At 57.5% G+C, this 57260-nt stretch carries 53 protein-coding genes and 7 tRNA genes (1 of these 60 cut by a window edge); 19 read left to right on the top strand and 41 right to left on the bottom strand.

Features of this window, described 5'->3' with window-relative positions:
* Positions 1-432 carry the start of a leucine--tRNA ligase gene (leuS, locus tag ENTCL_RS15730; RefSeq protein WP_013367131.1) on the bottom strand. It extends 2151 nt beyond the left edge of the window, so the window shows 432 of its 2583 coding nt (coding positions 1-432); it begins with the start codon at positions 430-432; the stop codon falls past the left edge of the window.
* 214 nt (positions 433-646) lie between these two features.
* Between leuS and ENTCL_RS15725 the strand changes: the two genes are divergently transcribed.
* A complete protein-coding gene (locus ENTCL_RS15725; RefSeq protein ID WP_013367130.1) occupies positions 647-1129 on the top strand; it encodes a zinc ribbon-containing protein in 483 nt (160 codons plus the stop codon).
* 80 nt (positions 1130-1209) lie between these two features.
* On the opposite strand, the gene rihA is transcribed toward ENTCL_RS15725, so the two are convergent.
* From rihA to miaB, 10 genes are all read right to left on the bottom strand, one after another.
* Complete coding sequence (gene rihA / locus ENTCL_RS15720) at positions 1210-2145, bottom strand: pyrimidine-specific ribonucleoside hydrolase RihA (RefSeq protein ID WP_013367129.1); 936 nt, start codon at positions 2143-2145, stop codon at positions 1210-1212.
* A gap of 115 nt (positions 2146-2260) precedes the next feature.
* The gene (locus tag ENTCL_RS15715; protein WP_013367128.1) at positions 2261-2986 is read right to left on the bottom strand and encodes an amino acid ABC transporter ATP-binding protein; all 726 of its coding nucleotides are present in this window, start codon (positions 2984-2986) and stop codon (positions 2261-2263) included.
* Complete coding sequence (gene gltK / locus ENTCL_RS15710) at positions 2986-3660, bottom strand: glutamate/aspartate ABC transporter permease GltK (protein ID WP_013367127.1); 675 nt, start codon at positions 3658-3660, stop codon at positions 2986-2988. The genes ENTCL_RS15715 and gltK overlap by 1 nt, the downstream gene beginning before the upstream one ends.
* Positions 3660-4400: an amino acid ABC transporter permease gene (locus ENTCL_RS15705; protein WP_013367126.1), complete on the bottom strand. Its 741-nt coding sequence runs from the start codon at positions 4398-4400 to the stop codon at positions 3660-3662. The genes gltK and ENTCL_RS15705 overlap by 1 nt, the downstream gene beginning before the upstream one ends.
* Positions 4401-4558: 158 nt before the next feature.
* Positions 4559-5470: an amino acid ABC transporter substrate-binding protein gene (locus ENTCL_RS15700; RefSeq protein ID WP_013367125.1), complete on the bottom strand. Its 912-nt coding sequence runs from the start codon at positions 5468-5470 to the stop codon at positions 4559-4561.
* A gap of 371 nt (positions 5471-5841) precedes the next feature.
* Positions 5842-7380 carry an apolipoprotein N-acyltransferase gene (lnt, locus tag ENTCL_RS15695; RefSeq protein WP_013367124.1) on the bottom strand — a complete coding sequence of 513 codons (1539 nt, stop codon included), beginning with the start codon at positions 7378-7380 and terminating at the stop codon, positions 5842-5844.
* Between the two features lie 22 nt (positions 7381-7402).
* Positions 7403-8281, bottom strand: coding sequence for a CNNM family magnesium/cobalt transport protein CorC (gene corC / locus ENTCL_RS15690; RefSeq protein WP_013367123.1), 879 nt, complete (start codon positions 8279-8281; stop codon positions 7403-7405).
* Positions 8282-8383: 102 nt separating this feature from the next.
* Positions 8384-8851: an rRNA maturation RNase YbeY gene (gene ybeY / locus ENTCL_RS15685; protein WP_013367122.1), complete on the bottom strand. Its 468-nt coding sequence runs from the start codon at positions 8849-8851 to the stop codon at positions 8384-8386.
* A complete protein-coding gene (locus tag ENTCL_RS15680) occupies positions 8848-9897 on the bottom strand; it encodes a PhoH family protein (protein WP_044611985.1) in 1050 nt (349 codons plus the stop codon). The genes ybeY and ENTCL_RS15680 overlap by 4 nt, the downstream gene beginning before the upstream one ends.
* A 168-nt stretch (positions 9898-10065) precedes the next feature.
* A complete protein-coding gene (gene miaB / locus ENTCL_RS15675) occupies positions 10066-11490 on the bottom strand; it encodes a tRNA (N6-isopentenyl adenosine(37)-C2)-methylthiotransferase MiaB (RefSeq protein ID WP_013367120.1) in 1425 nt (474 codons plus the stop codon).
* Positions 11491-11615: 125 nt separating this feature from the next.
* On the opposite strand from miaB, the gene ubiF reads away from it, so the two are divergent.
* Positions 11616-12791 carry a 3-demethoxyubiquinol 3-hydroxylase gene (gene ubiF / locus ENTCL_RS15670; protein ID WP_013367119.1) on the top strand — a complete coding sequence of 392 codons (1176 nt, stop codon included), beginning with the start codon at positions 11616-11618 and terminating at the stop codon, positions 12789-12791.
* 1 nt (position 12792) lies between these two features.
* On the opposite strand, the gene ENTCL_RS15665 is transcribed toward ubiF, so the two are convergent.
* The 13 genes from ENTCL_RS15665 to nagB all read right to left on the bottom strand — a co-directional run bounded on the left by ENTCL_RS15665 (position 12793) and on the right by nagB (position 20345).
* On the bottom strand, positions 12793-13383 hold the full coding sequence (locus tag ENTCL_RS15665) for a hypothetical protein (protein WP_013367118.1): 591 nt from the start codon (positions 13381-13383) through the stop codon (positions 12793-12795).
* Between the two features lie 93 nt (positions 13384-13476).
* Positions 13477-13551 (bottom strand) — tRNA-Gln (locus ENTCL_RS15660).
* Between the two features lie 42 nt (positions 13552-13593).
* Positions 13594-13668 (bottom strand) — tRNA-Gln (locus tag ENTCL_RS15655).
* Between the two features lie 41 nt (positions 13669-13709).
* Positions 13710-13786: transfer RNA gene (locus ENTCL_RS15650), tRNA-Met, on the bottom strand.
* A gap of 25 nt (positions 13787-13811) precedes the next feature.
* A tRNA-Gln gene (locus ENTCL_RS15645) sits at positions 13812-13886 on the bottom strand.
* 32 nt (positions 13887-13918) lie between these two features.
* Positions 13919-13993: transfer RNA gene (locus ENTCL_RS15640), tRNA-Gln, on the bottom strand.
* A 23-nt stretch (positions 13994-14016) separates the two neighbouring features.
* Positions 14017-14101, bottom strand: a tRNA-Leu gene (locus tag ENTCL_RS15635).
* 7 nt (positions 14102-14108) lie between these two features.
* Positions 14109-14185, bottom strand: a tRNA-Met gene (locus ENTCL_RS15630).
* Between the two features lie 204 nt (positions 14186-14389).
* Positions 14390-16054 (bottom strand): asparagine synthase B, encoded by a 1665-nt coding sequence (gene asnB / locus ENTCL_RS15625; protein WP_013367117.1) that lies wholly within the window; start codon positions 16052-16054, stop codon positions 14390-14392.
* Between the two features lie 255 nt (positions 16055-16309).
* Entirely contained in the window at positions 16310-17062 is a 753-nt protein-coding gene (gene nagD / locus ENTCL_RS15620; RefSeq protein ID WP_013367116.1) for a ribonucleotide monophosphatase NagD, read from the bottom strand.
* A gap of 45 nt (positions 17063-17107) precedes the next feature.
* Positions 17108-18328 (bottom strand): DNA-binding transcriptional regulator NagC, encoded by a 1221-nt coding sequence (gene nagC / locus ENTCL_RS15615; protein ID WP_013367115.1) that lies wholly within the window; start codon positions 18326-18328, stop codon positions 17108-17110.
* A 4-nt stretch (positions 18329-18332) separates the two neighbouring features.
* The gene (gene nagA, locus ENTCL_RS15610) at positions 18333-19487 is read right to left on the bottom strand and encodes an N-acetylglucosamine-6-phosphate deacetylase (protein WP_044611984.1); all 1155 of its coding nucleotides are present in this window, start codon (positions 19485-19487) and stop codon (positions 18333-18335) included.
* Between the two features lie 57 nt (positions 19488-19544).
* Positions 19545-20345 (bottom strand): glucosamine-6-phosphate deaminase, encoded by an 801-nt coding sequence (gene nagB / locus ENTCL_RS15605; RefSeq protein ID WP_013367113.1) that lies wholly within the window; start codon positions 20343-20345, stop codon positions 19545-19547.
* 324 nt (positions 20346-20669) lie between these two features.
* On the opposite strand from nagB, the gene nagE reads away from it, so the two are divergent.
* The 4 genes from nagE to ENTCL_RS15585 all read left to right on the top strand — a co-directional run bounded on the left by nagE (position 20670) and on the right by ENTCL_RS15585 (position 26735).
* Positions 20670-22691, top strand: a complete 2022-nt coding sequence (nagE, locus tag ENTCL_RS15600; protein ID WP_071841413.1) for an N-acetylglucosamine-specific PTS transporter subunit IIBC — start codon at positions 20670-20672, stop codon at positions 22689-22691.
* 181 nt (positions 22692-22872) lie between these two features.
* On the top strand, positions 22873-24540 hold the full coding sequence (gene glnS / locus ENTCL_RS15595; RefSeq protein ID WP_013367111.1) for a glutamine--tRNA ligase: 1668 nt from the start codon (positions 22873-22875) through the stop codon (positions 24538-24540).
* A 410-nt stretch (positions 24541-24950) separates the two neighbouring features.
* A complete protein-coding gene (chiP, locus tag ENTCL_RS15590) occupies positions 24951-26354 on the top strand; it encodes a chitoporin ChiP (RefSeq protein ID WP_013367110.1) in 1404 nt (467 codons plus the stop codon).
* Positions 26355-26402: 48 nt separating this feature from the next.
* Positions 26403-26735 carry a ChiQ/YbfN family lipoprotein gene (locus ENTCL_RS15585; protein ID WP_013367109.1) on the top strand — a complete coding sequence of 111 codons (333 nt, stop codon included), beginning with the start codon at positions 26403-26405 and terminating at the stop codon, positions 26733-26735.
* A gap of 68 nt (positions 26736-26803) precedes the next feature.
* On the opposite strand, the gene fur is transcribed toward ENTCL_RS15585, so the two are convergent.
* The 4 genes from fur to ybfF form a co-directional block, all read right to left on the bottom strand.
* Complete coding sequence (fur, locus tag ENTCL_RS15580) at positions 26804-27256, bottom strand: ferric iron uptake transcriptional regulator (RefSeq protein ID WP_013367108.1); 453 nt, start codon at positions 27254-27256, stop codon at positions 26804-26806.
* A gap of 288 nt (positions 27257-27544) precedes the next feature.
* Positions 27545-28075 carry a flavodoxin FldA gene (fldA, locus tag ENTCL_RS15575; protein WP_013367107.1) on the bottom strand — a complete coding sequence of 177 codons (531 nt, stop codon included), beginning with the start codon at positions 28073-28075 and terminating at the stop codon, positions 27545-27547.
* A gap of 149 nt (positions 28076-28224) precedes the next feature.
* Positions 28225-28518, bottom strand: a complete 294-nt coding sequence (gene ybfE / locus ENTCL_RS15570; RefSeq protein ID WP_013367106.1) for a LexA regulated protein — start codon at positions 28516-28518, stop codon at positions 28225-28227.
* A 130-nt stretch (positions 28519-28648) separates the two neighbouring features.
* The gene (ybfF, locus tag ENTCL_RS15565) at positions 28649-29413 is read right to left on the bottom strand and encodes an esterase (protein ID WP_013367105.1); all 765 of its coding nucleotides are present in this window, start codon (positions 29411-29413) and stop codon (positions 28649-28651) included.
* Between the two features lie 183 nt (positions 29414-29596).
* Between ybfF and seqA the strand changes: the two genes are divergently transcribed.
* Both seqA and pgm read left to right on the top strand, forming a co-directional pair.
* Positions 29597-30151 (top strand): replication initiation negative regulator SeqA, encoded by a 555-nt coding sequence (gene seqA, locus ENTCL_RS23770; RefSeq protein ID WP_013367104.1) that lies wholly within the window; start codon positions 29597-29599, stop codon positions 30149-30151.
* Between the two features lie 24 nt (positions 30152-30175).
* A complete protein-coding gene (pgm, locus tag ENTCL_RS15555; protein ID WP_013367103.1) occupies positions 30176-31816 on the top strand; it encodes a phosphoglucomutase (alpha-D-glucose-1,6-bisphosphate-dependent) in 1641 nt (546 codons plus the stop codon).
* A gap of 49 nt (positions 31817-31865) precedes the next feature.
* Here pgm and ENTCL_RS15550 read toward each other — a convergent pair whose 3' ends face one another.
* The 10 genes from ENTCL_RS15550 to kdpF all read right to left on the bottom strand — a co-directional run bounded on the left by ENTCL_RS15550 (position 31866) and on the right by kdpF (position 44358).
* Positions 31866-32345 carry a pyridoxamine 5'-phosphate oxidase family protein gene (locus ENTCL_RS15550; RefSeq protein ID WP_013367102.1) on the bottom strand — a complete coding sequence of 160 codons (480 nt, stop codon included), beginning with the start codon at positions 32343-32345 and terminating at the stop codon, positions 31866-31868.
* Positions 32346-32411: 66 nt separating this feature from the next.
* Complete coding sequence (gene potE / locus ENTCL_RS15545; RefSeq protein WP_013367101.1) at positions 32412-33725, bottom strand: putrescine-ornithine antiporter; 1314 nt, start codon at positions 33723-33725, stop codon at positions 32412-32414.
* Positions 33722-35920: an ornithine decarboxylase SpeF gene (gene speF, locus ENTCL_RS15540; RefSeq protein WP_013367100.1), complete on the bottom strand. Its 2199-nt coding sequence runs from the start codon at positions 35918-35920 to the stop codon at positions 33722-33724. Before speF ends, potE begins: the two co-directional genes overlap by 4 nt.
* A 259-nt stretch (positions 35921-36179) precedes the next feature.
* The gene (speFL, locus tag ENTCL_RS23765; RefSeq protein ID WP_114149115.1) at positions 36180-36284 is read right to left on the bottom strand and encodes a leader peptide SpeFL; all 105 of its coding nucleotides are present in this window, start codon (positions 36282-36284) and stop codon (positions 36180-36182) included.
* A 282-nt stretch (positions 36285-36566) separates the two neighbouring features.
* A complete protein-coding gene (kdpE, locus tag ENTCL_RS15535) occupies positions 36567-37244 on the bottom strand; it encodes a two-component system response regulator KdpE (RefSeq protein ID WP_013367099.1) in 678 nt (225 codons plus the stop codon).
* Positions 37241-39925, bottom strand: a complete 2685-nt coding sequence (gene kdpD / locus ENTCL_RS15530) for a two-component system sensor histidine kinase KdpD (RefSeq protein WP_013367098.1) — start codon at positions 39923-39925, stop codon at positions 37241-37243. The genes kdpE and kdpD overlap by 4 nt, the downstream gene beginning before the upstream one ends.
* Before the next feature lie 14 nt (positions 39926-39939).
* Entirely contained in the window at positions 39940-40509 is a 570-nt protein-coding gene (kdpC, locus tag ENTCL_RS15525; protein ID WP_013367097.1) for a potassium-transporting ATPase subunit KdpC, read from the bottom strand.
* Between the two features lie 13 nt (positions 40510-40522).
* Entirely contained in the window at positions 40523-42571 is a 2049-nt protein-coding gene (gene kdpB / locus ENTCL_RS15520; protein WP_013367096.1) for a potassium-transporting ATPase subunit KdpB, read from the bottom strand.
* Between the two features lie 18 nt (positions 42572-42589).
* Positions 42590-44269, bottom strand: a complete 1680-nt coding sequence (gene kdpA, locus ENTCL_RS15515; RefSeq protein ID WP_013367095.1) for a potassium-transporting ATPase subunit KdpA — start codon at positions 44267-44269, stop codon at positions 42590-42592.
* Positions 44269-44358, bottom strand: coding sequence for a K(+)-transporting ATPase subunit F (gene kdpF, locus ENTCL_RS15510; protein ID WP_001670793.1), 90 nt, complete (start codon positions 44356-44358; stop codon positions 44269-44271). The genes kdpA and kdpF overlap by 1 nt, the downstream gene beginning before the upstream one ends.
* 303 nt (positions 44359-44661) lie before the next feature.
* Between kdpF and ENTCL_RS15505 the strand changes: the two genes are divergently transcribed.
* The 3 genes from ENTCL_RS15505 to phrB all read left to right on the top strand — a co-directional run bounded on the left by ENTCL_RS15505 (position 44662) and on the right by phrB (position 47403).
* On the top strand, positions 44662-44868 hold the full coding sequence (locus ENTCL_RS15505) for a YbfA family protein (protein WP_013367094.1): 207 nt from the start codon (positions 44662-44664) through the stop codon (positions 44866-44868).
* Positions 44869-45020: 152 nt separating this feature from the next.
* Positions 45021-45977, top strand: a complete 957-nt coding sequence (locus ENTCL_RS15500) for a YbgA family protein (RefSeq protein WP_013367093.1) — start codon at positions 45021-45023, stop codon at positions 45975-45977.
* Positions 45978-45987: 10 nt separating this feature from the next.
* Positions 45988-47403, top strand: a complete 1416-nt coding sequence (phrB, locus tag ENTCL_RS15495) for a deoxyribodipyrimidine photo-lyase (RefSeq protein ID WP_013367092.1) — start codon at positions 45988-45990, stop codon at positions 47401-47403.
* On the opposite strand, the gene dtpD is transcribed toward phrB, so the two are convergent.
* Positions 47400-48884 carry a dipeptide permease DtpD gene (gene dtpD / locus ENTCL_RS15490; RefSeq protein ID WP_013367091.1) on the bottom strand — a complete coding sequence of 495 codons (1485 nt, stop codon included), beginning with the start codon at positions 48882-48884 and terminating at the stop codon, positions 47400-47402. The genes phrB and dtpD overlap by 4 nt on opposite strands.
* A 262-nt stretch (positions 48885-49146) precedes the next feature.
* Between dtpD and ENTCL_RS15485 the strand changes: the two genes are divergently transcribed.
* The 8 genes from ENTCL_RS15485 to nei all read left to right on the top strand — a co-directional run bounded on the left by ENTCL_RS15485 (position 49147) and on the right by nei (position 55487).
* Positions 49147-49890 (top strand): type 2 GTP cyclohydrolase I, encoded by a 744-nt coding sequence (locus tag ENTCL_RS15485; protein WP_013367090.1) that lies wholly within the window; start codon positions 49147-49149, stop codon positions 49888-49890.
* Positions 49891-49905: 15 nt separating this feature from the next.
* Entirely contained in the window at positions 49906-50562 is a 657-nt protein-coding gene (pxpB, locus tag ENTCL_RS15480; RefSeq protein ID WP_013367089.1) for a 5-oxoprolinase subunit PxpB, read from the top strand.
* On the top strand, positions 50556-51488 hold the full coding sequence (pxpC, locus tag ENTCL_RS15475; protein ID WP_013367088.1) for a 5-oxoprolinase subunit PxpC: 933 nt from the start codon (positions 50556-50558) through the stop codon (positions 51486-51488). Before pxpB ends, pxpC begins: the two co-directional genes overlap by 7 nt.
* Positions 51478-52212, top strand: a complete 735-nt coding sequence (pxpA, locus tag ENTCL_RS15470) for a 5-oxoprolinase subunit PxpA (protein WP_013367087.1) — start codon at positions 51478-51480, stop codon at positions 52210-52212. Before pxpC ends, pxpA begins: the two co-directional genes overlap by 11 nt.
* An 81-nt stretch (positions 52213-52293) precedes the next feature.
* Positions 52294-53025: a DUF969 domain-containing protein gene (locus tag ENTCL_RS15465; protein WP_013367086.1), complete on the top strand. Its 732-nt coding sequence runs from the start codon at positions 52294-52296 to the stop codon at positions 53023-53025.
* Positions 53022-54017 (top strand): DUF979 domain-containing protein, encoded by a 996-nt coding sequence (locus ENTCL_RS15460; protein WP_013367085.1) that lies wholly within the window; start codon positions 53022-53024, stop codon positions 54015-54017. The genes ENTCL_RS15465 and ENTCL_RS15460 overlap by 4 nt, the downstream gene beginning before the upstream one ends.
* Positions 54018-54026: 9 nt before the next feature.
* On the top strand, positions 54027-54671 hold the full coding sequence (gene pcp, locus ENTCL_RS15455; RefSeq protein ID WP_013367084.1) for a pyroglutamyl-peptidase I: 645 nt from the start codon (positions 54027-54029) through the stop codon (positions 54669-54671).
* A 24-nt stretch (positions 54672-54695) separates the two neighbouring features.
* Positions 54696-55487 (top strand): endonuclease VIII, encoded by a 792-nt coding sequence (gene nei, locus ENTCL_RS15450; protein WP_013367083.1) that lies wholly within the window; start codon positions 54696-54698, stop codon positions 55485-55487.
* Between the two features lie 55 nt (positions 55488-55542).
* Here nei and gltA read toward each other — a convergent pair whose 3' ends face one another.
* Together gltA and ENTCL_RS24180 are read right to left on the bottom strand one after the other, a co-directional pair.
* Complete coding sequence (gene gltA, locus ENTCL_RS15445) at positions 55543-56829, bottom strand: citrate synthase (protein ID WP_013367082.1); 1287 nt, start codon at positions 56827-56829, stop codon at positions 55543-55545.
* A gap of 205 nt (positions 56830-57034) precedes the next feature.
* The gene (locus ENTCL_RS24180) at positions 57035-57142 is read right to left on the bottom strand and encodes a hypothetical protein (RefSeq protein WP_420805074.1); all 108 of its coding nucleotides are present in this window, start codon (positions 57140-57142) and stop codon (positions 57035-57037) included.
* Between the last annotated feature and the right edge of the window lie 118 nt (positions 57143-57260).

Raw genomic sequence — 57260 nt, 5'->3', positions numbered from 1 at the left:
ATACAGCTCGGTAAAGAACTTCTGCTCCCAACGGTAGTATTCCGGGGTGCAGGTCGCCAGCTCGCGGCTCCAGTCATAGCCGAAGCCCAGCATTTTGAGCTGGTTTTTCATGTAGGCAATGTTGTCATACGTCCACGGCGCAGGCGCAGTGTTGTTTTTGACCGCCGCCCCTTCCGCCGGCAGACCGAATGCGTCCCAGCCGATCGGCTGCAGCACGTTTTTACCCAGCATGCGCTGGTAACGGGCAATCACATCGCCAATGGTGTAGTTACGCACATGGCCCATGTGTAGTCGGCCAGAAGGATAGGGAAGCATCGACAGGCAGTAGTATTTCTCTTTGCTGTTGTCTTCAGTGACTTCAAAAGTGCGCTTTTCGTCCCAATGTTGCTGGACGTTCGATTCTATCTCTTCCGGGCGGTATTGCTCTTGCATGGCAGCCAGTGGTCCTGTTTTCAATACAGCTACAAACGTAGCCAATGGATGTGGTATCTCAGATCCGCATAGCATAGCCCAAACGGACACGTCAAAACAGCCTTTCACACATTAAGCGGCGGCGAATATTTACCGGGTCTGTGTCCGGGTTGACAAAGTGCTGAGCAAATAAGGTCTATTATTAGAAGACGTTAACCGCCCGGGAGATGAAACAATGAACAAGGTTGCTCAATATTATCGCGAACTGGTCACTACGCTAACGGAACGGCTGCGCCACGGTGAGCGCGATATCGATGCGCTGGTGGAGCAGGCGCGTCAGCGCGTCAGCCAGACCGGGGAGTTAACGCGCACGGAAATCGAGGAGCTGACGCGGGCGGTACGCCGTGACCTTGAGGAGTTCGCGCTGAGCTACCACGAAAGCCAGGATGAGCTCACCGACAGCGTCTTCATGCGGGTCATTAAAGAGAGCCTTTGGCAGGAGCTTGCGGACATTACCGATAAAACCCAGCTGGAGTGGCGCGAGGTGTTTCAGGACCTGAACCATCACGGCGTCTATCACAGCGGCGAGGTGGTGGGACTGGGCAACCTGGTGTGCGAGAAGTGCCACCATCATCTGGCTATCTACTCGCCGGATATCCTGCCGCACTGTCCGAAGTGCGGGCACGATCAGTTTCAGCGCCAGCCGTTTGAGCCCTGATCGCCCGTGCCGGACGGCGGCGCGGCGCGTGTTATCCGGCCTACAAATTTAACACTTTGCAGGCCGGATACGCGCAGGCTTCAGGCGTAACGCGCTAACCGCTCCGCCAGCAGGTCGACAAACGCCTGGCGGTCGACGTCGAGGATGACCGTGGCGTTGGGCTGATTACCGGTCAGGAAGTAGTAGTCGACGACCGTCATTCCCTGCGTGTATTTCCCCTGCGTTTCCACGCCGACCCAGCGGTCGACGGCGGTGAAAATCTCCGGCTTCAGCAGCCATGCGATGGTGCAGGGGTCGTGCAGCGGCGCGCCGACAAAGCCCCATTTCTCCTGCTTGTGGTACTCCATAAAGAAGTCGAGCAGCTCGGCGACGATCGTGGCTGTCGGGTTGCCGATGGCGCGAAAACGCTCGATATCTTCGGCATGGATCTGCGCTTTGTGCGTGACGTCAAGACCGGCCATGACCACCGGAATACCGGACTGAAAGACGATTTCCGCGGCTTCCGGGTCGACGAAAATGTTGAACTCCGCCGCAGGCGTCCAGTTGCCGAGCGTCATTGCGCCGCCCATGATGACGATGCGGGCAATATTGCTGTGCAGCTCCGGGTGGCTGTTCAGCAGCAGCGCGACGTTGGTCTGCGGGCCGGTTGAGACAAGGGTGACCGGCTCCGGACTTTCGCGCAGGGTTTTCGCCATGAGCTCAACGGCGGTGCACGGCTGCGGCGCAAACCCCGGCTCCGGCAGCGCCGGGCCGTCAAGCCCGCTCTCGCCGTGCACGTTGTCGGCGATAATCAGCTCGCGCATCAGCGGTTTTACCGCGCCGCCGGCGACCGGGATATCGCTGCGGTTAAGCAGGGTCAGCATCCGCAGCACGTTGCGCAGGGTTTTCTCCGGCGTCTGGTTTCCGGCGGAGGAGGTAATGGCTTTCACGGACAGTTCGGGCGAGGCGAGAGCAAGCACAATGGTAATAGCGTCATCATGACCAGGGTCGCAATCGATAATAATGGGGTGGGTCATAGCATCTCCTTATACGCATTATTTTTGCGATAAGGTTAACGCTACGGCACGAAAGAAACGAGATAACGGGCGGGAAAGCGTGAAGCGGCGCGCACATTGGTGCGCGCCGTGAGGATCAGTGCAGAATTTTGGCGAGGAAGTCTTTTGCACGTTCGGATTTCGGGTTATCGAAGAAGTCGTCTTTATCCGAGTCCTCAACGATTTTACCCTCATCCATAAAGATGACGCGGTTCGCCACTTTACGGGCGAAGCCCATCTCGTGGGTGACCACCATCATGGTCATGCCTTCGTGAGCCAGTTCGACCATAACGTCCAGCACTTCGTTGATCATCTCCGGATCGAGCGCCGAGGTCGGCTCGTCAAACAGCATGGCTACCGGATCCATGCACAGCGCGCGGGCGATCGCCACGCGCTGCTGCTGGCCGCCGGAAAGCTGCGCCGGAAATTTCTCCGCATGCGCCGCCAGCCCAACGCGCTCCAGCAGCTTCAGCCCTTTGGCGCGGGCGGCGGTTTTGTCGCGCTTGAGCACTTTGACCTGCGCCAGCGTCAGGTTCTCTATGATAGACAGGTGCGGGAACAGCTCAAAATGCTGGAACACCATACCGACATGGGAGCGCAGTTTGGCCAGATCGGTTTTCTTGTCGTTGACCTTCGTGCCGTCGACGAGGATCTCGCCCTGCTGGACCGGCTCCAGGCCGTTGACGGTCTTAATCAGCGTCGACTTACCGGAGCCGGACGGGCCGCACACCACCACCACTTCACCTTTTTTCACTTCCGTGGAGCAATCGGTCAGCACCTGAAAGTGACCATACCATTTAGAAACATTTTTCAGGAAAATCATTACACTGTCCTTTTCTTCAGCCAGCTGACCAACAGCGACGCGCTTAAACTAATCACAAAATAGACGGCACCTGCAAACAGGATCATCTCAACCTGGGTACCATCACGTTCGCCGATGGTAGAGGCGGTGCGGAAGAAGTCCGCAAGGCTCAGAACGTAGACCAGGGAGGTATCCTGGAACAGGACGATGCCCTGAGTGAGCAGCAGCGGCACCATGGCGCGAAACGCCTGCGGCAGGATGATGAGCTGCATGGACTGCCAGTGGGTCATGCCCAGCGCCAGCGCGGCGCTGGATTGCCCGCGGGAGATGCTCTGGATCCCGGCGCGGATAATTTCCGAATAGTAGGCCGCTTCAAACATCGAAAACGCCACCATGGCGGAGATCAGGCGAATATCGGTTTTCGGCGACAGGCCAAGCACCTGCTGCAGAAAGCCGGGAACAATCAGATAGAACCACAGCAGCACCATAACCAGCGGTACTGAACGGAAAACGTTGACGTACGCTTTGGCAAACCACGATACCGGCAGGAAGCTCGACAGGCGCATAACCGCCAGCAGCGTGCCCCAGACGATCCCGATGACAATTGCCGTGACGGTGATTTTCAATGTGATAAGCAGCCCATCAAACAGATAAGGCAGGGAAGGGATTATTGAACTCCAGTCAAAAGCGTACATTATTTGCCTCCCAGGTTGCCGGGCAGGCGGACCTTACGTTCAACCAGATTCATGACCAGCATGATCACCGCGTTGATCAGCACATATGCCAGGGTGATGGCGGTAAACGACTCCCAGGCGTGGGCCGAGTAGTCCAGCAGCTTGCCCGCCTGCGCGGCCATATCCACCAGACCGATGGTTGAGGCGATGGCCGAGTTTTTCACCAGGTTCATCATCTCCGAGGTCATCGGCGGCACGATAACGCGATAGGCGTTCGGCAGCAGAACATAGCGGTAGGTTTGCGGCAGGGTTAAGCCCATCGCCAGACCGGCGTTTTTCTGTCCCCGCGGCAGCGACTGAATGGCGGCGCGTACCTGCTCGCAGACGCGAGCGGCGGTAAACAGGCCCAGGCACAGCATCGATGAGACGAAAAACTGAATATTGGGATCGAGTTCGGATTTAAACCAGGTCCCGATGTTCTCAGGCAGCAGCTCCGGGATAACCAGATACCAGGTAAAGAACTGCACGATAAGCGGTACGTTACGGAACAGCTCTACGTACAGCGTGCCGAGGCTTGAGAGCGCGCGGTGAGGAACGGTACGCAGGATGCCGAACAGCGAGCCGACGATAAAAGCGATAATCCAGGCGGTAATCGACAGCGCGACGGTGACCTGGAAACCACTCCACAGCCAGCCGAGGTAGGTGGTGTTGCCGAACGGGGCCTGTTGCAGGAAGATACCCCAGTTCCAGTCTATTGACATAAATCTACTCCGAAAAAAAAAGGGTAGCAGCGCTACCCTCGAAGATTAATCAGGAGGCTGTTTTTTCGCGTAGCGTGGGGAACGACCACGCTGCGTATAGTCTGTCCGTGCTTCCTGATAATCGTGAGGGCAGGAGGTCCCGCCCCTCATTGTTTTAATTAGTTAAGCGCTTTATCGTTCGGTGCTTTAAACAGAGCCTTCATGTCTTCCGACAGTTCAAAGTTCATGTTCAGGTTTTTCGGTGGGATTGGGTTCTTAAACCACTTGTCGAACCATTTCTCGGCTTCCCCGGAGGTTTGCGCCTGGGAAATGGTGTCGTCCATCAGCTTTTTGAACTCAGGATCATTTTTACGCAGCATGCAGCCATAGGCCTCTTTGGACTGCGGCGTGCCGACGATAACCCAGTCATCCGGCTTCTTCGCTTTGGCGCGTTCGCCGGCCAGCAGCGCGTCATCCATCATAAAGGCCACCGCGCGGCCGCTTTCCAGCGTGCGGAAAGAGTCGCCGTGATCCTTCGCGCTGATGATGCGCATGTTCATTTGCTTCTCGTCATTCAGCTTGTGCAGCAGAACTTCAGAGGTGGTGCCGGACGTCACGACCACGGTTTTGTCTTTCAGATCCGGGAAATCTTTAATCGGGCTGCCTTTTTTCACCAGCAGGCGGGTGCCGATCACGAAAATGGTGTCAGAGAAAGACGCCTGCTGCTGACGCTCAAGGTTGTTGGTCGTCGAGCCGCACTCGAAGTCAAAGGTGCCGTTTTGCAGCAGCGGGATACGGTTTTGCGAAGTCACCGGCAGAAGTTTGATCTGCAGATCCGGTTTGTTGAGCTTTTTCTTCACCGCTTCAACGATAGCGTTGGAATAATCCTGAGAGTAACCGACGACTTTTTGCTGGTTGTCATAGTATGAGAAAGGGACCGAGGACTCACGGTGGCCGACCACAATAACGCCGTTTTTGGCGATTTTATCCAGCGTGCTCTGCCCGGCTGCCGGCGCGGCATCATCGGCATGAGCAAGCCCGGCGGACATTCCCATCACCAGCATTGCTGCGGCCAGTTTACGTAATTGCATATCCAACTCCTTTTATCGTCAGCGCCAGGTAACGTGACGCATCGATACCCATGTGAATGTTGTGTTGTTATTGCCTGCAACTTTTCCGTGCAGTATTTATTAAGCCTGTTTGTTAGCATTTAGTTTGGCTTAATGTAAAGATTTTGCTGCGTTATTGTTTATTTTTGCGAAGCGCGCCGCACCATTCAGAGGCAAAAATCTCTCGTTGCACTGTTTCGGTGCTACTGATGATCTACGCTGGTGCGACCAGGTTGCACGTTAAGCCAAACGGCGTTTGCGTGAATAAACAAAGCAATAGCTGTGCCAGAATTGGGAGTAACGGTAGGAATTGCCCGGCAAGCAGAGCGCCGCCGGGCAAGGAGAGGAACAGATTATTTGCGGCGTTGGCGAAGGCTCATCAGCAAGGCGCCAAAACCAAACAACGCGGTCAGCGCCCACAGCGGCCAGTTACCGGTGCGCGCGTACGGCGTCAGGCCAGTCGTCGGAGTGACTTTTGTGGTCAGCACGTCGCGCGTGAACTGCGGGATCATCGCCTGCACGTCGCCCTGCGGCCCAATTACGGCGGTAATGCCGTTGTTGGTGCTGCGCAGCAGCGGTCGCGCCAGCTCCAGCGCGCGCATCCGCGCCATCTGGAAGTGCTGCCACGGGCCTATCGATTTACCGAACCAGGCATCGTTTGAAATGGTCAGCAGGAAGTCGGTGTCCGGACGGAAGTTATCGCGCACCTGTTCGCCGAGAATGATCTCGTAGCAGATAGCGGCGGTCAGCTTCAGATTATGCGCGGAGAGTTGCGGCTGGATGTAAGCGCCGCGGCTGAACGACGACATCGGCAGATCGAAGAACGGCGCCAGCGGGCGCAGAATCGATTCCAGCGGAACAAATTCGCCAAACGGTACCAGATGGTTCTTGTTGTAGCGGTTGGTGGAGTTGTAGCTGTACGGATTGTCTTTGCCCAGCGTGATGATGGTGTTGTAGGTGTCGTAACGGTTCTGCGCGTTAAGCCGCGCATCCACGATCCCGGTAATCAGCGAGCTGTCTTTCGCGCGCAGCATATTGTCCATCATGCTGAGCAGCGGCTGCTGGTTGATTTCCAGGTCGGGAATGGCCGACTCCGGCCAGATAATCAGCTGCGACGATCCCATCACCTTTTCGGTGGCGTCGAGATAAATTTTCAGCGTATTGAAAAGCTCTTTTTCGTCCCACTTCAGCGACTGCGGGATATTGCCCTGGATCATCGACACCTGAGTGGCGCGATCCGGCAACAGCTGGTACCACTGGATATAGCGCAGCGGGAACGGCAGGGCGAACAGCACCAGCGCGGCCGCCAGCGGGCGCCAGCTGCGCTGTATTGCCGCCAGCACCAGCAGGCCGCTTGCGATCATCAGCAGGAAGTTAATCGCCTCGACGCCCATCACCGGCGCCAGCCCCTTCAGCGGGCCGTCAATCTGGCTGTAGCCGAACTGCAGCCACGGGAAGCCGGTGAGCACCCAGCCGCGTAAAAACTCGGTTATCTGCCAGACGACCGGTGCGGCGAGCGCTACGCGCACCCAGCTCGTTTTCGGCCACAGGCGGCTTAGCACGCCAGCGAACAGGCCGGTATAAAGCGATAGATACGCGGCGAGCAGCACCACAAGGAAGACGTTGACCGGTCCCGGCATACCGCCAAACTGGGCGATACTGACGTAGACCCAGTTAATACCGGTGCCGAACAGGCCCATCCCCCAGAAATAGCCAATCCAGGCGCTTTGCAGCGGACGGCGATTGAGGGTTAAGCCCTGCAGGCCCATCAGCGAGATAATCGCGGCGGGCCAGAAGTCGTAAGGTGAAAAGGCCAGCGTACCGCTGGCGCCGAAAAGTAGCGCCAGCAGCAAGCGCACGCGCTGGCGTTGAATCAGAGAGGCAAATGCCATGTAGATTTGTCGTCCCGTTTAATTAATCTTCCAGCTTCGGTTGCGGTGCGTCATCCGGAAGTTTGACATGAACCTGGATGATACGACGACTGTCGGCCATCGCAACTTTGAACTGGTAACCGTCGATGTCAATAGACTCGCCGCGGGCAGGCAGATGACCGAACGCCTGCATCACCAGACCGCCGATGGTGTCGACCTCTTCATCGCTGAAGTGGGTGCCAAAGGCGTCGTTGAAGTCTTCGATAGGCGCCAGAGCGCGCACCGTCCAGGTGTGGCGGCTTAGCTGACGGAAATCGATATCGTCTTCTTCATCGTATTCGTCTTCAATTTCGCCGACGATCAGTTCGAGAATGTCTTCAATGGTCACCAGACCCGAGACGCCGCCAAATTCGTCAATCACAATCGCCATATGGTAGCGCTGGGAGCGGAATTCTTTCAGCATGCGATCGACACGCTTACTTTCCGGCACCACCACCGCCTGGCGCAACACTTTTTCCATGCTGAAGGCGTCGGCATCGCTGCGCATAAACGGCAGCAGATCTTTGGCCATCAGAATCCCTTCAATATGATCTTTGTCTTCGCTGATCACCGGGAAACGCGAATGCGCGGAGTCAATAATGACGTCGAGGCACTCGTCCAGGGTTTGGTTGCGTTTCAGGGTAATCATCTGAGAGCGGGGGATCATGATGTCGCGGACGCGCTGGTCGGCGATATCCATTACCCCTTCGAGCATGTCGCGCGTATCTTCATCGATAAGGTCGTTCTGCCCGGAATCACGGATCAGCGCCAGCAGTTCGTCACGGTTTTTGGGTTCGCCGTGGAACAGTTGGCTCAGTAACAGGGAAAAGAATCCCTTTTTGCTGTTTAAGGTGTCGCTACTGTGTGAATTGTCGTCGCTCATGGCGTCGTATGGGGTCTCATGTTAGTGGATTGTTCGCCGTCGCGCGTAAACTCAGCGCCAGACGGCATTTTATGTCGTCACGGCAGCGGGCTGCCGTACGGACTATTCTTTCTCGGCAATGTACGGATCATCATAGCCCAGAGCAAGCATTATCTCTGTTTCCAGACTTTCCATCTCTTCCGCTTCGTCATCTTCGATATGGTCGTAACCCAGCAGATGCAGACTGCCGTGAACCACCATATGCGCCCAGTGCGCCTCCAGCGGCTTGCCCTGTTCTTCGGCTTCGCGCTCTACCACCTGGCGGCAGATGATAAGGTCGCCCAGCAGCGGCATCTCCATGCCCGGCGGCGCCTCAAACGGGAATGAGAGCACGTTGGTGGACTTGTCCTTACCGCGGTAGGTCAGGTTCAGCTCGTGGCTCTCGGCGTCATCCACCAGGCGGACAGTCACTTCCGACTCTTCCTGGAACTGCGGAATAACGGCGTCCAGCCAGCGCTGGAACTGCGCCTCCTGCGGCAGACCGGCCTCGTTTTCACACGCCAGCTGTAAATCTAAAATCACGGCACTCATTTTTGCTCCTGCATGGCCTGGGCTTCGCGCTTACGCTCGGCGGCCACTTCTGCTTTACGTTTTTGTTCCGCTTCTTCCCAGGCCTCATAGGCGGTAACGATACGGGCGACGACCGGGTGGCGCACCACGTCTTCGCTGTGGAAGAAGTTAAAGCTGATTTCGTCCACTTCCGCCAGCACCTCAATGGCGTGGCGCAGGCCGGACTTGGTGCTGCGCGGCAGATCTATCTGCGTTACGTCGCCGGTAATCACCGCTTTCGAGTTAAAGCCGATACGGGTCAGGAACATCTTCATCTGCTCGATGGTGGTGTTCTGGCTCTCATCAAGGATGATAAAGGCGTCGTTTAGCGTACGGCCGCGCATATAGGCAAGCGGCGCCACTTCGATAACGTTGCGCTCAATCAGCTTTTCAACCTTCTCAAAGCCCAGCATTTCGAACAGCGCGTCATACAGCGGGCGCAAATACGGGTCGACCTTCTGGCTGAGATCGCCTGGCAGGAAGCCCAGTTTTTCGCCCGCCTCGACGGCAGGACGGGTCAGCAGAATACGGCGAATCTCCTGGCGCTCAAGCGCATCCACCGCCGCCGCCACGGCAAGATAGGTTTTCCCTGTCCCTGCCGGGCCCACGCCGAAGGTGATGTCGTGATCGAGGATATTGGCGATGTACTGCGCCTGGTTCGGCGTACGCGGCTTAATCACGCCACGCTTGGTTTTAATGTTGATGGCCTTACCGTAATCCGGCACGCTTTCGGCGCTTTGCTCCAGCACCCGGGCCTCTTTAATCGCCAGGTGGATCTGTTCCGGTTCGATATCCTGAGTCTGGCCGCGCAGAGGGGCGGTATCGACATAGAGTCGGCGCAGAATATCGGCGGCGGCAACCACGCAAATGGCGCGGCCGGTAAGTTTAAAGTGATTATCGCGGCGGTTGATTTCGATGCCCAGACGTCGCTCCAGATGCTTGATATTGTCATCGAAGGGGCCGCAAAGGCTCAGCAGGCGCTCATTGTCTGCCGGTTCAAGAGTGAGTTCACGGGTGTCTATGTTCAAACTGTTCCTCGTATATATGTCGTGCCAGAGGGCGCTGCGGGTCATCGTCCAGAGGGCTGTCATTATCGAAATTATTTACTGCACGGGAAAAAGGCGCAAGCATTGCTGTGGATATGGGGACAGGGAAGGGAAATGCAAGGGCCTGCCCGCTGGGGCAGGCCGCAGGGATTACGGCTGGAAGTGTCCAACGCCGAGGTCGTTCTCTTTACGGGTGCGGGCAATCACCGATTCCGGTGACTCCACGACGCGCAGGCCCATCTCATCTTCAGTGCGCACCAGCTTGCCGCGCAGGGAATTCGGGTAGACGTCGACTATCTCGACATCGACGAATTTCCCGATCATATCCGGCGTTCCTTCGAAATTCACCACGCGGTTGTTCTCGGTACGGCCCGACAGCTCCATGATGCTCTTGCGGGAGGTGCCTTCCACCAGGATGCGCTGGGTGGTGCCGAGCATGCGGCGGCTCCAGGCCATCGCCTGCTGGTTGATACGCTCCTGCAGGATATACAGACGCTGCTTTTTCTCTTCTTCCGCGACGTCGTCGACCATATCGGCCGCCGGGGTGCCCGGGCGCGCGGAGAAGATAAAGCTGTAGCTCATGTCGAAGTTAACATCGGCAATCAGCTTCATGGTGCGCTCGAAATCATCGGTGGTTTCGCCCGGGAAGCCGACGATAAAGTCGGAGCTAATCTGAATGTCCGGGCGCGCCTCGCGCAGCTTGCGGATGATAGCCTTATATTCCAGCGCGGTATGGGTGCGTCCCATCAGGTTCAGCACGCGGTCGGAGCCGCTTTGCACCGGCAGGTGCAGGAAGCTCACCAGCTCCGGCGTATCGCGGTACACCTCGATGATGTCGTCGGTGAACTCAATCGGGTGGCTGGTGGTGAAACGTACGCGGTCGATACCGTCGATGGCGGCAACCAGGCGCAGCAGGTCGGCGAAGGAGCCGGTGGTGCCGTCGTAGTTTTCACCGCGCCAGGCGTTGACGTTCTGTCCCAGCAGGTTGACTTCGCGAACGCCCTGGGCCGCCAGTTGGGCGATTTCAAACAGGATATCGTCGCTCGGACGGCTGACTTCCTCACCGCGGGTATAGGGCACGACGCAGTAGGTGCAGTATTTGTTGCAGCCTTCCATGATGGAAACGAACGCCGTCGGACCTTCGGCGCGGGGCTCCGGCAGACGGTCAAATTTTTCGATTTCCGGGAAGCTGATGTCCACAACCGGGCTGCGGTTGCCGCGCACGGAGTTGATCATCTCCGGCAGGCGATGCAGGGTCTGCGGCCCGAATATAATATCGACATAGTGGGCGCGTTGACGGATATGGTCGCCTTCCTGGGAAGCAACGCAGCCGCCGACGCCGATAATCAGGTCCGGATTTTTCTCTTTTAACAGCTTCCAGCGCCCCAACTGATGGAAGACTTTCTCCTGGGCCTTTTCACGGATTGAGCAGGTATTCAGCAGCAGCACATCCGCTTCTTCTGCGACCTCGGTCAGTTGATAGCCGTGGGTGGCATCCAGCAGATCGGCCATCTTGGATGAATCGTATTCGTTCATCTGACAGCCCCAGGTTTTAATGTGGAGTTTTTTGGTCATCGACTTGCTCATGCTCAGGAATGCAGGGCGCGTATTGTAATGCTTTGGTCGTGTGCTGACCAGCCTCACCTGAAAGGGGAAAAATCCGGTAAACTTAAGGGATTCAGGTTTAAGGACAATTCACCATGAGCATGCAACAAACGGATATCGCCGTGGTCGGCGGAGGGATGGTCGGCGGCGCGCTGGCGCTGGGGCTTGCCCAACACGGGTTTTCGGTGACGGTTATCGAGCACCAGGCGCCGCCTGCGTTTTCCGCCGTCGCGCCGCCGGATGTGCGTATTTCCGCCATTAGCGCCGCGTCGGTTGGCCTGCTGCGCGGGCTTGGCGTCTGGGAGTCGGTGCTGGCGATGCGCGCGCACCGCTATCGTCGGCTGGAAACCTGGGAGTGGGAAAACGCCCATGTGGTGTTTGATGCCGCTGAGCTGAAGCTGCCGGAGCTTGGCTACATGGTGGAGAACAACGTGCTGCAGCTCGCCCTGTGGCAGGCGCTGGCGGACCATGATCGGGTGACCTTAAAAGTGGCGACGCCGCTTAGCGGTATGGAACCGGCGGAGCAGGGTTATCTGCTGCGTTTTAGCAACGGCGACACGCTGAGCGCAGGCCTGACGATCGGCGCCGACGGGGCCAATTCTCAAATACGCCAGTGGGCGGGGATCGGCATCCACGCCTGGCAGTATCAGCAGTCCTGCATGCTGATCACCGTAAAATGTGAGGATGAGCCCGGCGACAGCACCTGGCAGCAGTTTACCCCGGACGGTCCGCGGGCGTTTTTGCCGCTGTTTGACGACTGGGCGTCGCTGGTGTGGTATGACGCGCCGGCGCGCATTCGCAAGCTTCAGTCGCTGCCGCTGCCGCAGCTTGAAGATGAGGTCACCCGGGCGTTTCCGCCGCGGCTTGGCCGCGTTACGCCATTAGCCGCTGGCGCATTTCCGCTGACGCGTCGCCATGCGCTGCGCTACGTGCAGCCGGGCCTGGCGCTGGTTGGCGATGCGGCGCACACCATCCATCCGCTGGCGGGACAGGGCGTCAACCTGGGCTATCGCGATGTCGAGGCGCTGCTGGACGTGCTGACCAGCGCACGCAGCCACGGAGAGGCCTGGGGCAGCCTGGCGGTGCTTAAGCGCTACCAGACGCGCCGTATGGCCGACAACTACCTGATGCAGTCGGGGATGGATCTGTTCTACGCCGGGTTCAACAACGACCTCGCGCCGGTACGCGTACTGCGTAATATCGGGCTGATGGCGGCGGGCCGCGCTGGCGCATTAAAGCGCCAGGCGTTGAAGTATGCGTTAGGGCTGTAGGCTAGAACAGGGAAAGCAGGGACTTCAGCGCAGGCAGCGTTTTGCCTGAGCGGACGAACTGCGCCTGATGCCAGATCTGCCCGTTGGGATGCGATATTTCGGCAAACTGCAGTTCATTGAGCGTCGCCAGCCGCTGGCCGGTGCGCCATACCGCCGCAGCCAGCGGGAGCAGCAGGACAAGGCTTCCGACGACGGCGTAGAGATCCCACGGCGCTGCGATAAATTGCCAGACCGCCAGCGTAAGACAACCGGCCTGCAGGATAAACTTCAGCAGAAAAGCGCTCTGAAAAAAGCGGCGGGCTTTGGCCGGTGAGGAAAATCCGGGGTTGGTCAGCACGCTCCGCTGCTCTCGTACCGGAATAGCGTTAACGTAGACGAGCCACTCGCTATTCTCCTGCGGCGACCAGACCCGCATGTTCTCTTTTTGACGGTGCAGATACATGGCGATCAGTATCGGCCAAAAGAGCCCTGTCAGCAGCATGTAGCCAAGCCCGGCGGAAAAGCCCATCCATGACAGCGCGAGGCTGACGCCAGCCGCCAGAAGGGGGAGGGGTTTGTAAAACCATAACGCGGAGGTTTGGTACTCCATCATGACGTCCCTGCAAAGTCAGCACTGATATGATGACATTATCATCGGGCGCAAAAACAAAAAAGCCCGCCGAGGCGAGCTTTTTTGTCTGTTAAGTGGCTGGGGTACGAGGATTCGAACCTCGGAATGCCGGAATCAGAATCCGGTGCCTTACCGCTTGGCGATACCCCAACGGGTGCGTTTAAACAAATTGTATAAAACGACTTTGAAAAATGGCTGGGGTACGAGGATTCGAACCTCGGAATGCCGGAATCAGAATCCGGTGCCTTACCGCTTGGCGATACCCCAATTTTTCATGGCGAAATACTGCGCTGGCAATATCTCTAATCTGGTGGCTACGACGGGATTCGAACCTGTGACCCCATCATTATGAGTGATGTGCTCTAACCAACTGAGCTACGTAGCCAAATTTCTTTTTCTTTCACATCGACTGGCTGGGGTACCTGGATTCGAACCAGGGAATGCCGGTATCAAAAACCGGTGCCTTACCGCTTGGCGATACCCCAACAACAGGTACGTCAGTTTGTCGATGAAAAGATGGCTGGGGTACCTGGATTCGAACCAGGGAATGCCGGTATCAAAAACCGGTGCCTTACCGCTTGGCGATACCCCATCCGTGCAACGCTTACCTGGGAATGGTGCGGGAGGCGAGACTTGAACTCGCACACCTTGCGGCGCCAGAACCTAAATCTGGTGCGTCTACCAATTTCGCCACTCCCGCAAAAAGATGGTGGCTACGACGGGATTCGAACCTGTGACCCCATCATTATGAGTGATGTGCTCTAACCAACTGAGCTACGTAGCCCTCTTTTTCGCGTTACCTTATCGGCGTTGCGGGGCGCATTATGCGTATAGACCCTTGCAGCGTCAACCCCTTTTTCATCGAAAATGGCCTGAATGTGACTGTTTGGTTAGGTTGCGAACAGCATGACCGAATAATCGGCGTTTATTGATTATTTAGCGTAATTTAGGTGGGGAAAAAACAACGGACCCCGTAGGGTCCGTACTGTTATTTGTAGGCTGACTGATGGACGCCGACAGCGCGGCCGGAGGGATCGTTCATGGTTTTGAAGGCTTCATCCCATTCAATCGCCTTAGCGGAAGAACAGGCGACCGACGGACCGCCGGGTACGCACTCCGCCGCGCTCGGCACCGGGAACAATTCTTCGAAAATTTCGCGATACAGATACGCTTCTTTCGACGACGGGGTGTTGTACGGGAAGCGGAAGCGCGCCGTTTCCAGCTGCTGATCGGTAATCTGCTTCGCCGCCACCTCTTTTAAGGTATCGATCCAGCTGTAGCCGACGCCGTCAGAGAACTGCTCTTTCTGGCGCCAGGCCACGCTTGCCGGCAGATAGGATTCAAAGCATTCGCGCAGAATATGTTTTTCCATTTTGCCGTTGCCGCACATTTTGTCCTGCGGGTTAATGCGCATCGCCACATCGAGGAACTTCTTGTCGAGGAACGGCACGCGCGCTTCGACGCCCCAGGCGGACATCGCCTTGTTGGCGCGGGCGCAGTCGAACATATGCAGCGCCTGCAGCTTGCGGACGGTCTCTTCGTGCAGCTCTTTGGCATCCGGCGCCTTATGGAAATAGAGGTAGCCGCCGAACACTTCGTCTGAGCCTTCGCCGGACAGCACCATTTTGATACCCATCGCTTTGATCTTACGCGACATCAGGTACATCGGCGTCGAGGCGCGGATGGTGGTGACGTCGTAGGTTTCGATGTGATAGATAACGTCGCGGATCGCGTCCAGACCTTCCTGCACGGTGAAGTGAATTTCATGGTGCACGGTGCCCAGGTGGTTGGCCACTTCCTGCGCGGCTTTCAGATCCGGGGAGCCGACCAGGCCAACGGCAAAGGAGTGCAGCTGCGGCCACCAGGCTTCTGAACGCTCCTGGTCTTCCACGCGACGGGCGGCGAATTTTTTGGTGATCGCGGAGATTACGGAAGAATCCAGGCCGCCGGAGAGCAGTACGCCGTACGGGACGTCAGACATCAGATGGCTTTTCACGGAATCTTCCAGCGCCTGGCGCAGCGCGGCTTTGTCGGTCACATTGTCTTTGACCGCGTCATACTCGAACCAGTCGCGCTGGTAGTACTGACGAATTTCGCCGTCTTTGCTCCACAGATAGCTGCCCGCCGGAAACTCTTTGATGGTGCGGCATACCGGCACCAGCGCTTTCATTTCGGAGGCGACGTAGAAGTTGCCGTGCTCGTCGTGGCCCATATACAGCGGGATGATGCCGATGTGGTCACGGCCAATCAGGTAAGCGTCTTTCTCGCTGTCGTACAGGGCGAAAGCGAACATTCCCTGCAGGTCGTCGAGGAACGCCGGGCCTTTTTCCTGATACAGGGCGAGGATTACTTCACAGTCGGAGCCGGTCTGGAAGGTGTAGCGATCGCCGTACTCCGCGCGCAGCGCCTGATGGTTGTAAATTTCACCGTTGACCGCCAGCGCGTGAGTTTTCTGCGCGTTGTACAGCGGCTGGGCGCCGGCGTTGACGTCGACGATCGACAGACGTTCATGCGCGAGGATGGCTTTATCGCTGGCGTAAATGCCGGACCAGTCCGGGCCGCGGTGGCGCATCAGGCGGGAGAGTTCGAGCGCCTTTTTACGCAGCTCAACCACGTCAGTTTTAATATCCAGTACACCGAAAATAGAACACATAGAGAAATCTCCGTTAAGCCTGTTGCGTGTTGTTGTGTCATTGCATGAGATAAAAAATGCCGCAAACCGCCGGAAGGCGCAACAGATTTGCGGGTGAAAAAGAAAAAAGTGCAATGGAGATTAGCGAATGCTGAAAATCACGTATGTTATTGTCGCTGTCATTAGCGATTATTCAATAAAATAGTGATTTTATTAGAGGGTGTTCTTTTTTCTGCTTCCAGAAAGCAAAAACCACGTCCGGGGACGTGGCGTTGTTCAGATAACGTCGATTTCGGCGACCGACGGGTAAATCCACGACGGCCTGAACGGTACGCTGTCGATATCGTCGACCGTCGATACCCCCGACAGCACCAGGATGGTTTCCAGCCCGGCCTGAAAGCCCGCCAGAATATCGGTGCGCAGGTTGTCGCCCACAATCACCGTCTGCTCAGAGTGAGCCTGCATTTTATTCAGCGCGGCGCGGATGATCCACGGGCTCGGCTTGCCGACATAGAACGGTTTGCGACCGGAGATTTTTTCGATACCGGCGCACAGCGCGCCGCAGGCAGGGTAAAAGCCGCGGCCGTGGGTGTCTGGATTGGTGGCGATAAAGCGCGCGCCGTTAGCGACAAAAAAGGCCGCTTTGTGCATCATTTCCCAGTTATAGGAGCGGGTTTCGCCGACGATAACAAAATCCGGGTTGACGTCGGTGATAGTGAATCCGGCTTTATAGAGCTCGTGGATGAGCGCGCCTTCGCCGACCACATACGCTTTTTTGCCTTCCTGGCGTTTCAGGAAGTCGGCCGTCGCCATGGCGGAGGTATAGAAAACGCTATCCGGGACATTAACTCCGGCCGTTGCAAAGCGGTTTGCCAGGTCCTGACCGGTCTGGGAAGGGTAGTTGGTCAGCAGCACCAGCGGCATCCCTTTTTCCATCACCCGGTTAAGAAACTCAGCGGCACCCGGTACGGCAACGTTGTCATGCATCAGCACGCCGTCAATATCACAAATTACATTCTTAATGGTCATGGACTACCCGACATCAAAAAAAGAAGGCGTAACTATAAAACGCCATTAGCTTTCCAGCAAACGTTGCAGCAGCATTCCGTTGAGCATGGCGCGTTTCACCAGCGCAAAAGCGCCGATGGCGGAACGGTGATCCAGCTCAGAACGCACCACCGGCAGATTCTGGCGAAACGCCTTCAGCGCCTGGGTGTTGATGCAGCCTTCGATAGCGGGCAGCAGCACCTTTTCCGCCTCGGTGATTTCACCGGCGATAACCACCTTCTGCGGGTTAAACAGGTTGATGGCGATGGCGATGGTTTTGCCCAGATGGCGGCCGACCTGTTCGATCACTTCGCTGGCGAGCGCATCGCCTTTATTGGCGGCCTTACAGATAGACTTGATGTTGCAGTCATCCTGCGTCACGCGGCTCTGGTAGCCCTGTTCCAGCAGATGGCGCACGCGCTGTTCGATAGCGGCGTTGGCGGCGACGGTTTCCAGACAGCCGAAGTTGCCGCAGTGGCAGCGTTCGCCGAGCGGATCGACCTGAATGTGGCCGATTTCGCCCACGTTGCCGTTGCGCCCGATAAAGATGCGGCCGTTTGAGATGATCCCGGCGCCGGTGCCGCGGTGGACGCGCACCAGAATGGAGTCTTCGCAGTCCTGCGACGCACCAAAGTAGTGCTCGGCAAGCGCCAGGCTGCGGATATCATGGCCGACGAAGCAGGTCACGTTAAAACGTTTTTCCAGCGCCTCCACCAGACCCCAGTTTTCGACCTGAATATGCGGCATATAGCGGATCACGCCGCTTTCGGGATCGACCAGCCCCGGCAGGATCACCGAGATAGCGATCAGCTCGCGGATCTTGCGCTGGCAGTGCTCTATAAAGGTGGCGATGGTGGAAAGCAGCGCATGCTCCAGCGTTTCCTGGGTGCGCTCCGGCAGCGGGTAGTGCTCTTCCGCTACCGCTTTGCTGCTCAGATCGTAGAGCGTGAGCGTGGTGTCATGGCGGCCAAGACGGACGCCGATGGCGTGAAAATTGCGGGTTTCGGTGACGATAGAGATAGCGCGGCGGCCCCCGGTGGAGGCCTGCTGATCGACTTCTTTGATCAGGCCGCGTTCAATCAGCTGACGCGTGATTTTTGTCACGCTGGCGGGCGCAAGTTGGCTTTGCTCGGCAATCTGAATTCGCGAGATTGGCCCATGCTGGTCAATCAGGCGGTAAACGGCCGCGCTGTTAAGTTGTTTAACGAGGTCAACATTACCAATTTGAGCTTGTCCGCCTGATGTCATACTTTCACTTACTCAAGTCAACGACCTCGTTACCATTAACGATGGTCTTAGTGATTTTATAATCGCGGGTGAATGCGGTCAGGTTAGCGACCATTCCCGGCGCAATGCTGCCCAGCTGCTTGCTCGCGCCGATAGCGCGGGCAGGGTACAGCGTTGCCATGCGCAGCACTTCATCCAGCGCGATGCCGCAGTGTTCGACCAGGTTACGTACGCCCTCGATCATGGTCAACGCCGAGCCGCTGAGGGTGCCGTTTTCATCCACACACAGTCCATCCCGGTAGTATATTGTTTTACCAGCAAAAATGAACTGTTCGATGTTAGCACCCGCCGGCGCGGTGGCATCGGTCACCAGGCACAGCTTGTCGCCTTTCAGACGTTTCGCGTTACGGATATTGGCGAAGTCGACGTGCAGACCGTCGGCGATGATACCGCAGTATACGTCCGGTTCGTCGAAAATCGCGCCCGCCAGACCCGGCTCACGGCCCGTAATGTACGGCATGGCGTTATAAAGGTGGGTCGCGAAGGTAATCCCGGCGCGGAAACCGATTTTGGCTTCTTTTAGCGTAGCGTTGGAGTGTCCGGCCGACACGACGATACCGGCGTTGACCAGACGGGTAATCACTTCCGGCGCCACCATTTCAGGCGCAAGGGTGATTTTGGTGATAACGTCAGCGTTGTCGCAGAGGAAATCGACCAGCTTATCGTCAGGCTTACGCACATAGTTTGGGTTGTGGGTGCCTTTCTTCACGATGTTCAGCCACGGACCTTCCAGGTGCAGACCCAGCGCCTGGTTCGGGTATTTGGCCAGGTATTCGCGCATCACGCGAACGCCCTGCATCATCAGCTCGTCGCTGGAGGTGATCAGCGTCGGCAGATAGCTGGTGCAGCCCGATTTCTCGTTGGCTTTTTGCATGATTTCCAGCGTTTCAACGGTCACGGCGTCGGCCGTATCGTTAAACTGCACGCCGCCGCAGCCGTTCAGCTGGACGTCGATAAAACCGGGGGACAGAATGGCGCCATTCAGCGAGCGTTGCTCGATCCCGGACGGTAAATCAGCCAGCGGGCAAATACGTTCAATCAGGCCATTGGCGACAACAATCGCATGGTCATCCAGAATTTCGTGACCGGTGTAAATCCGGCCATGGGTTAAAGCATACATTACGACCCCCGGTTTCAAAAAATGCGACCCGCCTCGATGACAGAGGCGGGTAGTCAATCACAGACCTTTGATATTTTCGGCTTCTAATTCGTTGAAGTACTTCAGCGTTTTCACTTTCAGCTCCATGGTGGACGGTTCGTCGCACACCATCACCGCTTTCGGGTGCAGCTGCAGGCAGCTGATGGTCCACATATGGTTAACGTTGCCTTCAACGGCAGCCTGAAGCGCCTGCGCTTTCTGGTGGCCCAGCACCAGAATCATCACTTCTTCGGCATCCAGCAGGGTACCCACGCCAACGGTCAGCGCATATTTAGGCACCTGGCTGACGTCGCCGTCGAAGAAACGGGAGTTTGCCACGCGGGTGTCATGGGTCAGGGTTTTAATACGGGTGCGGGAAGAGAGAGAGGACGCCGGTTCGTTGAACGCGATATGACCGTCGTTGCCCACGCCGCCCATGAACAGGTTGATTTTGCCGTAGGAGCGAATTTTCTCTTCATACTGACGACATTCGGCGTCGATATCCGGCGCGTTACCATTCAGCAGATTAATGTTTTCCGCCGGGATATCGACGTGGTCGAAGAAGTTACGGTGCATGAAGCTGTGGTAGCTTTCCGGATGCTCTTTCGGCAGGCCGACGTACTCGTCCATGTTGAAGGTCACCACGTGTTTAAAGCTAACCTGGCCTGCTTTGTGCATCTCAACCAGCGCTTTATAAGCGGTGAGCGGCGTACCGCCTGTCGGCAGACCCAGTACGAACGGACGATCCGCTGTCGGTTTAAACGCGTTGATGCGGTTAACGATATGACGGGCAGCCCATTTGCCCACTTGTTCTGCTGTCGCCAGGGGAATCAGTCTCATTGTTCACCTCAGTAGTTTAAAATAAAGGTTGGCGGATTGGCGCCTTAACTCTGATAAGCGTAACCTGGATTTATCAATTGAGCGGGGCAATCCGTCTTGATTTTTTGAATGATAAAATAAGTTTTCCCTGTTAGCCAGTGTAAGGAGGAGGGGATTACGATATTTGGTGATAAAAATCACAAAAAATACGCTTTTAATTTGCGAGACGAATTAATTTTTCACACACTCTGAAGGCAGGTGAAAAATCGCCGCGCTTTCAAGGTTAGTTACACTATAAAAAAACGGCTTTGAATGAGCCTTTACGGGGTCTCAAGGGGGAATAAAGTGAGTGTTCTAGGTTATTTACAAAAAGTTGGCCGCGCCCTTATGGTGCCAGTGGCCACGCTGCCCGCCGCAGCCATCCTGATGGGTGTCGGCTACTGGATCGACCCCAACGGCTGGGGTAACTCCAGCGCGCTGGCGGCGTTCTTCATCAAATCCGGCTCCGCCATCATCGACAACATGTCCGTGTTGTTCGCGATCGGTGTTGCTTATGGTATGTCCAAAGATAAAGACGGTGCGGCTGCGCTGACCGGCTTTGTGGGTTTCCTGGTGTTGACCACCCTCTGCTCGCCAGCAGCGGTGGCGATGATCCAAAAAATTCCGGCGGATCAGGTTCCGGCGGCATTCGGTAAGATCAGCAACCAGTTCGTCGGTATCCTCGTCGGTATTATCTCTGCGGAACTGTACAACCGCTTTAGCAGCGTTGAGCTGCCGAAGGCGCTGTCGTTCTTTAGCGGTCGCCGTCTGGTGCCTATTCTCACCTCGTTCGTGATGATCGTGGTCGCGTTCATCATGATGTACATCTGGCCGGTGATTTTCGACGGTCTGGTGAACTTTGGCGAACACATCCAGAAGCTGGGCTCCGTCGGTGCGGGCGTGTACGCGTTCTTCAACCGTCTGCTGATCCCGGTAGGTCTGCACCACGCGCTGAACTCCGTGTTCTGGTTCGACGTGGCCGGCATCAACGATATTCCTAACTTCCTCGGCGGCGCGCAGTCTATCGAAGCGGGCAAAGCGGTTGTGGGTATCACCGGTCGTTATCAGGCGGGCTTCTTCCCGATCATGATGTTCGGTCTGCCGGGTGCGGCGCTGGCGATTTACCACTGCGCGCGTCCGGAAAACAAAGCGAAAGTGCTGGGTATCATGATGGCGGGCGCTTTTGCGGCCTTCTTCACCGGTATCACCGAGCCGCTGGAGTTCTCCTTCATGTTCGTGGCGCCGGTACTGTACGTGATCCACGCCGTGCTGACCGGTATCTCCGTCTTCATCGCGGCAACTATGCACTGGATCGCGGGCTTCGGCTTCAGCGCCGGTCTGGTGGATATGGTGCTGTCTTCGCGTAACCCGCTGGCAACCCACTGGTACATGCTGATCCTTCAGGGTCTGGTGTTCTTCGTTATCTACTACGTGGTGTTCCGCTTCACTATCACCAAATTCAACCTGATGACCCCGGGTCGTGAGCTGGCTGTTGACGGTAGCGAAGCCGATGGCCAGGACGTGAACGTGAGCGGCGCCAAAGAGCAGGACGTTTCTGGTCTGGCTCGTCAGTACATCGCGGCGGTTGGCGGTTCCGACAACCTGACCGGTATCGATGCCTGTATCACCCGTCTGCGTCTGAACGTGAAAGACTCTTCTCTGGTGAACGAAGCGCTGGCAAAACGTCTGGGCGCGTCAGGGGTTATCCGCCTGAACAAAACCAGCGTGCAGATTATCGTCGGCTTTGTTGCTGAGAAAATTGCTAACGCCATGAAAACCACCGGTCATGTCGCCGCAGCGGAAGCCGCTCCGGCTGCTGCTCCGGCTCAGGCCGCGGCAAAACCGCAGGCGGTGCCGAACGCAGTAACGATCGCCGCGCTGGTTTCCCCGGTCACCGGTGAAGTGGTGGCGCTGGAGCAGGTTCCTGACGAAGCGTTCGCCAGCAAAGCGGTCGGTGACGGCATTGCGGTGAAACCCACGGAGAAAACCGTCGTGTCTCCGGCGGCAGGCACCATCGTTAAAATCTTTAACACCAACCACGCGTTCTGCCTGGAAACCGAGAAAGGCGCGGAAATCGTTGTCCATATGGGTATCGATACCGTCGCGCTGAACGGCCAGGGCTTCAAACGCCTGGTGGAAGAGGGCGCCGAAGTGGCGGCAGGTCAGCCGGTTCTGGAAATGGATCTGGATTTCCTGAACGCTAATGCGCGCTCCATGATAAGCCCGGTGGTGTGCAGCAACATCGATGACTTCAGCGGCCTGGTAGTGAAGGCGCAGGGTCACGTCGTTGCGGGTGAAACGCCGCTGTATGAGATTAAAGGCAAGTAAGTGCTCCTGAGTAAGCGTTAATGCCTTAAGCGGCGGGGGATATCCTCCGCCGCTTTTTTTTATAGCAAATGCCCCCATTATTTTTTTTCAGTCGGTATTTTGCGTAACTAAGGGTTGTCAGTCGGTCCGGCTTATAAGATCATGTTGCGTTATACGTTGTTTACGCTTTGAGGAATGCACGATGAGTGAGGCAGAAGCCCGCCCGAGTAACTTTATTCGCCAGATAATCGATGAAGATCTGGCCAGTGGTAAGCACACCACGGTCCATACGCGTTTTCCGCCTGAGCCGAACGGTTATCTGCACATCGGTCACGCGAAATCTATCTGCCTGAACTTTGGTATCGCCCAGGATTACCAGGGCCAGTGCAACCTGCGTTTCGATGATACCAACCCGGCAAAAGAAGACATCGAATACGTAGAGTCGATTAAACACGACGTACAGTGGTTAGGTTTCCAGTGGGCAGGGGATATTTGCTATTCGTCTGACTATTTCGACAAGCTGTATCAGTACGCCGTTGAGCTTATCAACAAAGGCCTGGCCTATGTTGACGAGCTGTCGGCGGACGAAATCCGTGAATATCGCGGTACCCTGACTCAGCCGGGGAAAAACAGCCCATACCGCGATCGCAGCGTGGAAGAGAACCTCGCGCTGTTCGAAAAAATGCGCGCCGGCGGCTTCGAAGAAGGTAAGGCGTGCCTGCGCGCTAAAATCGATATGGCTTCGCCGTTCATCGTGATGCGCGACCCGGTGCTGTACCGTATTAAATTTGCAGAGCACCACCAGACCGGCAACAAGTGGTGCATCTACCCGATGTACGACTTCACCCACTGCATCAGCGATGCGCTGGAAGGCATCACCCATTCGCTGTGTACGCTGGAATTCCAGGACAACCGTCGTCTGTACGACTGGGTGCTGGATAACATCACCATTCCGGTTCACCCGCGCCAGTACGAGTTCTCGCGCCTGAATCTGGAATACACCGTGATGTCCAAGCGTAAGCTGAACCTGCTGGTGACCGATAAGCACGTGGAAGGCTGGGACGACCCGCGTATGCCGACCATCTCCGGTCTGCGCCGTCGCGGCTATACCGCCGCTGCTATCCGTGAGTTCTGCAAGCGCATTGGCGTGACCAAGCAGGACAACACCATTGAGATGGCGTCGCTGGAATCCTGCATTCGCGAAGATCTCAACGACAATGCGCCGCGCGCGATGGCGGTTATCGACCCGGTTAAGCTGGTTATCGAAAACTATCCGCAGGGCGCAGGCGAAATGGTCGCGATGCCGAACCACCCGAGCAAACCGGAAATGGGCAGCCGCGATGTGCCGTTTAGCGGCGAGATCTGGATCGATCGCGCGGATTTCCGCGAAGAAGCCAACAAGCAGTACAAGCGTCTGGTGCTGGGCAAAGAGGTGCGTCTGCGTAATGCGTACGTGATTAAGGCCGAGCGCGTGGAGAAAGATGCGGAAGGTAACATCACCACCATCTTCTGTTCATATGATGCGGACACCCTGAGCAAAGACCCGGCGGACGGCCGCAAGGTGAAAGGCGTTATCCACTGGGTGAGCGCCGCACACGCGCTGCCGGTCGAGATCCGTCTGTACGACCGTCTGTTCAGCATCCCGAACCCGGGGGCGGCGGAGGATTTCCTGGCCACCATCAACCCGGAATCGCTGGTTATCCGCCAGGGCTATGCGGAACCTTCGCTGAAGACTGCGGAAGCAGGTAAAGCGTACCAGTTTGAGCGTGAAGGTTATTTCTGCCTCGACAGCCGCTATGCGACCGCCGAGAAGCTGGTGTTTAACCGTACCGTCGGCCTGCGCGATACCTGGGCGAAAATCGGCGAATAACGCCGTGGTGTGAAAATAGAGAGGCGCTGCTCCGGCAGCGCCTTTTTTATTTATGACATTTTCGCGTAGCGAAATAATACGCGTATTGTATGACACGCCTTTTCCGCTGCCTGTTACATTTTCGCGCATTCACTTTTTGTTTTCCTCTCAATCCGTTGCAGGACGTGGCTTGCGACATCACACCCTTAACCTGCTATTTGTAACAAAACGCAATCAAATATGTGCGCTTTGTCATACTCTTGCGCTTTCGTGCGGAAAAAGGATTGATAATTCGCGTCGCGAAAAATAGTCTATTCCCAGTAGCATTCGGAAGGTTATTGATTCGCTACTTTTATTTGTCAGTTTTTTATTTTTATCGCTGTTTGCCCTTTTGCACACAGCGTTTTTTAAAAGTCAAAGAGGATATACACATGCGTACGTTCAGTGGCAAACGTAGTACGCTGGCGCTGGCTATTGCCGGTGTCACCGCGATGTCGGGCTGGGTTGCGGTTCCGCAGGCCAGCGCAGCAGGATTCATCGACGATTCAAGTTTAACCGGCGGCATCTATTACTGGCAGCGTGAGCGTGACCGTAAAGACGTTACCGACGGCGATCAGTACAAAACCAACCTCTCGCATGCGACCTGGAACGCCAACCTGGATTTCCAGTCCGGCTATGCTGCCGACATGTTCGGTATTGATATTGCCGCGTTCACGGCCATTGAAATGGCGGAGTCTGCAGAAAGCGGACACCCGAACGAAATTGCCTTCTCCTCCAGCAATAAAGCGTACGACGAAGATTACTCCGGCGATAAGAGCGGTATCAGCCTGTATAAGGCCGCGGCGAAATTTAAGTACGGCCCAGCCTGGGCTCGCGCCGGTTATATCCAGCCGACCGGACAGACGCTGCTCGCGCCGCACTGGAGCTTTATGCCGGGTACCTATCAGGGGGCGGAAGCCGGAGCCAACTTTGACTATGGCGATTCCGGGGCGCTGAGCTTCTCCTATATGTGGACCAACGAGTATAAAGCGCCGTGGCATATCGAAATGGACGACTTCTATCAAAACGATAAGAAGACCAAGGTCGATTATCTGCACTCGCTGGGCGCGAAGTATGATTTCAAAAATAACTTTGTGCTGGAAGCCGCCTTCGGCCAGGCGCAGGGCTATATCGACCAGTACTTTACCAAAGCCAGCTATAAATTCGACGTGGCCGGCGCGCCGATGACCACCAGCTATCAGTTCTACGGCACCCGCGACAAAGTCAGCAACGGCGGCATCAACGATATTTATGACGGCACCGCCTGGCTGCAGGCGCTGACCTTCGGCTACAAAGTGGCCGATGTTGTCGACCTGCGGCTGGAAGGAACCTGGGTTAAAGCCGAAGGTCAGCAGGGCTACTTCCTGCAGCGTATGACCCCGACCTACGCCTCTTCAAACGGTCGTCTGGATATCTGGTGGGATAACCGCTCAGACTTCAACGCCAACGGCGAAAAAGCGGTGTTCTTCGGCGCGATGTATGACCTGAAAAACTGGGACATGCCGGGCTGGGCCGTGGGCGCGTCCTACGTCTACGCCTGGGATGCGAAGCCGGGCAAAATGGCGACGCCGGATGCTTACTACGATCCGAACTATCGCCTGACCGAATCGTCCTACAGCCTGGACGCCATGTACACCGTTCAGGAAGGACGCGCGAAAGGAACGCTGTTCAAGCTGCACTTCACCCAGTACGACAACCACTCCGATATTCCGAGCTGGAGCGGCGGCTACGGCAACATCTTCCAGGATGAGCGTGACGTGAAATTCATGGTTATCGCACCGTTCACTATTTTCTGATGCCAGACGCGGCGGGGCTCTCCCGCCGCACAACGTTGAGGTCGCACTATGAAGAAATTAATGCTGGTCGCTATCGTGGCATCCGGGCTGGTCGCCTGCGCGCAGCCGCCTGCGCCAAAAGAAGATTCAAAGCTGAAGGACGCCTACAGCGCCTGTATCAACACCGCGGAAGGCAACCCTGACAAAATTCAGGCCTGCCAGAGCGTGCTGAACGTCCTGAAGCAGGAGAAGCAGCACGAGCAGTTCGCGAATCAGGAAAGCGTGCGCGTGCTGGATTACCAGAACTGCATTCAGGCTACGCGCACGGGCAATGACCAGGCGGTTAAAGCGCGTTGCGATAAAATCTGGAAGGAAATCCGCAGCAATAATACTGCCCAATAACGTTTTATCTTCTGTTTATGCCAATAAAAAAGCCAACCGTCGGGTTGGCTTTTTCTTTCAGCGGAAGATTATTTTTCGACGCCGTCGTGCGCGTGCTCATCTTCGCGACAGTCGCCTTCAGCACAGTGACCGTACAAGTACAGGCTGTGGTTGGTCAGACGGATGCCGTGTTTCGCCGCAATTTCACGCTGACGCGCTTCGATAGAGTCATCGCTAAATTCGATCACTTTACCGCAGTCGAGGCAGATCAGGTGATCGTGGTGATGCTGCTGCGTCAGTTCAAAAACGGACTTACCGCCTTCAAAATTGTGACGGGTCACGATACCTGCGTCGTCAAACTGGTTAAGCACGCGGTAAACCGTTGCCAGACCAATCTCTTCACCCATATCAATAAGGCGTTTATATAAGTCTTCCGCACTGACATGGTGGTTATCCGGCTCTTGCAGCACTTCCAGAATTTTCAAACGAGGAAGCGTGACTTTCAGGCCGGCCTTCTTTAATGCGGTATTGTTGTCAGTCATGCGGAATCTGTCCTGTTGCTAAATGCTTCCCTCTGGGAAGTATCACCTAAGAGTGTAATCAGGATAATGCGTCTCATTATAGAACTGCCATGTTTAAATGAAAACTACAACTCCTGAGCAAAGTCTGCTTTTAAAAACGAGGCATCATCTGCAAAGCGAAACATCTGTCCTCGTCAAATCAACGGTTATTGTACAGATCTGCGCTGAAAAGTTAAAAATTTGTAGCGATTATTTTGATTGCTTTTATCTATTAATGCGGCACAGCTTAATCGATGCGCCGCAACAAGATCAGGCGTTCTTAATCGCTTCCAGATGCAGTTCTTCTGCGATCTGCTTGACCCATTTTTCAACGCGCTCTGCGGTCATTTCTGGCTGACGGTCTTCGTCAATCGCCAGACCGACGAAGTGATCGTCATCGGCAAGGCCCTTAGAGGCTTCGAAGTGGTAGCCTGCGGTCGGCCAGTGGCCAACGATTGCCGCGCCGCGCGGCTCAATGATGTCGCGAATGGTGCCCAGCGCGTCGCAGAAATACTCCGCGTAGTCTTCCTGGTCGCCGCAGCCAAACAGGGCAACCAGCTTGCCGTTGAAGTCGATATCTTCCAGCGTCGGGAAGAAGTCGTCCCAGTCGCACTGCGCTTCACCGTAGTACCAGGTCGGGATACCCAGCAACAGAATGTCGAAAGCTTCGAGATCTTCTTTGCTGCTTTTGGCAATGTCATGCACCTCAGCAACATCTTTACCCAGCTGTTTCTGAATCATTTTTGCGATATTTTCGGTGTTGCCGGTATCGCTGCCAAAAAAAATGCCTACGATTGCCATGAGTAAAATAACCTCTTGAAACGTCTTGAAATGGTGGTGGCATAATGCCCACAGATAAGGGCAATCATAGCAGGAGCAGCGGTGCGCGAAAACCGCTATCGCGCCGTACTGCACTCTCTGCTACATGAAAATGTTGTTTTTGCGGATTTTCAGACAATCCCCTGGCCGCGCAGGGTAGCCAGTTGCTGCATCAGCATCTCTTCAATCAGTTCGCTGCGGCTCATATTGCGGGCGTCGGCCAGCTCATTGAGCGCGTCGACGGCGTCGCTGTTCAGCTTCAGCTCGACGCGCTTCAGGCCGCGGACCTTATCGCGTTTTAGCTGATTGCGCTTGTTAATGCGCAGCTGTTCATCGCGCGAGAGCGGACTGGTTTTGGGTCTTCCCGGGCGACGCTCATTTGCGAACAAATCTAATGTCGTACGGTCCGTTTGTTCTTTTGCCATGATTCAGAGTGACTTCGGGGAAACAAGCCGCCGGAATACCCTCCGGCGTAGATAGCGCGCAATCATACATCACGGAGTCCGGCGCGCCAACGCCGACGGGCATTATGGTGCGCGGTCGCTCGGTTTTTAATCACTCTGCCAGATAACGGCGAATTGCGCGCAGAACGGCCTCGGGTTTTTCCGCATGCACCCAGTGGCCGGCGCCGGCGATGACGTGGGCCCGCGCCTGCGGAAATTGCGCCAGCAGCGGCTGTCGGTAGGCCTCCGTCACATACGGCGAATTGCCGCCAGGAATAAAGAGCGCGGGCTTATCCCATGGGCGGATAGGCTCCCAGCCGACGATATGCGGATACTGCTCCCACAGCACCGGTACGTTGAAGCGCCATTCGCCGTCGATAAAGGATTTCAGCAGAAACTGGATAACGCCTTCTTCCTGCAGATGTTCGCGCATCACGGCGGCGGCCTGCTGACGGGAGGTCGCCCCGGCGTCGGTTACCGCGTTGATGGCGGCGAAGATCTCATCGTGACGGCGCACCTGGTAATCCACCGGCGCGATATCGATTGCCACCAGCTTGTCGATACGCTCAGGGGCGAGGGCGGTTAACGCCATCACCGCTTTGCCGCCCATGGAGTGGCCAATCAGCGTGGCCTTTGCAATTTGCCGGTCGTCGAGGGTGTCGAGCAGATCCTGGGCCATGGCTTTGTACGTCATCTCCGGGGCGCGCGGCGACTGGCCGTGATTGCGCATGTCCACCTGCACGACATCGTGGTCGGCGACCAGGCTGCGGGCGAGGATGCCTAAGTTATCCAGGCTGCCGAACAGGCCGTGGACGAGGACGATAGGAGAATGAGTGTGCAGGTTTTGCGCAGTTAGCGCTCGGCTATTCAATTTCATGGCAAAGTTCTTTTTTTCGCTCTGTCGGGTTAGGGTATTATGTTGAACATTCTGCCGCCCGGCTGCAATACCAGGAAGTATTCCTGAAATTGCCGCCACCCTGGTTTGACGCTATCCGCTGTTGGGATTTGACCTTATAATCTCAGCGACTTGTATTCAGAAAAGATATCGTACTGGATTAAGATGAAAACGATCGAAGTTGATGATGAACTCTATCGCTATATTGCCAGCCACACCCTGCACATTGGCGAGAGCGCATCCGACATTTTACGGCGCATGCTGAAATTTTCCGCCGTGTCCCAGCCAGCCGCTACCGTCGTCAAAGAGGCCCCTGCGGCTGCTCCGGCACCTGCCGCTGCCGTGAAGGCGGCGACGACGCCGACGCCGAAAGATAAGGTTCGCGCCATGCGCGAGCTGCTGCTTTCTGACGAATACGCAGAACAGAAAAAAGCGGTCAACCGCTTTATGCTGGTGCTGACTACACTCTACTCACTGGACGGCAACGCGTTTGCTGAGGCGACGGAGTCTCTGCATGGCCGTACCCGCGTCTATTTCGCCGCGGACGAGCAGACGCTGCTGAAAAACGGCAACCAGACTAAACCCAAACAGGTGCCAGAAACCCCGTACTGGGTGATCACCAACACGAACACCGGTCGTAAATGCAGCATGATTGAACACATCATGCAGTCAATGCAGTTCCCTGCGGAATTAATTGAAAAGGTTTGCGGCACAATCTAACCCTTGCATGAGAAGGACCAGGCAATGGCAACTCATAACCGCGCAGGCCAACCTGCGCAACAGAGTGATTTGATCAACGTCGCCCAGCTGACGTCTCAGTACTACGTGCTGAAGCCGCAGGCAGGCAACGCGGACCACGCGGTAAAATTCGGGACCTCCGGTCACCGTGGCAGCGCCGCGCGTCATAGCTTTAACGAACCGCACATTCTGGCGATTGCTCAGGCAATTGCGGAAGAGCGTGCGAAAAACGGCATCACCGGTCCGTGCTTTGTGGGTAAGGATACTCACGCGCTGTCTGAGCCTGCGATCATTTCCGTACTGGAAGTGCTGGCGGCCAACGGAGTGGACGTGATTGTGCAGGAGCAGAACGGTTATACCCCGACGCCTGCCATCTCGAATGCTATCCTGGTTCACAACAAAAAAGGCGGCGCTCAAGCTGACGGTATCGTCATCACGCCGTCGCACAACCCGCCGGAAGACGGCGGTATTAAATACAATCCGCCAAACGGCGGTCCGGCGGACACCAACGTCACTAAAGTGGTGGAAGATCGCGCGAACGCGCTGCTGGCCGACGGCCTGAAAGGCGTGAAACGCATGTCGCTGGATGCCGCATGGGCCTCTGGCCACATTAAAGAGCGCGATCTGGTCCAGCCGTTTATCGAAGGCCTGGCGGATATCGTCGACATGGCGGCTATCCAGAAAGCGGGCCTGAAGCTGGGCGTCGACCCGCTCGGCGGTTCGGGCATCGAATACTGGAAACGTATTGCGGCGTTCTACAAGCTCGATCTGACCATTGTTAACGATCATGTCGATCAAACGTTCCGCTTCATGCACCTCGATAAAGACGGCGCTATCCGTATGGACTGCTCCTCTGAGTGCGCGATGGCGGGCCTGCTGCAGCTGCGCGACAGGTTCGATCTGGCCTTCGCCAACGACCCGGATTACGACCGCCACGGCATCGTGACCCCGGCCGGGCTGATGAACCCCAACCACTATCTGGCGGTAGCGATCAACTACCTGTTCCAGCATCGTCCGCAGTGGGGCGCCGATGTTGCCGTCGGTAAGACCCTTGTGTCGTCAGCAATGATTGACCGCGTGGTGAACGCGCTGGGCCGTCGGCTGGTGGAAGTGCCGGTGGGCTTTAAGTGGTTCGTCGACGGCCTGTTTGACGGCAGCTTTGGCTTTGGCGGCGAAGAGAGCGCGGGCGCGTCATTCCTGCGCTTCAACGGTACGCCGTGGTCTACCGACAAAGACGGCATCATCATGTGTCTGCTGGCGGCGGAGATCACCGCGGTTACCGGCAAAAACCCGCAGCAGCACTACGATGAGCTGGCGGCCCGCTTCGGCGCGCCGAGCTACAACCGTCTGCAGGCGCCGGCGACTTCCGCGCAGAAAGCCGCGCTGTCTAAGCTCTCTCCGGAGATGGTCAGCGCCAACACCCTGGCGGGCGATCCGATCACCGCGCGGCTGACGGCGGCGCCAGGCAACGGCGCGTCTATCGGCGGTCTGAAGGTCATGACCGACAACGGCTGGTTTGCAGCCCGTCCGTCCGGTACGGAAGATGCGTATAAAATCTACTGCGAAAGCTTCCTCGGCGACGAACACCGTAAGCGTATTGAGAAAGAAGCGGTTGAGATAGTCAGTGAAGTGCTGAAAAACGCGTAACGAGCGAGTGATAAAACGGGTTCCTGAGGGAACCCGTTTTTTTTGCCCTTTAGCTGGGGAGGGAATGACGATGGCAGGTTAACGTTTCGCAGTCGATGCGTACGACGCAGACCGCTTTCATCATTTGCTCCCGATAGCGAAAGGTTTTTCCCGGTGCCGACTGGCGCATGATGGCATCCAGCCCGTGCTGCATCTCCTCACGACTCTGCAGTATCGATGCGTATCCCGTGGCCATAATGCTGCTGTAGGCGAAGCCGTAATCACAGGCGTCATCCGCCGTAATCAGCCCGTGGTCGCCGTCAATTTCAACGCTGACCGCCGGGTTTTTACGCAGCAGCCGCATTTTCTTCCCTGTCCTGGCGCCGTGGAAATAAAACACCCAGCGCCCGTCCTGATAGTCGTAGCCAAAATTGACGGGAACGACATACGGCCAGGCGTCGTCATTAAGGGCTATCCGGCACACCTGGTGCCGCTCGACGATCACCCGTATTTCCGCTGGCGCGGTGACTTCCCGCTCTGGATTGCTCATAGCCGTGTCTTATTGTTGATGGTCTGAAGCGTCCGGGCCGCCTGAACGACGGCCCGGGGTTGGATATCAACCGTGTTTGTTGGTCAGTTCAAAGCGCGGAGAAACCAGGCCGTACAGCGTCCAGCCGAGGAAGGTCACGATTGAACCGTACAGCATCGCTTCTGCGCCGGAAGCGTAGAGCGCGTAGAAGCTATAGATAGCCCCGATTAACGCCACGATGTTGGCGACTTTCGCTTTACCCGGGTCGACCTGCGCCACTTTCTGGATAATGACCAGCGCCGCCATCGACAGGATGTACGGAATAATGTTGGTCACCACCGCCAGGTTCACCAGCACGTTGAACTGGTTGTTCAGCGACGGGCTAATGGTCATCAGCGCTAACCCGGACTGAATAACCACGATAGTCAGCATCCCCTGGACAGGCGCATCCGCCTGGCTGGTACGGGAGAAGATTTTCGGGAAATAGCCTTCGTCCGCCGAAGATTTAAACACCTGGGCGATAGTGAACTGCCAGCCGAGCAGAGAACCGCAGCAGGACATTACCATCAGGCCCATGATCACTTTGCCCACTTCCGGGGTGAACATCTGAGCGAAAGCCAGACCGAACGGCGCGGTGGAGTGCGCCAGATCCATATTCGGCACAATCCCGGCAATGACGTTGGTTGAGACGATGTAGATCACCGCCGCGCCCAGAGTCCCGCCAAGAACGGCGATCGGTACGTTACGTTCCGGGTTCTCCACCACTTCCATGTTGGCGCAGGCGGACTCCAGGCCCAGGAAGGCCCACAGCGTCATGGCGATAGACGAGCTCACCGCGCTGAAGAACGGCACGTTGTGCGGGTTCCATGAGCTGGCGTACATTGTCGGGCTAAACCAGAACCAGCCGATGATGCACAGGCCGACGACCGGAATGATAACGCCCCACACGGTGACGCTACTGATCTGGCCGGTGATGCGTGCGCCGCCGAAGTTAGCGACCGTACACAGCCACAGCACGCCGATGGTGGCGATACCGATTTGCACCGGGCTCAGCGTGGCGCCGAACAGCTCGGTGCCGTAGCCGACCGCCGAAATGGCGATCGCTACGTTGGCAATCAGTAGCGACACGCCGTAGGTGTAGTTCGCCATGAAGTTACCGGATTTGCCGAAGGCATATTCCGCATAGCCGCCCATCCCGCCGGACTTGCGGCTGAACATCCCGCATTTGGCGAATGCCCACGCCAGGGCCATCGAGCCCACGGCGGTGACCAGCCAGGAGATAATTGAAATGGTGCCGACTTCAGCCAGTTTGGTGGGCAACATGATGATGCCCGAGCCCATCATGTTCACCATCGTCAGGATGGTGAGCTGAACAACACCCATTTTGTTGGATTTGCTCATAATTTTTCCCCTTTCAGCAGTGCATTAGGCGCGTGCTGATCGTTAATGACATAGCACCACACCTGTTTGCGCCCGTCGTGCTCCTGGATGTACACCCCCTGGAGTTCCGGTGCAAAGCCGGGCAGCAGATTGATACCTTCTTCCAGCGCGGTGAAGTAGCGCAGTACCGCGCCGCCCCAGATTTCGCCCGGAACAACGCACAGCACTCCTGGCGGGTAAGGCAGTGCGCCTTCTGCGGCAATGCGGCCTTCAGCCTGCGGCAGCGGCACCAGATCGACCTGGCCGCGCAGATAGGCGTAGTTGGCGTCCTGCGGGTTCATGCTCACGCGCGGGAAGTGTGATTTACGGAACATCTCTTTTTGCAGCTGCTTAACGTTGTGGCGGGCATAGAGGTTATGCATTTCCTGGCACAGCTGGCGCAGGGTGTAACCCTCATAGCGGTCTTTATGCTGGCCGTAGAGCGACGGCAGCACGTCGGCAAGCGGCGCATCGGACTCAAGCAGGGTTTCAAAACGCACCAGCAGCGCGACCAGCTGCTGCAGTTTGGCCATGTCTTCGGCCGGCGTCAGCAGGAACAGGATCGAGTTGAGGTCGCATTTTTCCGGGATCACGCCGTTTTCACGCAGGAAGTTGGCGAGGATGGTGGCCGGTACGCCAAAGTTCTCGTATTCACCGTTCGCCGCATCGATACCCGGCGTGGTCAGCAGCAGTTTGCACGGATCGACGAAGTACTGGTGCTCGGCGTAGCCTTCAAAGCCGTGCCAGCGTTCGCCCGGAACAAAGTGGAAGAAGCGCAGGTCGGTGGAGATATCGGCGGTCGCAAAGGACTGCCATGGCTTACCGTCAACCATTTCCGGTACAAACGGGCGGATATGTTTGCAGTTATCGAGAATCAGCTTGCGGGTTTCGATACCGTTAACCACGCAGTCCATCCACATGTTGCGACCGCATTCGCCTTCGTGCATTTTCGCGTTGATATCCAGTGCGGCAAACAGCGGATAGAACGGGCTGGTGGAGGCGTGCATCATAAAGGCGTTGTTCAGACGCTTATGCGGTACATAGCGCTGTTGCCCTTTGATATGGCTGTCTTTTTTGTGGATCTGTGAGGTCTGCGAGAAGCCAGCCTGCTGTTTGTGCACCGACTGGGTCACCAGAATGCCGGGATCGTTTTCGTTGAGATCCAGCAGCAGCGGCGAGCAGTCCGCCATCATCGGAATAAACTGCTCGTAGCCCACCCAGGCGGAGTCGAACAGGATGTAGTCGCACAGATGACCGATTTTATCGACGACCTGGCGGGCGTTATAGATGGTGCCGTCGTAGGTGCCCAGCTGAATTACCGCCAGGCGGAACGGGCGGGCGTCCTGCGCGCGGTTTGGCGCAGCTTCGCTGACCAGTTCGCGCAGATAGCGCTCTTCAAAGCAGTGGGCGTCAATACCGCCGATGAAGCCGTACGGGTTGCGCGCGGTCTCCAGATAAATCGGCGTTGCGCCCGCCTGCAGCAGCGCGCCATGGTGGTTAGACTTGTGGTTGTTGCGGTCAAACAGCACCAGATCGCCCGGGGTCAGCAGCGCGTTAAGTACCACTTTGTTGGAGGAGGAGGTACCGTTAAGCACGAAGTAGGTTTTATCAGCGTTAAAGACCTTCGCCGCATGCTGCTGGGCGATGCACGGCGCGCCTTCATGGATCAGCAGATCGCCCATCGCGACGTCGGCATTGCACAGGTCAGAGCGGAACAGCGCTTCACCGAAATACTCGACAAACTGGTTGCCTGCCGGGTGGCGACGGAAGAATTCACCGCCCTGATGCCCCGGGCAGTCAAAGGCGCTGTTGCCCTGGGCGACATAATCGACCAGCGCGCGGAAGAACGGCGGACGCAGCTGCACTTCATATTTGTGCGCGGCGGCTTCCAGCTGACGGCCATAGAAGTCGTTGCGGGTCTCGTCATGTTCAAACACCCCCTGAATACGTGAAAGGTACTCAGCAGGGACGATTTCTTCTTTATTAATAGCAATAAATACAGGGAGATTGTAACCGGTTGCATCTATTTCATCGAGCTTACCGCACTCGACATCTTCAATAGATAATACGGCAGCGGCAACGTCAATAAAATGAGTGTCACAGGTATTGATAATAGAGCGCTGTGTCGTAAAGCAATCCGGGCAAGTGCGGCTTACTGCAATTTTTAATTCAGACATTTTGATCTCTTCTTTATTTTCGATAATAACAGGCCCTCAATTTCTTAAATAAGAAATTGATTGTTCCGGATAAAAGGCAATATCACTCCGCTGATAATAAAATCAGGAAATTGCTTTTTTTTGGATGTCACAAACCCCACCAGTCCGGTTACTGGCTATGAGCAGGATTTGTCAGGGCGAGCGCTGTTGGCTACAGGCGAATGCCTGTACGAGCAAGATTCAGGAAGACCTGTATGCGAAAGCGCCCGTAGTCGGAAGACTACCGGGCATTAAAGAAGTGAAAGTCAAAACTATTGCGGTGGGCAAACATCATGATGTGTGTTGTCCGCCTTATGTGGGGCATAGTTCGGCTGTTGTTTTCCATTTCGTGTACCTTCATGAATTGAGTGAAAGCATGGTTATTTTATCCATGAATGAGTAGTAATCTGTGAAGATGATCAATAAAAGGCGATATTCTCAGAAATAAATAGTCACTGGTTATGCATACCGCAAGACGATATGCTGAATTGTTTGTTTGTTGTAAATAAAATGTGTTGAATAATGATTTAAATGAAGGTGGTTAGCCTTTTTTTATTATTCTTTTATGACAAAAAAGAGAGGCGGAGAGAATTAAGGGGGAGAGGGGATTTATGCTGTGAATAATTATTCACAGCATAAAGCGATAGCCGATGCCGGTTTCCGTTAATAAATGCTGTGGGCGCGCGGGATCCATTTCCAGCTTCTGGCGCAGGTGCCCCATATATATGCGCAAATAATGACTATGTTCAACCGCATTCGGTCCCCAGACCTGGCTGAGCAGCTGACGCTGAGTGAGAACCTTGCCGTGATTATTCAGCAACACCGCCAGCAGGCGGAACTCTATCGGGGTCAGATGGATCTCTTCATCGCCGCGGACGATTCGGCGGTTCGCCAGGTCGACCTGGGTATTGGAAAAGGTATACAGCGGCTGGTTCTGTTCGCTGCCGCCGTAACGGCGTAGCGCCACGCGCAGCCGCGCCTGCAGTTCGCCAATCCCGAAGGGCTTACTGAGATAGTCGTCGGCACCGGCGTCGAGGGCGGTGATTTTGTCGGTCTCTTCCGCGCGGGCCGACAGCACGATAATCGGCACCTGGCTCCACTGGCGAAAATCGCGGATGAAGTCAATGCCGTCGCCATCCGGCAGGCCGAGATCGAGAATCACCAGGTCCGGTTTGCGGGTCGCGGCCTCCAGCAGGCCGCGCTGGAGGGTTTCCGCCTCGTGAACGCGCAGGCCGTCGCCTTCCAGCGCGCTGCGCAGAAGCCGGCGAATGGCCTGTTCATCTTCAATAATTAATACGTTAATCACGTTTCCTCAGGCAGGTCGTCGAGGGTTGGCGGCGCCTCCAGCGGCAGGGTCACCGTAAAGCTGGCGCCGCCTTCCGGGCGGTTATGCGCCGACAGCGTGCCGCCGTGAACGTCCACAATGGCCTGGCAGATAGCCAGCCCCAGCCCAACGCCGGGAATGGCTGATTCTTTATGGCCCCTGGCGAATTTATCAAAAATAGACTGCTCCTTACCAGCAGGAATACCGGGACCGTTGTCCCAGACGTCCAGCTGAAGCTGTTCATCCTGATGGGTCGCGGTAATGCCGATTTGCGCCTTCGTTCCGGCGTACTTGACCGCGTTTTCCAGCAGGTTGATCAGCACGCGCTCAAACAGCGGGCCGTCCACATGAATCAGCGCCAGCGGATCGCCAAGGTGGAGTTCGATATGCCGCCCGCCGAGCCCAGGCTCCAGCGTGCGAATTGCGCTGCCGACCACCTCTTCGAGCGTCAGCCACTCCTTGCGTAAATTAAAGCCACCGGACTGAATCCGCGCCATATCCAGCAGATTATTCACCAGCCGCGTGGTGTTAAGCACATGCTGGCGGATTTCGTTGGCCTGCGGCGCATGTTTTGAACCTTCGCTTGCCAGATCAAGCGTCAGGATTTCGGCCTGGCCGAACAGGACGGTGAGCGGCGTGCGCAGATCGTGCGACAGCGCCGCCAGCAGGGAGTTGCGAATGCTCTCGCGTTCGCTGGCGAGCCGTGCCTGCTCTTCGCTGGTGGTGAGCGCCAGCCTGTCGAGGGCGCTTGCCACCAGCAGGGTGCAGGTTTCCAGCAGGCGCTGCTGTTCGGGGATCATCAGCTGGCGCAGGTTGCCCGGCTCCACCACGATCACGCCCAGGGTTTTCTCCGCCGTTTTCAGCGGCAGAATCAGGTACGGCACGCCGGGCAGGGTGTCGGTGCCCGCGCCGGCGGGCTGGCCCTTGTCGTAGCTCCAGCGAACGATGGCCTCATCCCACGGCGTGATGCCGTTGCCGGAGGTCAGCGCGGCGAGATGGCCGCTGGCGTTGGGCAGCAGGACCTGACTGCGGGCGTAAAAGGTCGACTGGATAAACTGCTCGCTGGTGCGGGCGATATCCTGCTCGCTGCGGCCGATGGCCAGCGCCTTTGACATCTCATACAGATGGCGGGTGCGCTGCTCGCGGTAGCGGGCGATACGCGCCTGGTAGCGGACGCCCGCCGTCAGGTTACCGATGATCAGGCCGACGGTAAGCATGACCGCAAATGTCAGCACATACTGAATATCCGAGACGGCAAGCGTGCCGCGCGGGGCGATAAAAAACAGGTCAAAGCTGATGACGTTGATCACCGTCGCCAGCACCGACGGCCAGCGGCCGTAAAACAGGGCGACGATCACCACGCCAAGCAGGTACAGCATCACCAGGTTGACGGTGGCGAAGGCGACCAAAAAGTTGCTGGCGACAAGGGTGATTAACGCGCAGAGCGCCACCGCCACCGCGCAGCCGCGGACCTGCACCCGCCAGCGGTCCATCCACGGACGCGCGTCGTTGCCGCGGTTGACCGGCGGCGCGGGCGCATCCTCCAGCGCGACGATCACTAAATCAAGGTCCGGCGCGCGCCGGGCGAGGCGATCGGCAAACGATTCCCGGCTCCACCAGTGACGCTGCGCGCGGCGGCCGATAATAATTTTGCCGAGGTTGTGCTCGCGGGCGTAGCGCAGTATCGCTTTGTCTTCCGCCGGGTCGGAGAGGGTGGCGGTTTCCGCGCCCAGCTCCTGCGCCAGACGCAGAGCGCTGAGAATGCTGCGCCGCTGGTGCTCCGGCAGGCGGTGTAGCCCCGGCGTTTCAACATACACGGCGTGCCACACGCTGCCGAATTTGGCGGCCAGCCGCGCGGCGGTACGCACCAGCTTTTCATTGCCGCTGCTGTGGCCGACGCAGAGTAAAATGGCGTCGCGGGTGTGCCAGACGCGCTCCTCGCCCTGGCCGCGCCACTCGCGCATTTGGTCGTCGACGCGGTCGGCGGTGCGCCTTAGCGCCAGCTCGCGCAGCGCGATCAGGTTGCCTTTACGGAAGAAGTGCTCAATAGCCCGCTCCGCCTGGCCGCCAATGTAAACTTTCCCTTCGTGCAGGCGCTGGCGAAGATCGTCAGGGGGGAGGTCGACCAGCACGATTTCATCGGCGGCGTCAAAGAACGGGTCGGGCACCGTTTCGCGCACCTTAATACCGGTGACGCCGCTGACCACGTCGTTCAGGCTTTCCAGGTGCTGGACGTTGACGGTGGTAAAGACGTCGATCCCGGCTTCCAGTAGTTCTTCGACGTCCTGCCAGCGCTTCGGGTGGCGGGAGCCGGGGGCGTTGGTGTGCGCCAGCTCGTCCATCAGGATCAGCGCCGGACGGCGGGCGAGAGCGGCATCAAGGTCAAACTCTTCGACAATGCGTCGGCGATGGTGAATCCGTTTTCGCGGCTGTGTCGCCAGCCCGTCGAGCAGGGCGGCGGTCTCCTGACGGCCGTGGGTTTCGACCACACCTATCAGGATATCGAGCCCCTGCGCCCGCAGCCGCTGCGCTTCGCTGAGCATGGCGTAGGTTTTCCCTACGCCCGCACAGGCGCCAAAGAAGACTTTCAGTTTACCCCGGTGCCAGCCGGAGGTTTGCTCCAGCAGGCGGTCAGGGTCCGGGCGAAGAGGCTCGTCGGTCATTATGTATCCTGAGTTTATTTCAGCGCATCAAGTGCCATATTCAGCTCAACAATATTCACCACCGGCAGGCCGATAATGCTGACCAGCGGCTTTTGCGTATGCTCCGCGACCAGCTTGCTCAGCGCATCCACCGACATCTGGCGCGCGGCGGCCACGCGGGGGATTTGCCAGGCGACCGCCTGCGGCGACAGGCTGTAGTCGAGGCCGCTGGCGGAGGTGGTGACCAGCTCCACCGGCACGGCGCTGTCGGCCTGCGGATTCGCTTTACGCAGCTGCTCCACGCGGGCGGCAACCTCTTTATCCAGCTCCGGATTGCTGGCGGCTAAGTTGCTACCGCCGGATGCTTCTGGATTATAGGGACTATTTGCCGTCGCGGAAGGGCGTCCGTGGAAATATCCTGCGGCGTCAAAGTTTTGTCCAATCAGCAGCGAGCCGCGGATCGTATTGTCTTCCCGGATTAACGAGCCGTTTGCCTGATCGTTAAACCACCATTGCCCGAGGGCGGTGGTGACCAGCGGGTACAGTCCGCCGGTGACCAGCGTCAGAAAAACCAGAATGACCAGAGCAGGGCGTAACATCGCCATTTTCAATTTCCTCTTACACCAGACCAAACAGCGTCAACAGCAGGTCGATAAGCTTGATACCGACAAACGGCACCAGCAGACCGCCCAGACCATAAATCCACAGGTTGCGGCGCAGCATGGCGGCCGCCGACAGCGGCTTGTAGCTCACGCCTTTGAGCGCCAGCGGGATCAGAAACACGATAATCAGCGCGTTAAAAATGACCGCGCTCAGGATGGCGGAAGCCGGTGAGTGCAGGTGCATCACGTTCAGGGCGTTCAGCTGCGGATAGGTTGCCGCGAACGCCGCCGGAATGATGGCGAAATACTTCGCCACGTCGTTGGCGATACTGAACGTGGTCAGCGAACCGCGGGTCATCAGCATCTGTTTGCCGATGTGCACCACCTCAATCAGCTTGGTCGGGTTGGAGTCGAGATCGACCATGTTCCCGGCCTCTTTCGCCGCCTGGGTCCCGGAGTTCATCGCCACCGCGACGTCGGCCTGCGCCAGCGCCGGAGCATCGTTGGTGCCGTCGCCGGTCATCGCCACCAGCCGGCCTTCCGACTGATACTGGCGGATCAGTGCCAGCTTGGCTTCCGGCGTTGCTTCGGCGAGGAAGTCGTCGACCCCGGCTTCGGCGGCAATGGCCGCGGCGGTCAGGCGGTTGTCCCCGGTGATCATCACCGTTTTAATGCCCATTTTACGCAGCTGGGCGAAGCGCTCTTTTATGCCGCCTTTAACGATATCCTTCAGCGCGATAACGCCCAGCACCATAGCGCCCTCGACGACAACCAGCGGCGTGCCGCCCTGACGGGCGACGCTTTCCACCAGCGTGTCCACCTGCGGCGGAAAGTGGCCGCCGTTGGCCTCGACGTGGCGGCGAATGGCGTCAACGGAACCCTTGCGGATCATCCGGTTATGCACGTTGATGCCGCTCATGCGGGTCTGCGCGGTGAAGGGGACGAAGGTGGCCTGCAGCTCCTGAACGTCGCGCACGCGGATATTAAAGCGCTGTTTGGCCAGCACCACGATGCTGCGGCCTTCCGGCGTTTCATCGGCAAGCGAGGCCAGCTGCGCGGCGTCGGCCAGCGTTCTTTCCTCCACGCCGGGAGCGGGCAGGAAATCGGAGGCCTGGCGGTTGCCAAGGGTAATGGTGCCGGTTTTGTCGAGCAGCAGGACGTCAACGTCGCCTGCGGCCTCAACGGCGCGGCCGCTGGTGGCGATAACGTTCGCGCCGAGCATGCGGCTCATCCCCGCCACGCCGATGGCCGACAGCAGGCCGCCGATGGTGGTTGGGATCAGGCACACCAGCAGCGCCACCAGCACCGTGACGCTGACCGCTGCGCCGCCGTACGCCGAGAACGGCCACAGGGTCGCGGTCGCCAGCAGAAAGACGATAGTCAGGGCGACCAGCAGAATGGTCAGCGCGATTTCGTTTGGCGTTTTGCGACGCTGCGCGCCTTCCACCATGGCGATCATCCGGTCAAGGAAGGTCTCGCCGGGGTTGACGCTACAGCGGATCACCAGCCAGTCGGAGAGAATACGGGTCCCGCCGGTCACCGAGGCGAAATCGCCGCCGGATTCACGGATAACCGGCGCTGATTCACCGGTAATGGCGCTTTCGTCCACCGATGCGCCGCCCTCGATAACTTCGCCGTCGCAGGGGATAATATCGCCCGCTTCGACCAGCACGATATCGCCTTTGCGCAGATCTTCAGACGGCACATGGTCGATTTGCGCGTCATGCTGCGGCGCGCGCAGCTTACGGGCGAACGACGTTTTCTTAACCCCTTTCAGGCTGTTGGCCTGCGCCTTGCTGCGGCCCTCCGCCAGCGCTTCAGCGAAGTTGGCGAACAGTACGGTAAACCACAGCCAGATGCTGATTGCGGCGGTGAAACCCGCGCTGCCGGGCAGGTGGCCGGTCGCCATGGCGACGGACAGCCCGGTCGTCAGCACGCTGCCTATCCAGACGATGAACATCACCGGGTTATGCCACTGCACGTCCGGGCTCAGTTTTTTCACGGCATCCATCAGGGCCTGACGAACCAGCGACGGTTCGAACAGAGCCAGTTGCTTGCGACTCATAACGCGTCTCCAGCCGATTTACAGTAAAGAAAGGTGTTCCGCGACCGGGCCAAGCGCCAGGGCGGGAATAAAGGTTAGCGCGCCGACCAGAATCACGGTGCCGATCAGCAGGCCGATGAACAGCGGGCCAAAGGTCGGCAGGGTGCCGGGGCTTGCGGGCTGGATTTTTTTACCCACCAGCGAACCGGCGATCGCCAGCACCGGTACGATCACGCCAAAGCGGCCAACGAACATGCAGAACGCCAGCAGGCAGTTCCAGAACGGCGTATTTGCGCTCAGACCTGCAAAGGCGCTGCCGTTGTTGTTCGCTGCGGAAGACACCGCGTACAGCACTTCGCTAAAGCCGTGAATGCCCGGGTTGAAGATCCCGGCGCGTCCGGCATCGGTCATCATGGCAAGCGCGGTGCCGATCAGCACCAGCGACGGGGTGATAAGAATAGCCAGCGCGGTCATTTTCATTTCGCGCACGTCGATTTTCTTACCGAGGTACTCCGGCGTGCGGCCGATCATCAGCCCGGCGATAAACACCGCCAGCAGCACGAACAGCAGCATGCCGTACAGGCCGGAGCCAACGCCGCCGAAGACCACTTCGCCAATCTGCATCAGCCACATCGGCACCATACCGCCCAGCGCGGTAAAGGAGTCATGCATGGCGTTCACCGCGCCGCAGGAGGCCGCAGTGGTAATCACCGCAAACAGGCTGCTTTGCAGAATGCCGAACCGGCTCTCTTTACCTTCCATATTGGCGGCGCTGTCGGCGCCAAGCTGCAGGAAGTGCGGGTTGCCCTGCAGCTCCGCCCACATCACCACGGCGGCGCAGATGACGAAGATTATCGACATCGCCCACAGGATAGCGCGACCCTGGCGGCGGTCATTGACCGCATCGCCAAAGGCAAAGCAGAGCGCCGTCGGGATCAGGAAAATCGCCAGCATCTGCACAAAGTTGGTCAGCGCCGTTGGGTTTTCAAAGGGGTGGCTGGAGTTGGCGTTGAAGAAACCGCCGCCGTTGGTGCCCAGCATCTTGATAGCCTCCTGCGAAGCGACCGGCCCCATCGGCAGCAGCCCTTTTGCCCCTTCGAGCGAGGTGAAATGCTGGTAGGGCAGGAAGTTTTGCAGTGTGCCCTGTTGGATCATCAGCAGCGCGATCAGCAGCGAGATAGGCACGAGGATCCACAGCGTGATGCGGATGATGTCCATCCATGCGTTGCCCAGCGTGCTGGCGCTGTTGCGGGCGAAACCGCGGATCAGCGCGAAGACCACGGCAATGCCGGTGGCGGCGGACAGGAAGTTCTGTACGGCGAGCCCCGCCATCTGGCTGAAGTAGCTCAGGGTGGTTTCACCGCTGTAGGCCTGCCAGTTGGTGTTGCTGACGAAGCTCACGGCGGTGTTCAGCGCCAGATCCCAGGGCAGGCCGGGGAAACCCTGCGGGTTCAGCGGCAGTACGCCCTGAAACGCCAGCATCAGAAACAGCAGCACGAGGCCGGCGAGGTTAAGCAGCAAAAGCGCCAGCAGGTACTGGCGCCAGTTCATCTCCTCACGCGAAACGCCCAGCACGCGCCATAAGCCGTTTTCGACGGCGGCGGTGCCCGGCAGCGGCGCGTTGTTAATCATCTTCGCCAGCCCCAGGCCCAGAGGGCGGGCAAGAACGAAAAGCACCAGCAGAAAACCGGCGATTAATAAAAATGCCTGGGCAGCCATCAGAAGGCCTCCGCATTAATCAGGGCGTAAACCAGATAGCCCAACAACAGGAAAACCAGCACGATACCGGTTATTACGCCTGCGCTCACAGTCCACCTCCAGGTGTTTGATGATGTACAGAAAAGGTAGGTTTTTCGGTGCAAAGATTTCGCAAAAAACGGGGAGCGGGGTGTAAAAAAAATATAAAAATGGCGAAAAGCCATTAATTAACTAATGGTTAGTATTAATTTAACTTTTATGTAACTCAATTACGGAAAGTAGTGTAAAGAACCGGTAAATGGGTGAAAAATAGTGGTCGGATGAGTAGTAAAATTACGGCCAAAGCGGTACTATTTTAGGCAGATAACTTTTACCGGTGCGCTTCACCGGTCGAGTAAAAGGGGGAGACCAAGATGACTCTGTATAAAGACTATCCTGCACACGTCGTATTCGCGCGCCGCGTATTCGCGGTAGTAGCGGGCATCGTGGCGCTGCCGGTGATGCTGTTCTGGAAAGACCGCGCGCGTTTTTACAGCTACCTGCACCGGGTGTGGGCGAAAACCAGCGAAAAACCGGTGTGGATGGATCAGGCTGAGAAAGCCACCTGTGATTTTTACTAATCCCGCAGCAACCATAAAAAACCGCCTGCGTTAAACGAGGCGGTATGTTCACTCGCCCGTCATTGTGCGGTCGAGTCGCGTTAAGGCCGCCCTGTGCGGCCTTTTCCATTTCCGGGCGACTACACTTCTTTATAGATCTGAAAGGAGTGGGTATGAGCGAGAAAATCCCCGTGGGCATCAGTGCCTGTTTATTGGGAGAGAAAGTCCGTTTTGATGGGGGCCACAGGCGGTTCCCCTTTGCGGTGGAGGAACTTTCTCCCTGGGTGGCGTTTGAGCCGGTGTGCCCGGAAATGGCGATAGGGTTGCCAGTGCCTCGTCCCGCCTTACGCCTGGTGAAGGGGGAGTCCGGGGAGATGGAGCTACGTTTTAGCGATAAACGTGAAGGCGAACTCAGCTCCGCCATGCGCGAGTTTACCCACAAACGTATTGCCCGCTTTGAGCACCTTTGCGGCTATATCGTCTGCGCTAAGTCACCGAGCTGCGGTATGGAGCGAGTTCGGGTTTATGACGCAAAGAGTCATAACAACCGTAAATCCGGGCGGGGTATTTATACCGAAATATTGATGCAGACCTATCCCTGGCTCCCTGTCGAAGAAGATGGGCGATTGCACGATCCGGTGCTTCGCGAAAATTTTGTCGAACGGATTTACGCGCTCCACGAGCTGCACGTTCTGCGGGAACGCGGCCTGACGCGGGGAGAGCTTGTCGCTTTTCACAGTCGTTACAAACTTCTGCTGCTGGCGCATTCCCAGCCGCTTTATCGGGAACTCGGGCGCTTTGTGGCGGCGATGAGCGAATGGTCCTCTCTGGCGGATTATTTTACGGAATACCGTTTACGCCTGATGGCGTTGATGGCGCATCCGGCAACGCGCCGCAATCACACCAACGTGTTGATGCATGTCCAGGGATACTTCCGCAACCAGCTCAACAGCCGTCAGCGTCAGGAGCTGGCTAATCTTATCGACCGCTACCGACAGGGGACGCAGCCGCTGCTTGCGCCCGTCACGTTGTTAAAACACTATATGGCTGAATTTCCTGATGCTTATCTGGCGGGGCAGCGCTATTTCGACCCGTGGCCGGAGGCTTTACGTTTACGATACGAACACTAACGGGAGAGTGATGACCACGCATCTGGTCTGGTTCCGCGCCGACTTACGGCTGCATGACAACCTCGCCCTTGCGGCGGCGTGCCGCGATAGCTATGCGAAGGTACTGGCCCTGTTCATTGCCACGCCAGGGCAGTGGCGGCAGCACCGCATGGCCCCCCGTCAGGCAGCGTATATTCAGGCGCAGCTTAATGATTTACAGCGAAATCTGGCAGACAAGGGCATTCCATTGCTGTTGCGGGAAGCGGAGGATTTCGCCGCGTCGGCACAGGTAATCCGGCAGGTCTGCAATGAGCATAAGGTCAGCTCGCTTTATTACAACTATCAGTACGAACTCAATGAACGCAGGCGAGATGCGCGGGTGGAAAAAGCGCTGAAAGACGTCCTTTGCCAGGGGTTTGACGACAGCGTGATGCTGGCGCCCGGCAGCGTGATGACCGGCGACAGGCAGATGTATAAGGTGTTTACGCCGTTCAAAAATGCGTACTTAAAGCGACTGAAAGAGGGTTTGCCGGAGTGCGTACGGGCACCTTCAGTCCGGGAAGAGGGCGCTATCAAGGTCTGTCAACCTCTTAAGCTTAATTATCCGCAGACGCCTTTCGACCCGGATTTATTTCCGGCAGATGAGAAAAGCGCCATCGCCCGGCTCCGGCAATTTTGCCAGCAACAGGCGGCGGAATATGAACAGAAACGAGACTTCCCGGCAATGGAAGGGACCAGCCGTTTATCTTGCTGCCTGACCGTAGGCGTCCTTTCGCCACGTCAGTGTTTGCGCCGTTTACTGGCTGAGTGCTCCGGTGCGTTGGAGGGCGGAGCCGGGAGCGTCTGGCTGAATGAGCTTATCTGGCGTGAATTTTATCGCCATTTAATGACTTTTCACCCTGAGCTTTGTCGTTTCAAACCGTTTATCAAATGGACTGATAACGTGAAATGGTGTGAGGATCACACCCGGCTTAACGCCTGGCAGCGGGGACAAACGGGCTACCCGATTGTCGATGCCGCCATGCGCCAGCTGAATGACACCGGGTGGATGCACAATCGTCTGCGGATGATTGTTGCCAGCTTCCTGGTCAAAGATCTGCTGATTGACTGGCGGGAAGGGGAGCGTTATTTCATGTCGCAGCTGGTGGATGGCGATCTTGCCGCGAACAACGGCGGCTGGCAGTGGGCGGCGTCCACCGGTACCGATGCGGCGCCCTATTTTCGGATTTTCAACCCGACGACGCAGGGCGAAAAATTCGACAAGCAGGGCGAATTTATTCGTCGTTGGTTGCCTGAACTGAAAGATGTGCCGGACAAGGCGCTGCATTCGCCGTGGCAGTGGGCTGACAAGGAAGGGGGGACGATTGATTATCCGCGCCCGATTGTCGATCACCCGCAGGCGCGGCTGGAGACCCTGGCGGCCTATGAGGCCGCCAGGAAAGGTTAAGAGGCCAGCGCCAGGCGGCGGGCTTTCTTAATACGCATCGTCTGGACCAGCCAGATAACCAGCACCATGCCAACGCAGGCGAGCGCCCCCCAGGTAATCTGGCTGAACACGTCGATGTAGGCGTTGATGGAGTAGTTGATGGCGCCCGCGGCATCGAACGCGCCCTGCGAGGTCTGGTCGGCGATAACCCCGGCGACGTAGTTGGCGATAGCGCCCGACAGCAGCATGTAGATCCCGGTCAGCACCCCGGTTACGCCCGGGATCTCAATACGGGTGATCTGCGCCATGGCGACCGGGTCGATGAACAGCTCCGCAAAGCCCATTACCGCCAGCCCCAGCACCATCAGCGGCATAGAGGACTGGCCGTGCGCCGCTGACCAGCGGGCGCTGAAGGTCAGAATGCAGAAGCCTGCGCTCATCAGACCCAGCCCCAGGGCATATTTTCCCCAGATGCGCACCGCGCGGTTGCCCGCCACGCCCTCTTTCACCACCCATGCCAGCACCACGCCGCACAGCATTACGGCGAAGCCGTTGATCGACTGGAACATGGCGGTTGGGACTTCATATCCCATGATATCGCGGTTCACAAAGCGGTCGATATAGAGGCTAATCGAGCTGCCGCCCTGCTGGGCGAAGGCCCAGAACAGCAGGCTAAAGAAGGTCAGTACGACGATAAGCCCCAGCTCTTTACGCTGCTTCTGGTTTTGCGCCTGCCGGTAGATTTTCGCCAGCACGGCAAGGCCGATGAGGGTTGCGACGATCAGCGCATACACCGACCACTCTTGCCAGAACAGAACGGCGATAACCACCGGCGAGACCAGCAGCAGCACCAGCAGCCAGCCCCAGACCGGCAGCGCGAATTGCTTACTGCACAGCACGGCCTTGTTGACGCCGGCGGTGTGGCTGAAGTGGCGATTGCCGCAGAGGAAAATCACCAGTCCGGCGAGCATCCCCACGGCGGCCAGCGCAAAGCCCATCGCCCAGCTGTACTCCTCCTGAACATAGCCGCAGGCGATTGGCGCAATAATCGAGCCGACGTTGCCTGCGGCGTACATCAGCGAGAATCCGCCGTCGCGGCGCGGGTCGGTCGGCTCATACAGCTCGCCCAGCAGGCAGCTGACGTTGGATTTAAATAATCCATAACCGCAGACAATGATTGCCAGCGAGAGGTAGAGGAAAGCGGCGGACATTTCGCTGGCGCCGAGCACCAGATGACCGATGACCATCAGCAGCGCTCCGAGCATCACCGCCATGCGGTTGCCGAGCACCTTATCGGCAAGATAGCCGCCGAGGATTGGCGTGACGTACACCAGCGAACAGTAGGCGCTGAACAGCGCGTAGGCATGGGTATCGTTGTATTTCAGCTGGTTGGTTAAATACAGAATCAGCAGGGCACGCATGCCGTAGAAGCTAAAGTATTCCCAGATTTGCAGCGCGACGACGTAGTAGATAGCGCGGGGTTGTGACGATGGTGTCTTCATTTCGTTCTCTGTCTTGCCAGTAGCGCGGAAGATAATCATTCCGCATTATTCATTTCTTTTATGCTATCCATGGTCTTTGTGCATCAATGCTTCATTAATATGCTGTCCTTTTGCATAAATATACACGAATATCCTGTGAGGTGGTAAGCCTTTTACGGCGTCATCGTCAACCCGCCGCTGCGGACCTTTACGGCGGGGATCGGCGTCCGGTTGACGGAAAGCTGTGATATTCTTAAAGGATTATTTCCCGGCAGGAGCGACGATGAAAAATAGCGAACTGGAACAATTGATTAATGACAAACTCAACAGTGCGGCCATCAGCGATTTTGCGCCAAACGGCCTGCAGGTTGAGGGCAGAGCAGAAATTCAAAAAATCGTCACCGGCGTCACCGCAAGCCAGGCGCTGCTGGATGAGGCCGTGCGTCAGCAGGCCGATGCGGTGATCGTGCATCACGGCTACTTCTGGAAAAACGAATCGCCGGTGATCCGCGGAATGAAGCGTAACCGTTTGAAAACGCTGCTGGCGAACGATATCAATCTCTACGGCTGGCACCTGCCGCTGGACGCGCATCCTGAGCTTGGCAATAACGCCCAACTGGCGGCGCTGCTGGGCCTTAACGTACGCGGCGAGATTGAGCCGCTGCTGCCGTGGGGCGAGCTTTCCATGCCGGTGTCCGGCCTTGAGCTGGCATCGTGGATTGAGGCGCGGCTGGGACGCAAACCGCTGTGGTGCGGCGATACCGGGCCGGATAAGGTTTCCCGCGTGGCGTGGTGTACCGGCGGCGGACAGAGCTTTATCGACAGCGCCGCCCGTTTCGGCGTTGACGCGTTCATTACCGGCGAAGTGTCGGAGCAGACCATCCACTCGGCGCGCGAGCAGGGTTTGCATTTCTATGCGGCAGGTCATCACGCCACGGAGCGGGGCGGGATCCGCGCCCTCAGCGAATGGCTGCAGGAGACGACCGATCTTGACGTGACCTTTATCGATATTCCTAATCCAGCCTGATACGGGAGACAGAGGGTGCAGCGAGCGCGTTGTTATCTGTTAGGTGAAACGGCAGTGGTGCTGGAGCTGGAACCTCCGGTAACGCTGGAGAGTCAGAAGCGTATCTGGAGCCTGGCGCAGCGTCTGGTCGGCTCACCGAATGTGGTTGAAGCCATTCCGGGTATGAACAACATCACGGTTATCCTCAGCTCGCCGCAAACGCTGGCGCTGGACGCCATTGAGCGTCTGCAGCGCTGGTGGGAAGAGAGCGATGCGCTGGAGCCGGAGTCGCGCTTTATCGAGATCCCGGTGATTTACGGCGGCGACAGCGGTCCGGATCTGGCGGAAGTGGCGCAGCACAGCGGCCTGAGTGAAAAACAGGTTGTGGAACTGCACGCGTCGGTGGATTACGTGGTCTGGTTTTTAGGTTTTCAGCCGGGCTTTCCCTATCTGGGGAGCTTGCCGGAGGCGCTGCATACGCCCAGGCGCGCGGAGCCCCGGCTGAGGGTTCCGGCGGGGTCCGTAGGCATCGGCGGTCCGCAGACCGGCATCTACCCGCTGGCGACGCCGGGCGGCTGGCAGCTGATTGGCCTGACGCCGCTTAAATTATTTGACCCCCATCGCGATGAGCCGATTCTGCTGCGTCCGGGCGATAACGTGCGCTTCATCCCGCAGAAGGAGGGCGTATGCTGAACATTATTCGGGCGGGGATGTACACCTCGGTGCAGGATAACGGACGCCACGGCTTTCGTCAGTCGGGCATCAGCCACTGCGGCGCGCTGGACAAACCGGCGCTGTATATCGCGAATCTGCTGGTGGGCAACGATCCCGGCGCCGCGGCGCTGGAGATAACCCTGGGGCAGCTGGTGGTGGAGTTTGAGTCTGACGGCTGGTTCGCCCTTACCGGAGCAAGCTGCGCGGCGCATCTTGATCGTCAGCCCGTCTGGACCGGCTGGCGGCTGCCGGTGAAAGCAGGCCAGCGGCTGACGCTGAAGCGGCCGCTGCACGGGATGCGCAGCTATCTGGCGGTGGCGGGCGGAATCGATGTGCCGGAAGTCATGGGGTCCCGCAGCACCGACCTGAAGGTCGGCATCGGCGGTTATGAAGGCCGCCTGCTGAAAGATGGCGACCGGCTGGCGACAGGAAAACCGGGGCGGCAGCTCAGCGAGGCGCGGGGCGTCAAGCAGCTGCTGTGGGGCAACCGCATTCGCGCGCTGCCCGGGCCGGAATACCAGGAGTTTGATCAGGCCTCGCAGGAGGCGTTCTGGCGCTCGCCCTGGCAGCTGAGCCCGCAAAGCAACCGGATGGGCTACCGCCTGCAGGGGCAGCCGCTGACCCGCACCACCGATCGCGAGATGGTCTCGCACGGACTGCTGCCGGGCGTCATCCAGGTGCCGCACAACGGGCAGCCGATCGTGCTGATGAACGATGCCCAGACGACCGGCGGCTATCCGCGAATTGCCTGTATTATTGAGGCGGATATGTATCACCTGGCGCAAATTCCCCTTGGGCAACCCATTCATTTTGTTCCGTGTTCGCTGGAAGAGGCGCTACAGGCGCGTCACGACCGGCAGCGCTATATCGAACAGCTAATATGGCGACTCAACGATGAAAATTGATTTGAATGCGGACCTGGGCGAGGGTTGCGCCAGCGACGCTGAGTTATTAAAACTGGTCTCCTCCGCCAACATCGCCTGCGGGTTTCATGCCGGCGATGCGCAAACCATGCTGGCGAGCGTGCGTGACGCGTTGAAGAACGGCGTGGCGATTGGCGCGCATCCGAGTTTCCCGGATCGGGAAAACTTTGGCCGTACCGCCATGAACCTGCCGCCGGAAACAGTGTACGCGCAGACGCTGTATCAGATAGGCGCGCTGGCGGCGATGGCGCGCGCGGAAGGCGGCGCGATGCGCCATGTTAAGCCGCACGGCATGCTCTACAACCAGGCGGCAAAGGATCCGCAGCTGGCCGACGCTATCGCGAAGGCGGTACGGGCCTGCGATCCGTCATTGATTCTGGTGGGGCTGGCGGGCAGCGAACTGATTCGCGCAGGCGAGCGTTATGGTCTGACGACGCGTCAGGAGGTGTTCGCCGACCGCGGCTACCTGGCGGACGGCTCGCTGGTGCCGCGTACTCAGCCGGGCGCGCTGATTGAGGATGAAGAACAGGCGCTGGCGCAAACGCTGGGGATGGTGGAATCCGGACGGGTGAAAAGCATTACCGGCGAGTGGGCAAGCGTGACGGCACAAACGGTGTGCATTCATGGCGACGGCGAGCACGCACTCGCTTTCGCCCGCCGCTTGCGCGCGGCATTTCAGGCGTGCAGTATCAATATCGTAGCTTAAATCATTGACATAGCCTCCATAGAGGGGCCGTGCATATAACAAACGACACAATGGATCACAACTCACAAACAGGAAAGAACTATGGGAGAGACAATAACGCTCTGGCCACTGATGGGAATAGCCGTCATTGTGGTTGGATTTCTTTTACGCTTTAACCCGGTACTGGTGGTCATCGTCGCCGGGATTGTCACCGGGCTGGCGGCGCATATGCCGATCGCCACCATTCTCGAGAAGCTGGGCGAAGGCTTTCTCAACACCCGCAACCTGCCGTTTATCCTGCTTATCCCGCTGGCCGTCATCGGCCTGCTGGAGCGCCACGGGCTGAAAGAGCGCGCCCAGGCGTGGATTGCCAGAATTCGCAGCGCCACCTCGGGACGCCTGCTGATTGTCTATCTGTTCATTCGTGAAGCGACCGCTGCGCTGGGGCTGACCAGCCTTGGCGGCCATCCGCAAATGGTGCGTCCGCTGCTGGCGCCGATGGCGGAAGGGGCCGCGGAGAAAAAGTTCGGCGAACTGCCCGGCGCGGTGCGCTATCGCCTGCGGGCGATGTCGGCGGCGACCGATAACGTCGGTCTGTTCTTTGGCGAGGATATTTTCGTCGCCTTCGGCGCGATCATCTTCATGCACAATTTTATGCTGGAATCCGGCGGGATCCAGACCGAGCCGCTGCACATTGCGCTGTGGGGGATCCCAACGGCGCTCTGCGCCTTTCTGATCCACGGCGCGCGGCTGTGGCGTCTGGACAGCTACCTGCAGCGCGAGATGCTGAAAGCCAGCGCGACGCAAACCATCCGCAAAGGAGAGGCGCAATGAATTTCCAGCAAAGCTACCTCTACTGGCTGGCGGGGGGCGTCCTGCTGATTGTCGCCGTCATGTCCTGGCAGGACAAAGCGAACCCGCGTCGCCTGACGACGGGTCTGTTCTGGGGCGTGTATGGCCTGCTGTTCCTGCTGGGCGACTGGACCTATCAGCTGGTGGGCGATAAACGCATGGTCAATATCGCCGTCGGCGGCGCGGTGGTAGTGATGGCGCTGATTGCCGGTTTCGGCGGCGTAAAGCTCGGCAGCTATCACCAGCGTAGCCGTGAACAGCGTGAGGAAAGCGCTGTCCGTCTCGGCAACCGCCTGTTTTATCCGGCGCTGGCGATTCCGCTGGTGACCGTCATTGGCGTGCTGATGTTTAACTATATTCCGGGGCTGCAGCTGGCGCTGTTCGGGCCGGGCAATCACGCGACCCTGGTGACGCTGTTTTCCATGACCGTAGGGTCGTTGCTGGGTCTGGGGATGGCGGTAAAGATGACGCATGAGAAGGCGCATCAGCCGATTCAGGAGGCCCGCCGCCTGCTGGACTCCATCGGCTGGGCGTTCATTTTACCGCAGATCCTCGCCACCCTCGGGCTGCTGTTTACCGCGGCAGGCGTCGGCAGCGGCATCTCGTACCTTACGCAGGAGTACCTCGCCGTCGATAGCCGTTTCGTGGCCGTCGCGGTCTACACCATCGGCATGGCGCTGCTGACCATGGTGATGGGCAACGCCTTCGCCGCGTTCCCGATTGTCACGGCGGGGATCGGCATCCCGATTCTGGTGCTGCAGCATGGCGGAAATCCGGCGGTGATGGCGGCCATTGGCATGTTCTCCGGCTACTGCGGGACGCTGATGACGCCGATGGCGGCAAACTTCAACATTGTTCCCGCCGCGCTGCTGGAGCTGCCGGATAAAAATGCGGTCATTAAAGCGCAGGTGCCGACCGGGCTCCTGCTGCTGCTGACCAACGTGTTCCTGATGTATTTCCTGATGTTCCTGTAAGGAGGAAGGATGAAAACGGTACTGATCACCGGGTTTGAACCCTTCGGCGGCGAGCAGGTGAACCCTTCCTGGGAAGTGGTTTCACGCCTCGACAATGCGATTATTGCGGGATGCCGCGTGGTGGCGCGTCAGCTGCCCTGCGTGTTTGGCGAATCGCTGATGGCGCTTAACGCCGCGATTGATGCGCTGTCGCCAGCGCTGGTGCTGGCCGTCGGCCAGGCCGGAGGACGTACGGATATCACCGTCGAGCGCGTGGCGATTAACGTCGACGATGCCCGCATCCCGGACAACCGGGGCAGGCAGCCGGTCGATGAGCCGATTGTTCCCGGCGGCCCGGCGGCCTGGTTTAGTACGTTGCCGATTAAAGCGATGGTTACGGCGATGCGCGAGGCGGGCATTCCGGCATCGGTATCGCAAACTGCCGGAACCTTTGTCTGCAACCACGTGATGTACGGCCTGCTGCATACGCTGAGCGGCATTCAGGATGTGAAGGGCGGGTTTATCCATATTCCTTACCTGCCGGAACAAGCGGCGGCGCACCCCGGCGCGCCCAGCATGGCGGCAGAGACGGTGCGTCACGGGCTGGAGATAGCCATCGCCACGGCGCTACAGGTGGCTGAAGATATCGCCGTGACCGGCGGCGCAACCCACTGATCGGACAGAAATAAGGACAAAACGATGCCGGAAGGTCCGGAAATCCGCCGCGCGGCGGATAGCCTGGAAGCGGCTATCAAAGGCAAACCGTTGACCGGGGTCTGGTTTGCCTTCCCGCAGCTCGCGCAGTATCAGTTGTTGTTGGTCGGCCAGACCGTGACTCACATTGAGACCCGCGGAAAAGCGCTGCTGACGCACTTTTCCGGCGGGCTGACGCTCTACAGCCATAATCAGCTGTACGGCGTCTGGCGGGTGGTGGAGGCGGGGACGCTGCCGGACACGACGCGCGTGCTGCGGGTAAAGCTGCAGACCGCAGAAAAAGCGATACTGCTGTATAGCGCGTCAGATATCGAAATGCTGACGGCGGAGCAGCTGGCGACTCACCCCTTTTTACAGCGCGTCGGGCCGGATGTGCTTGATATGGCGCTGACGCCGGAATGCGTACGGGCGCGTTTGCTGCTGCCGAGCTTTCGCAACCGGCAGTTTTCCGGCCTGCTGCTGGACCAGGCGTTTCTCGCCGGGCTGGGAAACTACCTGCGGGTGGAGATCCTCTGGCAGGTCGGGCTGACGGCGCAGCATAAAGCGTCCGGGCTAAGCGATGCGCAGCTTGACGCGCTCTGCCATGCGCTGCTGGATATTCCCCGTCTTTCCTACCGCACGCGGGGAAATGCCGACGACAACAAGCACCACGGCGCACTGTTCCGCTTTAAGGTGTTTCATCGCGATGGCGAAACCTGCGAACGCTGCGGCGGGATCATCGCAAAAACACTGCAAGCGTCGCGGCCGTTTTACTGGTGCCCGGGTTGTCAGCACTGATTCGTGAAATAAAAAACGCGCCGGCAGGCGCGTTTTTTCATCGGGCGTTACGGGATTAGCGTTTGGCCAGGTCGGATGTGAAATCGCGTTTTTCGTAGCCGGTATACAGCTGACGCGGACGGGCGATCTTCATGCCGTCGTTATGCATTTCGCTCCAGTGCGCAATCCAGCCAACGGTACGCGCCACCGCGAAGATAACGGTAAACATTGAAGACGGAATGCCCATCGCTTTCAGGATGATGCCGGAGTAGAAATCGACGTTCGGGTACAGTTTCTTCTCGATGAAGTACGGGTCGTTGAGCGCGATGTGCTCAAGCTCCATCGCGACCTGCAGCAGGTCGTCTTTGGTGCCCAGCTCTTTCAGCACTTCGTGACAGGTTTCGCGCATGACGGTTGCACGCGGATCGTAGTTTTTGTAGACGCGATGGCCGAAGCCCATCAGGCGGAAAGAGTCGTTTTTGTCTTTCGCGCGACGGACAAATTCCGGGATGTGCTTAACGGAGCTGATCTCTTCCAGCATCTTCAGCGCCGCTTCGTTCGCGCCGCCGTGCGCCGGTCCCCACAGGGACGCAATACCGGCCGCGATGCAGGCGAACGGGTTAGCGCCGGAGGAGCCCGCGGTACGTACGGTAGAGGTCGATGCGTTCTGCTCGTGGTCAGCGTGCAGAATCAGGATACGATCCATCGCGCGCTCAAGCACCGGATTGACGACATACTCTTCGCACGGCGTGGAGAACATCATGCGCAGGAAGTTGCCCGCATAGGAAAGGTCGTTGCGCGGGTAAACGAACGGCTGACCGATGGAGTATTTGTAGCACATGGCCGCCATGGTCGGCATTTTCGACAGCAGGCGGAAAGCGGCGATTTCGCGATGACGTGGATTATTGACGTCCATCGCATCGTGATAAAACGCGGCCAGCGCGCCTGTCACACCACACATCACCGCCATCGGGTGAGAATCGCGGCGGAAGCCGTGGAACAGACGAGTAATCTGCTCATGGATCATGGTATGTCGGGTCACGATGGTTTTGAATTCATCGTACTGAGCCTGAGTCGGTTTTTCACCGTTCAGCAGGATGTAACATACTTCCAGGTAGTTGGACTCAGTCGCTAACTGATCGATAGGAAAACCGCGATGTAGCAGGATACCTTCGTCACCGTCGATAAAGGTGATTTTGGATTCGCAAGATGCGGTCGAGGTAAAACCGGGGTCAAAAGTGAACATCCCTTTTGAACCGAGACTACGAATATCAATAACGTCCTGACCGAGTGTACCTTTGAGCACATCCAGTTCGATAGCAGCGTCACCATTTAGGGTGAGCTTTGCCTTTGTATCAGCCATTTACGGTCTCCTTAGCGCCTTATTGCATAAGACTGCTGGATGCCGGATTTGCCTTCAGGCTGCAGTTCAACGTTACCAGTTTGTTATTTGGCTCACAGCTCCGCGTCAGAGGAGAAACCAGGGTACAGAGCTAAAGGGCGCCTGGCGGCATACGTTCAATCCACAGTGAAACTACAGCAAATCAGGGTATTAGCAGTCCGTTTATTCAAATCTGTCTATCACTAATAACTGTCCTGATTACATCGGTCAATACCATCACACTGTTACATAACTTATTCTCAGGTGAAAGAGTGACCCCATAACTTTTAAGCATTATATGACTTTTCAGATGATGGTTGTAACAATAATGTTTAATACTTGTCAAATTAGCTGAGTAAAAATTAAAATAATGTTGTTATCGTGACGCCGATCACTGTTCCGCATAAAACCCG

Source organism: [Enterobacter] lignolyticus SCF1 (assembly GCF_000164865.1).
Classification (GTDB): domain Bacteria; phylum Pseudomonadota; class Gammaproteobacteria; order Enterobacterales; family Enterobacteriaceae; genus Enterobacter_B; species Enterobacter_B lignolyticus.
The sequence above is the reverse complement of the archived record's forward strand: the minus strand, read 5'-3'. Positions and strand labels throughout refer to the sequence as shown.

Bases quoted from the DNA above. Each gene is read 5' to 3' on its own strand.
- ENTCL_RS15725 (WP_013367130.1), top strand. From the start codon at position 647: ATGAACAAGGTTGCTCAATATTATCGCGAACTGGTCACTACGCTAACG.
- rihA (WP_013367129.1), bottom strand. From the start codon at position 2,145: ATGACCCACCCCATTATTATCGATTGCGACCCTGGTCATGATGACGCT.
- ENTCL_RS15715 (WP_013367128.1), bottom strand. From the start codon at position 2,986: ATGATTTTCCTGAAAAATGTTTCTAAATGGTATGGTCACTTTCAGGTG.
- gltK (WP_013367127.1), bottom strand. From the start codon at position 3,660: ATGTACGCTTTTGACTGGAGTTCAATAATCCCTTCCCTGCCTTATCTG.
- ENTCL_RS15705 (WP_013367126.1), bottom strand. From the start codon at position 4,400: ATGTCAATAGACTGGAACTGGGGTATCTTCCTGCAACAGGCCCCGTTC.
- ENTCL_RS15700 (WP_013367125.1), bottom strand. From the start codon at position 5,470: ATGCAATTACGTAAACTGGCCGCAGCAATGCTGGTGATGGGAATGTCC.
- lnt (WP_013367124.1), bottom strand. From the start codon at position 7,380: ATGGCATTTGCCTCTCTGATTCAACGCCAGCGCGTGCGCTTGCTGCTG.
- corC (WP_013367123.1), bottom strand. From the start codon at position 8,281: ATGAGCGACGACAATTCACACAGTAGCGACACCTTAAACAGCAAAAAG.
- ybeY (WP_013367122.1), bottom strand. From the start codon at position 8,851: ATGAGTGCCGTGATTTTAGATTTACAGCTGGCGTGTGAAAACGAGGCC.
- miaB (WP_013367120.1), bottom strand. From the start codon at position 11,490: ATGACCAAAAAACTCCACATTAAAACCTGGGGCTGTCAGATGAACGAA.
- ubiF (WP_013367119.1), top strand. From the start codon at position 11,616: ATGAGCATGCAACAAACGGATATCGCCGTGGTCGGCGGAGGGATGGTC.
- ENTCL_RS15665 (WP_013367118.1), bottom strand. From the start codon at position 13,383: ATGATGGAGTACCAAACCTCCGCGTTATGGTTTTACAAACCCCTCCCC.
- asnB (WP_013367117.1), bottom strand. From the start codon at position 16,054: ATGTGTTCTATTTTCGGTGTACTGGATATTAAAACTGACGTGGTTGAG.
- nagD (WP_013367116.1), bottom strand. From the start codon at position 17,062: ATGACCATTAAGAATGTAATTTGTGATATTGACGGCGTGCTGATGCAT.
- nagC (WP_013367115.1), bottom strand. From the start codon at position 18,328: ATGACATCAGGCGGACAAGCTCAAATTGGTAATGTTGACCTCGTTAAA.
- nagA (WP_044611984.1), bottom strand. From the start codon at position 19,487: ATGTATGCTTTAACCCATGGCCGGATTTACACCGGTCACGAAATTCTG.
- nagB (WP_013367113.1), bottom strand. From the start codon at position 20,345: ATGAGACTGATTCCCCTGGCGACAGCAGAACAAGTGGGCAAATGGGCT.
- glnS (WP_013367111.1), top strand. From the start codon at position 22,873: ATGAGTGAGGCAGAAGCCCGCCCGAGTAACTTTATTCGCCAGATAATC.
- chiP (WP_013367110.1), top strand. From the start codon at position 24,951: ATGCGTACGTTCAGTGGCAAACGTAGTACGCTGGCGCTGGCTATTGCC.
- ENTCL_RS15585 (WP_013367109.1), top strand. From the start codon at position 26,403: ATGAAGAAATTAATGCTGGTCGCTATCGTGGCATCCGGGCTGGTCGCC.
- fur (WP_013367108.1), bottom strand. From the start codon at position 27,256: ATGACTGACAACAATACCGCATTAAAGAAGGCCGGCCTGAAAGTCACG.
- fldA (WP_013367107.1), bottom strand. From the start codon at position 28,075: ATGGCAATCGTAGGCATTTTTTTTGGCAGCGATACCGGCAACACCGAA.
- ybfE (WP_013367106.1), bottom strand. From the start codon at position 28,518: ATGGCAAAAGAACAAACGGACCGTACGACATTAGATTTGTTCGCAAAT.
- ybfF (WP_013367105.1), bottom strand. From the start codon at position 29,413: ATGAAATTGAATAGCCGAGCGCTAACTGCGCAAAACCTGCACACTCAT.
- seqA (WP_013367104.1), top strand. From the start codon at position 29,597: ATGAAAACGATCGAAGTTGATGATGAACTCTATCGCTATATTGCCAGC.
- pgm (WP_013367103.1), top strand. From the start codon at position 30,176: ATGGCAACTCATAACCGCGCAGGCCAACCTGCGCAACAGAGTGATTTG.
- ENTCL_RS15550 (WP_013367102.1), bottom strand. From the start codon at position 32,345: ATGAGCAATCCAGAGCGGGAAGTCACCGCGCCAGCGGAAATACGGGTG.
- potE (WP_013367101.1), bottom strand. From the start codon at position 33,725: ATGAGCAAATCCAACAAAATGGGTGTTGTTCAGCTCACCATCCTGACG.
- speF (WP_013367100.1), bottom strand. From the start codon at position 35,920: ATGTCTGAATTAAAAATTGCAGTAAGCCGCACTTGCCCGGATTGCTTT.
- speFL (WP_114149115.1), bottom strand. From the start codon at position 36,284: ATGGAAAACAACAGCCGAACTATGCCCCACATAAGGCGGACAACACAC.
- kdpD (WP_013367098.1), bottom strand. From the start codon at position 39,925: ATGACCGACGAGCCTCTTCGCCCGGACCCTGACCGCCTGCTGGAGCAA.
- kdpC (WP_013367097.1), bottom strand. From the start codon at position 40,509: ATGGCGATGTTACGCCCTGCTCTGGTCATTCTGGTTTTTCTGACGCTG.
- kdpB (WP_013367096.1), bottom strand. From the start codon at position 42,571: ATGAGTCGCAAGCAACTGGCTCTGTTCGAACCGTCGCTGGTTCGTCAG.
- kdpA (WP_013367095.1), bottom strand. From the start codon at position 44,269: ATGGCTGCCCAGGCATTTTTATTAATCGCCGGTTTTCTGCTGGTGCTT.
- ENTCL_RS15505 (WP_013367094.1), top strand. From the start codon at position 44,662: ATGACTCTGTATAAAGACTATCCTGCACACGTCGTATTCGCGCGCCGC.
- ENTCL_RS15500 (WP_013367093.1), top strand. From the start codon at position 45,021: ATGAGCGAGAAAATCCCCGTGGGCATCAGTGCCTGTTTATTGGGAGAG.
- phrB (WP_013367092.1), top strand. From the start codon at position 45,988: ATGACCACGCATCTGGTCTGGTTCCGCGCCGACTTACGGCTGCATGAC.
- dtpD (WP_013367091.1), bottom strand. From the start codon at position 48,884: ATGAAGACACCATCGTCACAACCCCGCGCTATCTACTACGTCGTCGCG.
- ENTCL_RS15485 (WP_013367090.1), top strand. From the start codon at position 49,147: ATGAAAAATAGCGAACTGGAACAATTGATTAATGACAAACTCAACAGT.
- pxpC (WP_013367088.1), top strand. From the start codon at position 50,556: ATGCTGAACATTATTCGGGCGGGGATGTACACCTCGGTGCAGGATAAC.
- pxpA (WP_013367087.1), top strand. From the start codon at position 51,478: ATGAAAATTGATTTGAATGCGGACCTGGGCGAGGGTTGCGCCAGCGAC.
- ENTCL_RS15465 (WP_013367086.1), top strand. From the start codon at position 52,294: ATGGGAGAGACAATAACGCTCTGGCCACTGATGGGAATAGCCGTCATT.
- ENTCL_RS15460 (WP_013367085.1), top strand. From the start codon at position 53,022: ATGAATTTCCAGCAAAGCTACCTCTACTGGCTGGCGGGGGGCGTCCTG.
- pcp (WP_013367084.1), top strand. From the start codon at position 54,027: ATGAAAACGGTACTGATCACCGGGTTTGAACCCTTCGGCGGCGAGCAG.
- nei (WP_013367083.1), top strand. From the start codon at position 54,696: ATGCCGGAAGGTCCGGAAATCCGCCGCGCGGCGGATAGCCTGGAAGCG.
- gltA (WP_013367082.1), bottom strand. From the start codon at position 56,829: ATGGCTGATACAAAGGCAAAGCTCACCCTAAATGGTGACGCTGCTATC.
- ENTCL_RS24180 (WP_420805074.1), bottom strand. From the start codon at position 57,142: ATGCTTAAAAGTTATGGGGTCACTCTTTCACCTGAGAATAAGTTATGT.